Origin of the sequence: Hydrogenophaga sp. (assembly GCF_011772445.1) — a bacterium.
In the GTDB taxonomy this organism is placed as follows: Bacteria; Pseudomonadota; Gammaproteobacteria; order Burkholderiales; family Burkholderiaceae_C; genus Hydrogenophaga.
This window is the reverse complement of sequence record NZ_WVZN01000013.1, coordinates 1-55,111: the sequence shown is the minus strand read 5'-3', so window position 1 is coordinate 55,111 and position 55,111 is coordinate 1. Positions and strand designations below refer to the sequence as shown.

The following is a 55,111-nucleotide window of genomic DNA, read 5'->3' as shown; positions in this document are numbered from 1 at the left end:
CGGGTCCAGCATCATCACGAAGGGGTTGGTGCGGTTGGCGAAGGAGTTCATGGCGGGCTTTCGGGATTCGGGTGAGACGGAGGGTGTGTCGATGGAAACAAACTGTATCGATGCCCTCCGGGGGCGTTAAGTCGGCGCCCTGCCATCCGGTGTGTAGGAAATTCCCCGACAGGTGTCGGGAATCCTCCACCTTTGCGCTTGTGACGAAAGTCACGCCCATTTGCGCGAGCGGTCGGTAGCGCTCCCTGGCCGGTCAAGCTACCCCCGCCCCGTATGTCACTTTCCCTGCACCCATGATTCGCGCCGCCCGCAATGGGCGGATGCAAATCAAGGAGCGGAAATGAGCGTATGGGTGAAGTGGTCGCGCACCACCAGTGTGTGGATGGCGGTGGCATTGAGCGCCTGTGGCGGTGGCGGTGGCGGTGGGGGCAGCGAAGTGGGGGTTTCCGAGAACCCACCACCCGCCGCGGCATCCGCAACCCGCCTCACAAACGAAGGCATCTGGGGCTGGGAGTACAGCGACACGTTCAGCGCCGTCTTCGTCGTCCCGGCGCAAGGTGACAGCTGGGGCTTGCTGATCGACAGCACATCCGGCTCCCTCGTGCTGGAGGTGGCGCGGGGTCCGATGCTGGCCTTCCAGGGGCAGGCGATCAGCAGCCAACTCAGTGCCGTCGGCGCGGTGCCAGCGCAGAAGCGCGCGATCGGCTTGAATGGCGGCTTCACGCCCATGGCCAGCATGAACCTTACGCTGACACCGAACAACTACACCGGTGAACTGCAATACGACCCAAGCTATGACGTCGTTGTGCCTTTGTCCGGCGTGGCCACGACCTACGAGGCCGATCTCTACGCCGATGGTTACAAGGACAGCTTCGAAGTGAGCGTCGCTTCGGATGGCACCGTTGCATTGGCCAGCGTCACGCCCGGTTTCGAGCACTGCACGGGCAGCGGCCGACTACAGCCCCAAGGCAGCACGGCCATCTTCGCGACCCGGCTCGACTTCACGGGTGCCGGATGCCTTCTGCCCGACGGCGTCACCATCGAAGGCGTTGCCCAGTACGACGGCGTGCTGCGCAAGCTCATCGCCTTCGGCATGGACCGCGACGCCAGCGTGGCCCTGCTGATGGACGCCAACCGCTGATCCTCACGGCCCGTGCCGCAGCGCCTCCACGCTGGCGCGCACCACCGCCTCCACGCTGCCGCTTTCCTTGTAGCGGTTGCGCAGGAAGCTGGCGTGGTTGCCCACGTGGGCGGCCGTGCGCTCGATCTCGTCGAGCGCGCCCAGGCTGTTGAGCGCCAGCGCGTGCGGCGTGAGCTCGCGCAGCGTGGCCAGCACGTCCTCGCGGATGCTGATCTGCTCGCGCGTCTTGGGGTTGACCATCATGCCGTCCAGGCCGAAGCGGCAGGCCTGGAAGCGGTTGTACGTGTAGACGAGGTAATCGTCTTCCTCCGGCGGCGGCTCGCTGCGCTCCAGCAGGTGGCGGCACAGGGCCTGCAGGTAGCAGGCCAGCGCGGCCGCGCGCTCCACCGTGAGCGGCGTGTCGCACACACGCAGTTCGATCGTTCCGTACTCGGGCTTGGGACGGATGTCCCAGTAGAAGTCCTTCATGGACTTGACCACACCCGTGCTCTCCATCTTGGTGAAGTACACGTTGGCGAACTCGTCCCACTTGAGCATGAAGGGCGCGCGCCCGCTCAAGGGGAAGGCAAACACGGAATTCAAACGCGCCGAGTCGAACAGCGTGTCCACACCCTGTGAAAACGGAGACGAGGCCGACAGCGCGATGAAGTGCGGCACGTAGCGGTTGAGCGAGTGCAGCAGGAACAGCGCCTCATCGGGCGAGGCGCAGCCGATGTGCACGTGCTGGCCGAACACGGTGAACTGCTTGGCCAGGTAGCCGTACAGGCCCGAGAGCTGGTGAAAGCGCGGCTTGGAGAAGATGCGCTGCTCGAACCAGCGCTGGAAGGGGTGGGTACCGCCCCCCGCGAGTTCGATGTTGAGCCGGTCGCCCGCGGCCACCAGGGTGTCACGGATCTGCTGCAGTTGCTGCAGCAACGGGCCGTGTTCGGTGTGGATGCCGGTGGCGATTTCGATCATGCTCTGCGTCATCTCGGGCGTGACGACGCCCGGGAACGGCTTGCGCGCCAACAGCTCGAGCAAGTCGTTGGCGCTGCTGGAGAGGTCGTGGTCGTAGCTGTTCACGAGCTGCAGCTCCAGCTCCACGCCCATGGTCAGCGAGTCCGAGGCCTTGAAAGTTTCCAATGGCATGCGCCAGCTCCTTATTCCTTGGTCACGTGGGTCTCGTGCGCGGCCATCAGGGCGCGCTGCGTGACGACGGGGCCCAGCAATTCCTGCAGCAGCATCATCCCGGCCATGGCGGCGAGCACCTGCACCGCGGGCTCGAAGCCGTAGAGCCGGGTTTCCTCGATGAGCAGGATGGCGAAGGCCGACATGGGCGTGAGCGCCAGACCCGTGAGCAGACCCTTGCGCTCGGAGATGCCCGACAGGCGCGCCGCCGCCACATTGCAGACCACCTTGCTGGCGGTGCGGATGAGGATGAGGACGATGCCCATCAGGAAGGTGGTCGGCACGTCGGTCCAGGTGAGCAGCGAAGCGATGTACACGAACAGGAACACCGACAGCAGGTCGCCCGCTGTGCCGAAATCGCGTTGCGCGCTGGTGAGGTGCACGCGCCTCTCGCGCGCGACGATGCCGAACGTCAGCGCCGCCAGCAGGGGAGACAGCTTCAGGCCATAGGCGGCGGTCGTCAGCAGGATGACGGCCAGCGCGAACACCACCGTCACGCCGTCCTCATGCGATACACGCAGACGCAGCAGCCACGGCACCGCGACACCCAGAATCGCCCCCACGGCAATCGACGTGCCCACCACGTGGATGCTGCCGAAGGCCGCGAGCGCGAAGTCGCCCGAGGTCGACAGCGTCCAGTAACCCACCACGAGCTTGAGCGTGAGCACCGCCATGAAGCAGTTGATGGCGCTCAGGTGCAGCACGCGCTCGGTGGCCTGGCCAGAGCTTCGCAGTTCGTGCGCCACGCGCAGCACGCCCGCGGGAGAGGCCGCCATGGACACCGCCGCGATCATCAGCCGCTGGTCGGTGGGCAGCGTGAACCAGCCGGTGGCCCAGTACACCACGCCGAAGGTCACCAGGGACTCGATCACGCCCAGCAGCAGCACCCAGTAGTTGTGGCGGAACCAGCGCAGGTTGATGCGGTAGCCCAGCTCGAACAGAACCAGCGCCAGCGCCACGTTGGCCAGGAAGGGCAGGCCGGCGATGTCGGGCGTGAGCCCGGGCAGATTGATCAGGCTGGCCAGCAGGCCCACGGCCACGTAGCTCGTCACACGCGGCAGATGCCAGCGCTCATGAAGGCCCTCGGCCAGGAACCAGGCCAGCAGCAGCACGAGCGGCCAGGCGATGGCCTGCAACAGAAAGGCGATGTCGGTTGGAATCACGAAAGGACTCTCCTCGCTGACGCCGTCGGATCGGTGGCCGGCGGGGCCGGCTGTCGTCGGGCGTCGTGACCCCGGGTGGGGGCCATCGGTTCATCGGAGTGGCGGCCTGTGGGGCCGCCGCGGATCGCGGCCTTCAGGCCGCGAAGCGGGTCTGCATCGCTTGCAGGCCGAACTGATCAAGCACCTGCAGCAGTCGCTGGCGGGCGCGTTCGCGCTGGCCGTGGCGATCGTCGGGCATTCTACGGGCCAGGATGAGCTCGTTTTTCATCGAATGCTCCCATCCGACGAGTTCGGTAACGGTCACGTCGTAGCCGCTCGCTTCCAGGCGCAGACAGCGCAGCACGTTGGTGATCTGGCTGCCGAACTCGCGCGTGTGCAAGGGGTGCCGCCACAGCTCGGCCAGCGGCGTCTGCTTGAGCGCGAAGGCCTTGTGCCGGCGCATCACACCGGCCACCTCGGCCTGGCAACAGGGCACCAGCACCACATGCCGCGCCCCGCGCGCCAGCGCGAAATCGATGGCATCGTCGGTGGCCGTGTCGCAGGCGTGCAGCGCGGTCACCACGTCGATGCGCTCGGGCAGGTCGGCGTGTTGCATGGCCTCCTGCACCGTGGCGGCCAGGAAGCGCATGCGCTCGAAACCCAGGCGCCGAGCGAGCGCCTGCGAGCGGTCCACGAGTTCGGCGCGCGCCTCCACGCCGATCACGCTGCCCTGCCCGCGCGGCTTGAGCACCAGGTCGTAGAGGATGAAGCCCAGGTAGGACTTGCCCGCGCCGTGGTCGGCCAGCACCACGTCGCCCGAATCGGCGAGCACCTGAGCCAGCAGCGGTTCGATGAACTGCACCAGGTGATAGACCTGCTTGAGCTTGCGCCGCGTGTCCTGGTTCAGGCGCCCTTCGCGGGTCAGGATGTGCAACTCCTTGAGCAGTTCGATCGACTGGTCCGCGCGCAGCTCGGGCAGTTGGGCGTGAAGGTCCTGGGCGGGCCTGGACCCCGGGGCGGATCGGGAAGCGGAGGGCATGCGGCGATGATAGGTGAGGGTCGCGCGCGGGCACCGGACAATCGCGCATGACCATGCCCACCCCGCACCCCTTCGACGCCCTGACCCCCGACGCCGTGCTCGACGCGCTCGACACCATCGGCCTGCGCGGCGACGGCCGCCTGACCACGCTCAACAGCTTCGAGAACCGCGTCTACCAGGCGCACCTGGAGCGCCCGGTGGACGGCCACGAGCTGATCGTGCTCAAGTTCTACCGGCCCGGTCGCTGGAGCGACGCGCAGATCGCCGAGGAACACGCCTTCGCGGCCGAGCTGGCCGCGGCCGAGGTGCCGGCGGTGGCGCCTTTGGCCGTGGCCGGCGCCACCCTGCACCACCACGCCGGCTTCGCCTGGGGCGCCTGGCCGCGGCGCGGCGGGCGCCGGCCCGAGCTCGACGACGTCGAGGTGCTCGAATGGATCGGCCGCTTCCTCGCAAGGCTGCACACCGTGGGCGCGGCGCGTCCCTTCGTGCACCGGCCTGCGCTCGATGCCGCCAGCTTCGCGCGCGAGCCGCGCGACTGGCTGCTGGAACACGAGGTGATCGCTCCCGAGGTGCGGCGGGAATGGTGCGAGACGCTCGACGAGGCCCTGGCGCTGATCGAGGCCCACCCGGTGCTGCGCGCCGGTGGCCCCGGCGACCCCGATGGCATCGCCCGCCTGCGCCTGCATGGCGACTGCCACCCCGGCAACGTCCTGTGGACGCCCGAGGGCCTGCCCGGGGCGGGCCCGCACTTCGTGGACCTGGACGACGCCCGCATGGGCCCGGCCGTACAAGACCTGTGGATGCTGCTGTCGGGCGAGCGCCGCCAGCAGACCCTGCAACTGTCCGCCCTGCTCGACGGCTACGAGCAGTTCCGTCCCTTCGACCGGCGCGAGCTCGCCCTCATCGAGCCTTTGCGCACGCTGCGCCTGGTGCACTACAACGCCTGGATCGCGCGCCGCTGGGACGACCCGGCCTTTCCGATCAACTTTCCCTGGTTCGGCGGGCGCGACCACTGGCGCGGCCAGGTCGATCTGCTGCGCGAACAGATCGAGGCCATGCAGCAGCCTCCCCTGGTCGCCTGAACGCAAACCCTCCGGGGTTAGCGCCAGCGCACCCCTCTAAGCTCCGCCGCGCCGCGCGCAACGGCGACCGAAAGGCCCTGCTCCGACAGTTGTCTTTTGATCAATTCAATTGCACACAATTTAATTTCGCCTCACACTTCCCGCCATGGCATCGACGCCCACCCCTTCCTCCAGCGACCTGCTCAAGCTCGACAACCAACTGTGTTTCGCGCTGTACTCTGCTTCGCTGGCCATGACCAAGCTGTACAAGCCCTGGCTCGACGAGCTGGGCCTGACCTACCCGCAGTACCTTGCCATGCTCGCGCTGTGGGAAGAAGACGGCCTGACCGTCTCGGCCCTGGGCGAACGCCTGCACCTCGATTCCGGCACGCTCACGCCACTGCTCAAGCGCCTGGAGGCCATCGGCTTCGTGGCGCGCCTGCGCGACGTGCAGGACGAGCGGCGCGTGCTGGTTCGCCTGACGGCCGCCGGCCGCCGACTCAAGACCCGGGCGGCCCGAATCCCGTCGTGCGTGCTGCAGGCCACGCAATGCACCGTGCAGGAGGCCATCGCCCTCACGCGCGACGTGCGCCAGTTGCGCGACCGCCTCAGCGCCTGACCCGTTTTCCGTTCCCACCACCGCTGTCACCAGCACCTACCCCAGGAGAAACCACCATGCCCACCGCCCTCGACAAAGTCGTCTACACCGCCCGCGCCCACACCACCGGCGGCCGCGAAGGCAGCTCGCGCACCGACGACGGCCTGCTGGAAGTCAAACTCACCCCGCCCAAGGCCATGGGCGGCGCCGGCACCGGCACCAACCCCGAGCAGCTCTTCGCTTCGGGCTATTCCGCCTGTTTCATGGGCGCCATGAAGCACGTGGCGGGCATGAAGAAGATCGCCGTGCCGGCCGACGCAGCCATCGACGCGGAAGTGGACATCGGCCCGATCCCGCAGGGCTTCGGCATCGCCGTGCGCATGACGATCCACCTGCCCGGCATGGACCGCGCCGTGGCCGAAGACCTCGTGCACACCGCACACCAGGTCTGCCCGTACTCCAATGCCACGCGCGGCAACATCCCGGTCACGCTGACCGTGGCGTAAACAGGATCACCCCCGCCGCGCTTTGCGCGACCCCCTTCCGGGGGCGACACCTGCGGCCCGGCGAAGCCGGTTCCGCGGTGTCTCTGGACTGGCGGGTTTGGCGTTCAGCGATTGGGCTTGCTCGGGTCGTAGATCGTGGTGCCGGTGCCCACACCAACACCCGCGCGCACCCCGCTGTTGCCGATCTCCGTGCTGGTGCCCACGCCCACGCCAGCGTTCACGCGGCCACCCTGGTCCACGCCAACCCCAACGCCCACCGGGCCGACACCCGTGCCCACGCCCAGGCTCACGCCGTGGTTGCTGGCGCCCACGCCGATGGACACCGGGCCCACCGGAATGCCGAAGCCGACACCCACGCTCGAACAGCCCCCCAGAACGGCGACAAGAGACAGGGCGGCGAGCGAACGGGGCAGGCGGTGGGTCATGAAGGTCTTTCCGGGACGGGGCATTCGATTGTGAGCCGATTGCGGCCTTGAAAGTGCCCCACCCAGGTGACCATTTGTCACACCAGCAGCGCGTTCACCCGACGCACATAGGCGGCGGGATCCTCCGGCAGGCCACCCTCTGCCAGCAGGGCCTGGTCGAACAGCACGTGGGCGAGGTCTTCGAAGCGTTCACTGCCGTCGAGCTTTTTCACCAGCGGATGGCCCGCGTTCACCTCCAGGATGGGCTTGACCTCGGGCGCCTGCTGGCCCGCCTGCTTGAGCAGGCGCGCCAATTGCATGGAGTAGTCGCCGTCTTCCACCACCAGGCAGGCCGGCGAATCGACCAGGCGCGAGGTCACGCGCACGTCCTTCGCCCGGTCCTTGAGCGCTTCCTTCAAGCGCTCCAGCACGGGCTTGAAGCCCTCGGCGGCTTCTTCGGCGGCCTTCTTCTCGGCCTCGTCCTGCAGGTCGCCCAGGTCCACCGCGCCCTTGGCCACGCTCTGCAGCGGCGTGCCGTCGAACTCGGGCAGGAAAGACAGGGCCCACTCGTCCACCCGGTCGGCCATCAGCAGCACCTCGATGCCCTTCTGACGGAACACCTCCAGCTGCGGGCTGTTGCGCGCGGCGGCCAGGGTGTCGGCGGTGATGTAGTAGATGGCCTTCTGGCCTTCCTTCATGCGCGACTTGTAGTCGGCCAGCGAAGTGGGCTCGGCCTGCGTGCTGCTGGCGAAGCGCAGCAGCTTGGCCAGCTTCTCGCGGTTGGCGAAGTCCTCGCCCAGGCCTTCCTTGAGCACGGCGCCGAACTGGGCGTAGAAGGCGGCGTACTTCTCGACGTCCTTGCTCAGCTCATCCAGCATGGCCAGCACGCGGCGCGTATTGCCCTCGCGGATGGCCTTCACGTCGCGGCTTTCCTGCAGCAGCTCGCGGCTCACGTTGAGCGGCAGGTCGCTCGAATCGACCACACCTTTCACCCAGCGCAGATAGGCGGGCATGAGCGCCTCGGCCTCGTCCATGATGAAGACGCGCCGCACGTAGAGCTTGATGCCGGCCTTGCGGTCGCGGTTCCACAGGTCTTGCGGAGCCTTGGCCGGGATGTACAGCAGTTGCGTGTACTCGGTACTGCCCTCCACGCGGTTGTGGCTCCAGCTCAGCGGGGCCTCGGTGTCGTAGCTCAGGTTCTTGTAGAACTCGGCGTACTGCTCGTCCGTGATGTCCTTCCTGGGCCGCGCCCACAGCGCATTGGCCGAGTTGATGGTGGTCCATTCGTCCTTGAGCCGGTACTCGCTCTTCTCGGCGTCCCACTCCTCTTCCTGCATGCGGATGGGCAGGCTGATGTGGTCGCTGTACTTGCCGACGATGGACTTGAGCTTCCAGTGGTTGAGGTACTCGGTCTTGTCCTCGCGCAGGTGCAGGATGACGCTGGTGCCGCGCGCGGGGCGCTCGATCGCCTCGACCTCGAAGTCGCCGCTGCCGCCGCTGGTCCAGCGCACGCCTTCGCTCGCCGGCAGGCCCGCGCGGCGGCTTTCCACCACGATGCGGTCGGCGACGATGAAGCCCGAGTAGAAGCCCACGCCGAACTGGCCGATGAGCTGGGCGTCGGATTTCTGGTCGCCCGTGAGCCGGCTCATGAAGTCGCGCGTGCCGCTCTTGGCGATGGTGCCCAGGTTCTCGATCGCCTCCTGCGCGCTCATGCCGATGCCGTTGTCGGTGATGGTGAGGGTGCGCGCGTCCTTGTCGAAGGCGATGCGCACCTCCAGCTCGGGCGCGTCCTCGTACAGGGCCGCGTTGTTCAGCGCTTCGAAGCGCAGCTTGTCGCAGGCGTCCGAGGCGTTGGACACCAGCTCGCGCAGGAAGATGTCGGGGTTGGAGTACAGCGAATGCGTGACCAGATGCAGCAGCTGGGCCACCTCGGCCTGGAAGGAATGGGTCTGTTTGCTCATGGCGGAGTGATCAGGGAAAACGACACAAGGAATTCAGCCGGCCGGCATCTGGGGGCCGGCGGCGGGATTTCAAGAGGGGGGCTCAGAACGGCTCGCCTTCGGCCAGGTAGCGCCACTGCCCCGGCGGCAGCTGGCCCAGCAGCACGCGGCCGATGCGCACGCGCTTGAGGCCCACCACGTGCAGGCCCACGGCCTCGCACATGCGGCGGATCTGGCGCTTCCTGCCCTCGGTGAGCACGAAGCGCAGTTGCTCGGGGTTGAGCCAGTCCACCTGCGCCGGCTTGAGCGGCTGACCATCGAGCGAGAGTCCGTGGCGCAGGCGCTGCAGGCGCTCGGCGGGGAAGGCCGCCTGCACGTCCCGCTCGACCACACCCGGGCCCTTCGGCCCCTCGGGCGCCCACACCACACGCACCAGGTACTCCTTCTCCACGCCGCTGTCCTCGCCGATCAGGGCGCGCGCCACGCGCCCGTCCTGCGTGAGCACCAGCAGGCCGGTGGAATCGATGTCGAGCCGGCCGGCCGGCGCCAGGCCCTTGAGCTGGGCGGGGGAGAAGCGGCGCGGGCCGCGGTCTTCCTTCCAGCGATTGCCCGGCTTGAGCAAGACCACCGCGGCTTCGTGGCCGTCCTCGGGCTGGCCACTCACGAAACCCACCGGCTTGTGCAGCAGAAAGGTGGCGCGTTCGTCCTGCGCGGCCGTGGCCTGGGGCAGCACCTTGATCTGCGCCTCGGGCGTGACGGCCTGGCCCATGGCGGCCACACGGCCGTCCACCAGCACCCACCCCCGCGCGATCCATTCGTCGGCCTCGCGGCGCGAGCACAGGCCCAGCTCGGCCAGGCGCTTGTTGAGGCGCGTGCCCTCGCGAGGGGCGGCGGGCGTGGGGCGCGGGGCCGGACCGGGGAGGGGGGGCTTGTCGGGAGCGCTGGCGCGGGGCCCCCTGGCGGTGGCCGCCGGCTGCAGGGGCAGCTCGTTGCGTTGCGCGTCGCTCAAGGGACGGGCGCGGGCCGGGCCACGGGGGCGCACGGGCGGGCGGCGGGGCGCGCGCGGGTCGACAGGGGGCTTGGGGGCGGCGGGCTTGAGCTTGAGGGTGCGTTTGTCGGGTTCGGATGCCATGCGGGCGATTGTCCCCCGTACTTCACACGCAAAAAACCGCCCCGAGGGGCGGTTTCAGTCATCGGCGAAGCGCCCCGATCAGCCCTTGCCCTTGGCGGCCTTCACGGCGCGGTCGTGCTCGGCCTTGGCGTCGGCTTTGCAGACCTTCTCGGCGTCACCCGCCTGGTCCTCACACTTCTCCTTGGCGATGTCGTAGGCGGTGTCGGCCTTCACCTCCTGCACCTTGCGCGCGGTGTCCGCCGTGGCCTTGTACCGGTTCTCCAGCTCGGCCTTCTCGACACGTTCCGTGCCCTTGGCCTCTTCCTGGCACACGTCCTTGGCGTTGTCCTTCATGGCATCGCAGGCCTTCTTGGCGTTCTTGTGGTTCATCTCGATGCGCTCCTTGGCGGCGTCGTATTCGGCCTTGGTCATGGTCTGGGCCATGGTGAAGGCGGAGGCGGCGCACAGGGCGATCGCGGTGGCGGCTTTGAGGGTCGTGTTCATGTCGGTTCCTCCAGAAGGTTGGTAGGCCCTCCATTCTTCGCAGCGCGGCGGCGCCGCGCGTAGGAGCCGAACGTCGCGCCCTGTAGGACGACGCCCAGGCGCGCGGTCAGCCCAATTCACCCGAGCGCAGCGCCTGCAGGTCCAGCACCCGCAGCCCGCCGTACTCGATGCGGATCCAGCCCTTCGCCTGCAGGGTGCGCAGCGCCTCGTTCACGCGCTGGCGCGACAGCCCCACCAGGTAGGCCAGTTCCTGCTGCGTGATGCGCAGGATGTCCCCCACGTTGGGCGAGAGCAGCGGGTGGAACAGCGCCGCCAGGTTGCGCGCCACGCGAAGGTCGGGGCTGGTGAGGCGGTCCACCTCGCGCGCGGCGATGAACTGGCCCAGGCGCTCGTTGAGCTGGTGCATCACGAAGCGGTTGAAGCCGATCGAGTGGTCCAGCAGCCAGTCGAAGGTCTCCACCGGCAAACCCGCGATCAGGCTCTGGCGCAGCGCCTGGATGTTGTAGCGGTACTGCTCGTGCTTGAGCACGGTGCCCTCGCCGAACCAACCGCCCGGCGCCACGCCGGTGAAGGTGATGGCCGGGCCGCTGGAGTCGTCGTTGGTCATCTTCAGCAGGCCATCGACCAGGCCGAACCAGTACGTCACCGGCCGCCCGAAGCGGCACACGTAGTCGCCCACCTCCGCCTCGCCCACCTGCAGGGCGTCCAGCGCGCGCTCGCGCGCCTCGCCCACCAGCGCGGGCAACCAGGGAATGCCGGCGAGTTCGGCGTCGGTGGGGCGTCGGGCGCGTTCGCGGATGGCGCTGCGGCGGGCAACGAACATGGGGAAAGTCCTAGCAGGGTTGACCCGCAATTGTCGTCACACAGACAACATGGCGTCAAACCGCGGCCTACCATGCGCCCCATGAACCGGCCCGTTTCCCCCTGGAGACGAGAACGTCGGGACCACAGGAGACACGGCATGCAGACCACCTTTCCGCGCTTGCTGCGGGACCATGCGAAGCAGCGGCCCGAAGCCCCCGCGATGCGGGAGAAGGCCTATGGCATCTGGCAGACCACGAGCTGGTCGCAGATGCTGTCGCAGGTGCGCGACCTGGCCTGCGGCCTGCACCAGGCGGGCCTGCAGCGCGGCGAGCACCTGGTGGTGATCGGCGCCAACCGCCCCCGCCTGTACGCCACCATGCTGGCCGCGCAGTCGCTGGGTGCCATCGCCGTGCCGCTGTACCAGGACGCCGTCGCCGGCGAGTGCGTCTTCCCCATCAACAACGCCGAGGTGCGCCTGTGCGTGGTGGAAGACCAGGAGCAGGTCGACAAGATGCTGGAGATCCGCGCCCAGTGCCCGCAGCTCGCGCGCATCTGGTACGACGACCCGCGTGGCCTGCGCAACTACGAACAACCCGGCCTGCAGAGCCTGGACGCGCTCGCCGAGGCGGGGCGCGACTTCGAACGCGCGCACCCCGGCTTCTTCGACGCCGAAGTGGACGCCGGCAGCCCCGAGGACGTGGCCGCCATGTTCTTCACCAGCGGCACCACCGGCAACCCCAAGGGCGTGGTGCACCTGCACCGCACCCTGCTCGACCGCGCCGCCGCCGGCGCGCGCTTCGACAGGCTGGGCCCGAACGACGAGGTGCTGGCCTACCTGCCGCCGGCCTGGGTCGGCCAGAACATCTTCTCCTACGCCCAGTGGCTGGTCACGGGCTACGTGGTCAACTGCCCCGAGAGCAGCGGCACCGTCAGCATCGACATGAAGGAAGTGGGCCCCACCTACTACTTCGCACCGCCGCGCGTCTTCGAGAGCCTGCTCACCAGCGTGATGATCCGCATGGAGGACGCGGGCGCCATCAAGCGCCGCATGTTCCACGCCTTCATGGCCCTGGCGCGCCGCGTGGGTCCCGACCTCATGGACGGCAAGCCCGTCGGCGCGCTCGACCGGCTGAAGTACCGCCTGGGCGACTGGCTGGTCTACGGCCCGCTGCGCAACAACCTGGGCATGAGCCGCGTGCGCGTGGCCTACACGGCGGGCGAGGCCATCGGCCCCGACCTGTTCAGCTTCTACCGCAGCATCGGCATCAACCTGAAGCAGCTCTACGGCTCCACCGAAACGGCGGTGTTCGTCTGCCTGCAGCCCGACAACCAGGCCCGCGCCGACACCGTGGGCGTGCCCTGCGACGGCGTGGAGATCAAGCTCAGCGACAGCGGCGAGATCCTCGTGCGATCGCGCGGCCTGCTCAAGGAGTACTACAAGAACCCGCAGGCCACGGCCGAGGTGCTGGACGCGGACGGCTGGTACCACACGAGCGACGCCGGCTTCATCGATGCCGACGGCCACCTCAAGATCATCGACCGCGTCAAGGACGTGGGCCGCATCCGCGGCGGCGCGCACGACGGTGCCATGTTCGCGCCCAAGTACGTGGAGAACAAACTCAAGTTCTTCGCGCACGTCAAGGAAGCCGTGGCCTTCGGCGACGGTCGCGATCGCGTCTGCGTGATGGTCAACATCGACTTCGACGCCGTGGGCAACTGGGCCGAACGGCGCAACCTGCCCTACGCCGGCTACACGGACCTCGCCGGCAAGCCCGAGGTCTACGAGCTCATCCAGCAGTGCGTGGAGCAGGTCAACGCCGACCTGAGCCGCGACGAGCGCCTGGCCGGCAGCCAGATCAGCCGCTTCCTGGTGTTGCACAAGGAACTCGACGCCGACGATGGCGAGCTCACGCGCACGAACAAGGTTCGCCGCGGCTTCATCGGCGAGCGTTACCAGGCGCTGGTCGATGCGCTCTACGCCGGGCGCAGCGAGCAGTTCATCGAGACCCAGGTCAAGTTCGAGGACGGGCGCACCGGGTCGGTCAGCGCCACGCTGCAGATCCGCGACGCAAAGACCTTCGCCCCCGTGAGGGCCGCCGCATGAGCGCCGTGGCCACCGTCCGGGCCGAGCTGGTCGAAGCCCCTTCAAGCCAACAACGCCAGAGCCCTTCGGCAAGCTCAGGGCCAACGGGAGTTGCCATGCACGGCAAGAAGATCGGCGAGGTGATCCTCGACGTGAAGAACATCAGCCTGCGCTTCGGCGGTGTCAAGGCGCTCACCGACATCAGCTTCGACGTGCGCGAGCACGAGGTGCGCGCCATCATCGGCCCCAACGGCGCCGGCAAGAGCTCCATGCTCAACTGCATCAACGGGGTCTACCAGCCGCAGGAGGGCTCCATCAGCTTTCGCGGCCAGACCTTCAAACACATGAACAGCCGCCAGGTGGCCGAGATGGGCATCGCGCGCACCTTCCAGAACCTGGCGCTGTTCAAGGGCATGAGCGTCATCGACAACCTCATGAGCGGGCGCAACCTGCGCGTCAAGAGCGGCCTGCTCGCGCAGGCCTTCCGCAACCCCTTCGGCATCGGCGGCGCGCAGAAGGAAGAAGAGCAGCACCGCGCCTTCGTCGAGAACATCATCGACTTCCTGGAGATCCAGGCCTACCGCAAGACGCCCGTGGGCACCCTGCCCTACGGCCTGCAGAAGCGCGTGGAGCTGGGCCGCGCCCTGGCCATGGAGCCTCAGCTGCTGCTGCTCGACGAGCCCATGGCGGGCATGAACCTGGAGGAGAAGGAGGACATGAGCCGCTTCATCCTCGACGTGAACGACGAGTTCGGCACCACCATCGTGCTGATCGAGCACGACATGGGCGTGGTGATGGACATCTCCGACCGCGTGGTGGTGCTCGACTACGGCAGAAAGATCGGCGACGGCACCCCGGACGAGGTGCGCAGCAACGAGGAGGTCATCAGCGCCTACCTCGGCACCAGTCATTGAGGCGGCAACATGGCGTTCTTTCTTGAAACCCTGCTCGGCGGCCTGATGGCCGGCATGCTCTATTCCCTGGTGGCGCTGGGCTTCGTGCTGATCTTCAAGGCCTCGGGGGTGTTCAACTTCGCGCAGGGCGCCATGGTGCTGTTCGCGGCGCTGGCGATGGCGCGCTTCTCCACCTGGCTGCCCGAGTGGCTCGGCATCGAAAGCAAGCTGCTGGGCAACGTGCTGGCCTTTGCGGTTGCCGGGGCGCTGATGTACGTGGTGGCCTGGGCGATCGAGCGGCTCGTGCTGCGCCACCTCGTCAACCAGGAAGGCGTGACCCTGCTCATGGCCACGCTGGGCATCACCTACTTCCTCGACGGCCTGGGCCAGACGCTGTTCGGCTCGGACATCTACCAGATCGACGTCGGCATGCCCAAGGACCCGGTGTTCCTGCTGGACGGCGTGTTCCAGGGCGGCATCCTCGTGAACCTGGAGGACGTCTACGCCGCCTGCATCGCCGCCCTGCTGGTGGCCTGCCTGTCGCTGTTCTTCCAGAAGACGGCCACCGGCCGCGCGCTGCGCGCGGTGGCCGACGACCACCAGGCCGCGCAGTCCATCGGCATTCCGCTCAACCGCATCTGGGTGATCGTGTGGTTCGTGGCCGGCGTCACCGCGCTGGTGGCGGGCGTCATCTGGGGCTCCAAGCTGGGCGTGCAGTTCTCGCTCACCACCGTGGCTTTGCGCGCCCTGCCCGTGATCATCCTGGGCGGGCTCACCTCGGTGCCCGGCGCCATCATCGGCGGCCTGATCATCGGCGTGGGCGAGAAGCTCGCCGAGGTCTACCTCGGCCCCTTCGTGGGCGGCGGCATCGAGATCTGGTTCGCCTACGTGCTGGCGCTTGTCTTCCTTCTCTTCCGGCCGCAAGGCCTGTTCGGAGAGAAGATCATCGATCGAGTCTGAGGGGCTGACACATGTTCTACAGGGAAAACGGTCAGTTCAAGACCTCCTACCGCAGCGACCAGCAGATCTTTCCGATCGCGCAGGACCGCTGGGCCATTCTCACCATCATCGCCTTCGCCTTCATCGGCGTGCCGCTACTGGCCGACGAGTACCTCTTCCGCGCCATCTTCATCCCCTTCCTGATCCTCGCCCTGGCGGCCATCGGCGTGAATATCCTGGTGGGCTACTGCGGCCAGATCAGCCTGGGTTCCGGCGCCTTCATGGCCGTCGGCGCCTACATGGCCTACAACGCGCTCATCCGCGTCGAGGGCATGCCCCTCATCGCCGCGCTGCTGATTGGCGGCTTCTTCGCCACGCTGGTGGGCATCTTCTTCGGCATTCCCAGCCTTCGCGTGAAAGGCCTGTACCTGGCGGTGGCCACGCTGGCCGCGCAGTTCTTCTGCGACTGGGCCTTCCTGCGCATCGGCTGGTTCACCAACCACACGGCCTCGGGCTCGGTGTCGGTCTCCAACCTGCAGGTGCTGGGCTGGCAGATCAACACGCCGGTGGAGAAGTACCTCTTCTGCCTGGGCTTCGTGGTGGTGTTCGCGCTGCTGGCCAAGAACCTGGTGCGATCGGCGATCGGCCGCGAGTGGATGGCGATCCGCGACATGGACGTGGCCGCCGCCGTCATCGGCATCCGGCCGATGTACGCCAAGCTCAGCGCCTTCGCGGTGAGCAGCTTCATCATCGGCGTGGCCGGCGGCCTGTGGGGCTTCGTGCACCTGGGCTCCTGGGAGCCCGCGGCCTTCTCGATCGACCGCAGCTTCCAGCTGCTGTTCATGGTGATCATCGGCGGCATGGGCTCGATCATGGGCAGCTTCTTCGGCGCGGCCTTCATCGTGGTGCTGCCCATCTTCCTGAACCAGTTCCTGCCCTGGGCCGGCGGCCTGGTCGGCCTCTCCATTTCCACCGCCGCCGTCTCGCACACCGAATTCATGATCTTCGGCGCCCTGATCGTGTGGTTCCTCATCGTGGAGCCGCACGGCCTGGCCCGGCTGTGGAGCATCGGCAAACAGAAGTTGCGGCTCTGGCCCTTCCCGCACTGAGCGCGGCGGCAACGCCGCGCAGACAAGGGCCCACCGTCCGGTGTTACGTGTTCGACATTCAACCAGGAGACAAGTGATGAAACTGCGCAATCTCGTTCTGGCCGTGGCGGTGGCCGCCACCGGTCTGTCGTCCGCGCTGGTCGCCCCCAGCGTGATGGCGCAGGCCAAGGAACAGTTCTTCCCCGCGCTGGTGTACCGCACCGGGCCCTACGCGCCCAACGGCGTGCCCTTCGCCAACGGCTACGTGGACTACCTCAAGCTCGTGAACGCGCGCGGCGGCATCAACGGCGTGATGCTGAGCTGGGAAGAATGCGAGACTGGCTACGCCACCGACCGCGGCGTGGAGTGCTACGAGCGCCTGAAGGGCAAGAACGGCGGCGCCACGGTGTTCCAGCCGCTGTCCACCGGCATCACCTTCGCACTCACCGAGAAGGCGCCCACGGACAAGATCCCGCTGATCACCGCCGGCTACGGCCGCAGCGAGTCGGCCGATGGCGGCGTGTTCAAGTGGAACTTCCCGATCGCGGGTACCTACTGGGTCGCGGCCGACGTGCTGGTCCAGCACATCGCCAAGAAGGAAGGCGGTCTGGACAAGCTCAAGGGCAAGCACATCGCGCTGATCTACCACGACAGCCCCTTCGGCAAGGAACCCATTCCGCTGCTGCAGGAACGCGCGGCCATGCATGGCTTCAAGCTCAGCCTGCTGCCCGTCACCCACCCGGGCGTGGAGCAGAAGGCCACCTGGCTGCAGATCCGCCGCGACCGGCCCGACTACGTGCTCAACTGGGGCTGGGGCGTGATGAACTCCACCGCGCTCAAGGAAGCGCAGGCCACGGGCTACCCGCGCGAGAAGATGTACGGCGTGTGGTGGGCCGGTGCCGAGCCCGACGTGAAGGACGTGGGCATGGGCGCCAAGGGCTACAACGCCGTGACCATGCAGCACGGCACGGAAAAGAACGCCGCCGTGGTGAAGGAAGTCCTGGAGAAGCTGCACGCCAAAGGCCAGGGCACCGGACCCAAGGAAGAAGTGGGCGACGTTCTCTACATGCGCGGCCTCATCAGCGCCATGTTCGGCGTCGAGGGCGTGCGCGCCGCGCAAGAGCGCTTCGGCAAGGGCAAGGTCGTGAGCGGCGAGCAGGCGCGCTGGGGCTATGAAAACCTCAACCTCACGCAAGCCAAGCTCGACGGCCTGGGCTTCAAGGGCGTGCTGCGCCCGGTCTCCACGAGCTGCCAGGACCACATGGGCGCCAACTGGGCCCGCGTGCACACCTGGGACGGCAGCAAGTGGGAATTCAGCAGCGACTGGCTGCAAGCCGACGAGCAGATCATCAAGCCGATGGTGAAGGCCGCGGCCGACAAGTACGCGGCCGAGAAGAAGCTGACCCGCCGCGCCGCTTCCGACTGCGGTTCCTGATCCACCCCCGCCGCGCCTCGTGCGCGGCGTCATCTGCAAGGGCGGCGCGCTGCCCTTGCACATGGTCCCGAAGGAATCTTCATGAGCACCGACTCCCCCATCGTCCTCAACGTCAACAACATCGAGGTCATCTACGACCACGTGATCCTGGTGCTCAAGGGCGTGTCGCTCACGGTGCGCCAGGGCCAGATCGCGGCCCTCCTCGGCGGCAACGGCGCCGGCAAGACCACCACCCTGCGCGCCGTCTCCAACCTGCTCAAGGGCGAGCGCGGCGAGGTCACCAAGGGCAGCATCGAGCTGCGCGGCGAACGCATCGAGAACCTGTCGCCGGCCGACCTGGTGCAGCGCGGCGTGGTGCAGGTGATGGAGGGGCGCCATTGCTTCGCGCACCTCACCATCGAAGAGAACCTGATGACCGGCTCCTACACGCGCACCGACAAGGCCGAGGTGGCGCGCAACCTGGAAAAGGTCTACACCTACTTCCCGCGTCTGAAGACGCGGCGCACCAGCCAGGCCGCCTACACCAGCGGCGGCGAACAGCAGATGTGCGCCATCGGCCGCGCGCTGATGGCCAACCCCAGCGTGGTCTTGCTCGATGAGCCCAGCATGGGCCTGGCGCCGCAGATCGTGGAGGAAGTCTTCGAGATCGTGAAGGACCTCAACCACAAGGAAGGCGTGACCTTCCTGCTGGCCGAGCAGAACACCAACATGGCCCTGCGCTACGCGGACTACGGCTACATCATGGAAAGCGGGCGCATCGTGATGGACGGGCCCGCCGCCGACCTGCGCAACAACGAGGACGTGAAGGAGTTCTACCTGGGCATGGGCGGGGGCGAGCGCAAAAGCTTCAAGGACGTGAAAAGCTACAAGCGGAGGAAACGGTGGCTGGCCTGATGAACGATTTTTTCGACGCGCTGGAGGCGCGTTCGCCCGACCAGCGCGAGGCCGAGCAGATGGCCGCGCTGGCCAAACAGGTGGCGCACGCACAGGCGAACAGCGCCGCCTTTGCCGAGATCCTGCGCGGCGTGGACGCGGCGTCCGTGAACAGCCGCGCGGCCCTGGCGACGCTGCCGGTCACGCGCAAGAGCAGCCTGCTGGAGCGCCAGCGCGCCCGGCCCGGGGGCGACGCCTTCGGCGGCTTCAGCACCCTGTTGCGCGGGCCGCGCATGACGCGCCTGTACGCCTCGCCCGGTCCCATCTACGAACCCGAAGGCGCCACGCGCGACTACTGGCGCACAGGTCGCGCCCTGTACGCGGCGGGCTTTCGCGCCGGTGAGCTGGTGCACAACGCCTTCAGCTACCACATGACGCCCGGCGCCTTCATCCTCGAATCGGGCGCCCACGCCGTGGGCTGCACGGTGTTTCCCGCCGGCACCGGCCAGACCGAACAGCAACTGCAGGCCATGGCCGAGCTGAGGCCCGAGGCCTACACCGGCACGCCCAGCTTCCTGCGCATCCTGATCGAGAAGGCCGCCGAGACGGGCGCCGACATCCGCTCGTTGAAAAAGGCCGTGGTGGGCGGCGAGGCCTGCCCGCCCAGCCTGACCGCCTGGTTCGCCGAACACGGCGTGGCCGTGTACCAGACCTACGCCACCGCCGACCTGGGCCTGGTGGCCTACGAAACCGAGGCCCGCCAGGGGCTGGTGGTCGAGGAGCAGGTGATCGTCGAAATCGTGCGCCCGGGCACCGACGACCCGGTGGCCGAAGGCGAGGTCGGCGAGCTGGTCGTCACCTCGCTCAACCCCGCCTACCCGCTGATCCGCTTCGGCACCGGCGACCTCTCGGCCGTGTTGCCCGGCCCCTGCCCCACGGGCCGCACCGCCCCGCGCATCAAGGGCTGGATGGGGCGGGCCGACCAGACCACCAAGGTGCGCGGCATGTTCGTTCATCCCTCGCAGGTGGCCGACATCGCGCGCCGCTTCCCGCAGATCCGCAAGGCCCGCCTGGTGGTCAGCGGCGAAATGGCCAGCGACCAGATGTGCCTGCGCGTGGAGGCCGAGCCGCGCGGCGAAGCCGCCGAAGCCCTGCGCGAGAGCATCGCCGCCGCCGTGCGCGACGTGACCAAGCTGCGCAGCGAGGTGGAGCTGGTGACGCCGGGCAGCCTGCCCAACGACGGCAAAGTCATCGAGGACGCCCGCAGCTACCGGTGAGCCGAGACGATCGGCCCGCGCCCGGGCCGGCGCGGGCTGGGGTTTCTCCGGGTGACTCACTACGTATTTCCCGCGATTCGGGGTAGCGGGTCGGGTCATAGCATCCGCGGGTCAACCCCGCAACCTCCTTCAGGAGACAACCATGAAACAGCTCTTCACCCTGGCGCTGGGCGCCACCCTGGCGGCCGGCGCCTTCGCGCAGGCCTTCCCCAGCAAGCCCGTCACCTTCGTGGTGCCCTTCGCCGCTGGCGGCCCCACCGACCTCGTGGCGCGCCAGCTCGCCGAGGCGATGCGCAAGCCGCTGGGCGACAACGCCAACATCGTGGTCGAGAACACCGCCGGTGCCGGCGGCACCATTGCCGCCACGCGCGTGGCACGCGCCCCCAAGGACGGCTACACCCTGCTGGTCTGGCACATCGGCATGGCCGCCACGGACAGCCTGTACAAGAAGAAGCAGTTCAACGCACTGGAAGACTTCGAGTACCTGGGCGCCATCAACGACGTGCCCATGACCCTGCTGGGCTCCAACAAGCTCAACGCCAACACCTACCGCGACTTCGAGGCCTATATCCGTGCCAACGGCGGCAAGCTCAACATGGCACACGCCGGCCTGGGCTCGGCTTCGCACATCTGCGGCCTGATGTGGCAGCACGCGATGAAGCTGGACAAGTCCATGACCACCATCGCCTACCGCGGCACCGGTCCCGCCATGAACGACCTCATCGGCGGCCAGGTGGACGTGATGTGCGACCAGACCACCAACACCACCTCGCAGATCGAAGGCGGCCGCGTGAAGGCCTTCGCCGTGACCACGGCCAAGCCACTGTCCTCGCACCCCACCCTCAAGCACTACCCCTCGCTGCAGGAGATGGGCCTCAAGGACTTCAACCTGACCATCTGGCACGGCATGTACGCCCCCAAGGGCACGCCGCCCGACGTGCTGAAGAAACTCAACGACGCCCTCAAGGTCGCGCTGAAGGACCCCAAGTTCATCAAGAGCCAGGAAGAACTGGGCGCCATCGTCGTCAACGACAACCGCGTCACACCCGAAGGCCACAAGAAATTCGTGGCCAACGAGATCGCCAAGCTGAAGGTCGTCATCGACGCCGCCGGCCAGTACGCCGACTGATAGAGAAGCACCCCCCGCGGCGCTTCGCCGCGCCTTGCAGGCCGCGGCTTCGTCGGAGCCGAAGCCTCTTCGGGCCGTCCAAGCCTGCGCAGGCAGGCTTGGAGCCGCGGCCCTCAGCCCCCCTCAAGGGGGGCGACACCTGCGGCCCGGCGAAGCCGGTTCCGCGGTGTCTCTGGACGGGGGAACCTGCGCGCGGCGCGGGTGTCTCTGGGCTGACACCTGCGCTCGTCAGGTGGTGGTCCTCCGGTTGACTCCTCGCTCGATCACGATAGGCTGGCGGCCACTCACCGCATCCATCGAACAGGAGACACCCGCATGCGTTCTTCCCTCACCCGCCGAACCCTGGTCGCCCTCGCCGCCGCGCTGGCCCTGCCCGCCACCGCGCTCGCGCAAGGCGCCTGGCCCACCAAGCCGGTGCGCATCGTCGTGCCCTTCGCGCCCGGCGGCACCACCGACATCCTCGCCCGCACCATCGCGCCCGAACTCAGCAAGGCCTTCGGCCAGAGCTTCGTCGTGGAGAACCGGGGCGGTGCGGGCGGCAACATCGGCGCCGAGGTGGTGGCCAAGTCGCCCAATGATGGCTACACCTTCCTGATGGGCACCGTGGGCACGCACGGCATCAACAAATCGCTCTACAGCAAGCTGCCCTACGACCCGCAAAAGGACTTCGCGCCCGTGACCCTGGTGGCCGGCGTGCCCAACGTCATGGTCATGAGCAGCAAGCGCGCCCAGGAGCTGGGCGTCAACAGCGTGGCGGACTTCATCCGCGTGGCCAAGTCGCAGCCGGGGCGCCTGAACATGGCCTCCAGCGGCAACGGCACCTCCATCCACCTGGCGGGCGAGCTGTTCAAATCGCGCACCGGCATCTTCATGACGCACATCCCCTACCGCGGCTCGGGGCCGGCCATGACGGACCTGCTCGCGGGCAACATGGACGTGATGTTCGACAACCTGCCCTCGGCCATGCCCCACATCCAGGCCGGCAACCTCAAGGCCTTCGCCGTCACCAGCGCCGTGCGCTCGGCCGCGCTGCCCGACGTGCCCACCGTGGCCGAGGCCGGCAAGCTGCCCGGCTTCGAGGCCAGCTCCTGGTTCGGCCTGCTGGCGCCCGCCGGCACGCCGCCCGACATCGTGAGCCGCGTGCAGCAGGAGACCGCGAAGGCGTTGAATTCGCCAGCGGTGAAGGAACGCCTGCTGGCCCAGGGCGCGATCCCCAGCGGCAACACGCCGGCCGAATTCGCCGCGCTCATCGACGCCGAAATCAAGAAGTGGGGCGCCGTCGTGAAGGCCTCCGGCGCCAAGGTGGACTGAGCCACCCGGCCGCGTTCACACCCCCCAGACGACCTCGGCGCGCTCCTTGTGGGCGCGCTGCAGCATTTCGATGAAGGGCGTGCTGCGCATGCGCAGGCTCACGCTCTCGACTGGCGGCTTGCCTTCGCCCTTGGCCTCGGCTTCGTCTTGAAGGCGCTTGTGCTCGGCCTCTTCGGCCAGCACCGCCGCGCGGATGGCATCGATCGCGCGCGGCATGTCATCGGGCAACAACACCCCGGGACTGTCAGGGTCCTTGCCGAGGATCTCGAGCAGGCGCTTGCCGTGGGCCGGCAGCATGACCAGATCCCCGGTTTCCCGGGACTTGAAGCGGTACACACTCATACAGGTTCTCTCACAACGTAACGCCGACCTTACTCCCTTGCCGAGGCGCGCGCCAGCCCGCCCATGTAACACATGGCGCCACCGATGAGGGTTTACCCGGTTGAAGGGCTTTGTTTCAGGTCTAAACTAATTAGACATGAAAACCTCCCTGCAACGCATCCTGTGCATCGGCGGCGGCCCGGCCGGGCTGTACTTCGCACTGCTGATGAAGCAGCGCCAGCCCGCGCTGGAGATCACCGTCGTCGAGCGCAACCGGCCCTTCGACACCTTCGGCTGGGGCGTGGTGCTGTCCGACCAGACGCTGGGCAACCTGCGCGCGGCCGACCCGCAGACGGCGCAGGAGATTGGTGACGCCTTCAACCACTGGGACGACATCGAGGTCTTCTACAAGGGCCGCAGCGTGCGCAGCGGCGGCCACGGCTTCTGCGGCATCGGGCGCAAGCGCCTGCTCAACGTGCTGCAGGCGCGCTGCCAGCAGCTCGGCGTGAACCTGGTGTTCGAAACCGAGGTCACCGACGACCAGGCCCTGGCCGCCCAGTACAACGCGGACCTGGTGATCGCCAGCGACGGACTCAACAGCCGCATCCGCACACGCTACGCCGCCACCTTCGAGCCCGACATCGACACGCGCCAGTGCCGCTTCGTGTGGCTGGGCACCAAGAAGACCTTCGACGCCTTCACCTTCGCCTTCGTGCAGACCGAACACGGCTGGTTTCAGGCACACGCCTACCAGTTCGACGCCGACACCTCCACCTTCATCGTGGAGACGCCCGAAGCCGTGTGGCAGGCGCACGGCATCGACCAGATGAGCCAGGAAGACGCCATCGCTTTCTGCGAGAAGCTCTTCGCCCCCTACCTCGACGGCCAGCGCCTCATCAGCAACGCCTCGCACCTGCGCGGCTCGGCCATCTGGATCCGCTTTCCCCGCGTGATCTGCAAGACCTGGGTGCATGAACAAGACATCGCCGGCCGCCGCGTCCCCATCGTGCTCATGGGCGACGCCGCCCACACCGCGCACTTCTCCATCGGCTCCGGCACCAAGCTCGCGCTGGAGGACGCCATCGACCTGGCCACCGAGTTCGAGCGCCACCCCGAGGCCGACGTGGCCACCGTGCTGCAGGCCTACGAAGCGCGCCGCAGCGTGGAGGTGCTCAAGATCCAGAACGCCGCGCGCAACTCCACCGAGTGGTTCGAGCACGTGGACCGCTACACGGCCATGGAGATCGAGCAGTTCGCGTACTCGCTGCTCACGCGCAGCCAGCGCATCAGCCACGAGAACCTGCGCCTGCGCGATGCGAAGTGGCTGGAGGGTTACGAAAACTGGCTGGAGCGTCACAACCCCCACGCTCCGCCGCTGCGCGGGTCGCGGCCCCCCGAGGGGGCTGATCCGGCTTGGGGCGGCCCGGCGCCGGATCGCGCCGCACGACGTCCCACCCCCCCCATGCTGCTGCCGCTGAAGGTGCGCGGCGTCGAACTCAAGAACCGCATCGTCGTTTCGCCGATGGCGCAGTACAAGGCGGTCGACGGCGTGGTGGGCGACTGGCATTTCGTGCACCTGGGCGCGCGCGCCGCGGGCGGCGCGGCGCTGGTGATGGTGGAAATGACCAGCCCCACGCCCGAAGGCCGCATCACCCCCGGCTGCCCCGGGCTGTGGAACGACGAGCAGCAACGCGCCTTCGAACGCATCGTGCGCTTCGCGCATGAGCAGGGCAACGGCGCGAAGATCGGCCTGCAGCTCGGCCACAGCGGCGCGAAAGGCTCCACCCAGCTGGGCTGGGATCAGATCGACGAGCCCCTGCCCGCCGGCAACTGGCCCCTGCTGTCGGCCAGCGCCGTGGCCTACGGCGAGCAGAACCAGGTGCCGCGCGCCATGACTCGCGCCGACATGGACGCCATGACCGACGCCTTCGTCGCGTCGACGAAACGCGCCGCCGCCGCCGGCTTCGACTGGCTCGAACTGCACTGCGCGCACGGCTACCTGCTCTCGGCCTTCATCAGTCCGCTCACCAATCAGCGCAGCGACGCGTACGGCGGTTCGCTGGAGAACCGCTGCCGCTACCCCCTGGAAGTCTTCACGGCCATGCGCGCCGCCTGGCCCGTCGACAAGCCCATGAGCGTGCGCATCTCCGCGCACGATTGGGCGCCCGGCGGCACCACGCCCGACGACGCGGTCGCCATCGCGCGCCTGTTCAAGGCCGCGGGCTGCGACGTGATCGATGTGTCGTCCGGCCAGACCACGCGGCAGGCGAAGCCGGTGTATGGCCGCATGTACCAGACGCCTTTCGCCGACCGCGTGCGCAACGAGGTGGACATCCTCACCATGGCGGTGGGCGCCATCAGCGAGGCCGACCACGCCAACAGCATCATCGCCGCCGGCCGCGCCGACCTGTGCGCCGTCGCCCGGCCGCACTTGGCCAACCCGGCCTGGACCCTGCACGAAGCCGCCAAGCTGCAGACGCGCGCCATCGACTGGCCAGCGCCCTACCTCAGCGGGCGCGACCAGCTCTACCGCGAGATCGCCCGCCAGCAGGCGATGACGGCCAAAGAGGAAGAGGAGGCCAGCAAATGAACGACGTCGAAACACTCGACCTGGAGGCGCGCGCGCACAGCGAGCACGCGCACGAGCTGCGGCTGTGGTTGCGGCTGCTCACCTGCTCGCAGCTCATCGAGAAGCGCGTGCGCGCCGGCCTGCGTGAGCACTTCGACACCACGCTGCCCCGCTTCGACCTCATGGCGCAGCTGGAGCGCCACCCCGAGGGCCTGAAGATGAAGGAGCTCTCGCACCGGCTCATGGTCACGGGCGGCAACGTCACCGGCATCACCGACCAGCTGGTGGCCGAAGGACTGGTCGAGCGCACCGGCGTCGAGGGCGACCGGCGCGCCTTCCGCGTGCGCCTGACCGACCGGGGCCGCCGCGCCTTCACGCAGATGGCCGAGCAGCACGAGCACTGGATCGTGGAGGCCTTCGAGGGCCTGTCGCCGCGCGACCTGGAGCAGCTCTACAAGCTGCTCGGCAAGGTGAAGCAGCACCAGCTCGACCTCAACCAGCGCCTGACGGACGGCATCGAATGAAACACCCCATCCCTGACCACAACCCCATGCGCGGCCAGTACGCGCCCGCCCCCGCATCGCCGAGGCACTTCGCCCTGTCCATCGCCAACGGCGTGGCCACCGTCACGCTCAACCGGCCCGAGCGCAAGAACCCGCTGACCTTCGACTCCTACGCCGAGTTGCGCGACTGGTTCAACGGCCTGCAGCGCGCCACCGACGTCAAGGCCGTGGTGCTTACCGGCGCGGGTGGCAACTTCTGCTCGGGCGGCGACGTGCACGAGATCATCGGCCCGCTCACCACCATGACCATGCCCGAGCTGCTGGCCTTCACGCGCATGACGGGCGCGCTGGTGGCCGCCATGCGCACCTGTCCGCAGCCGATCGTGGCCGCCATCGACGGCGTGTGCGCGGGCGCTGGCGCCATGATGGCCCTGGCATCCGACCTGCGCCTGGGCACGCCGCGCACCAGCACCGCCTTCCTGTTCACCCGCGTGGGCCTGGCCGGTGCCGACATGGGCGCCTGCGCGCTGCTGCCGCGCGTCATCGGCCAGGGCCGGGCCAGCGAGCTGCTGTTCACCGGCCGATCCATGAAGGCCGAGGAAGGCCTGGCCTGGGGCTTCTTCAACGCGCTGCACGAGCCGGATGCCCTGCCCGAGGCGGCGCTCAAGCTCGCCGCCTCGCTCGCCGAAGGACCGACCTTCGCGCACGGCATGACCAAGACCATGCTGCACCAGGAATGGGCCATGACGCTGGACCAGGCCATCGAGGCCGAGGCGCAGGCCCAGGCCATCTGCATGCAGACGCAGGATTTCCGCCGCGCCTACGAGGCCTTCGCCGCCAAGCAGCGCCCCGTCTTCCAGGGAGATTGAGGTGGTGGCGTTTGACCGTCCCCACGGCATGACCCCACCGCAGGCGCAGTGGGAGCTTCCCTTCTTCACCGAGCACCACCGCGCGCTGGCGCTCGGCCTGGCCGACTGGGCCGGCGCGCAGCAGGTCGATGAATCCGACGACCGCCGCGCCTGCCGCGAGTGGGTCCACAAGCTCGGCGAGGCCGGCTGGTTGCGCTACTGCGTGCCCGCCGCGCACGGCGGCGCGCTGGACAAGCTCGACTCGCGCGCGCTCGTGATCCTGCGCGAGACCCTGGCCTTCCACTCGCCGCTGGCGGATTTCGCGTTCGCCATGCAGGGCCTGGGCAGCGGCAGCATCACGCTGGGCGGCAGCGAGGCCCAGCGCGAGCAGCGCCTGCGCGCCGTCTCGCAGGGCCGGCAGATCGCCGCCTTCGCACTCAGCGAGCCCGACGCTGGCTCCGACGTCGCGGGCATGAAAACCCGCGCGCGTCCCGCGGACGGCGGCTGGGTGCTCGACGGCAGCAAGACCTGGATCAGCAACGGCGGCCTGGCCGATTTCTACGTGGTGTTCGCCAAGACCTCGCCCGACGCGGGCGCGCGCGGCATCAGCGCGTTCGTGGTACCGGCCGACGCGCCGGGCCTGGACACCTCCCAGCACATCGACGTGATGGCCCCGCACCCGCTGGCCACGCTGACGTTCACGAACTGCCGCGTCGGTGCCGATGCGCTGGTGGGCGCGGTCGACGGTGGCTTCAAGCTGGCCATGCAGACCCTGGACATCTTTCGCGCCTCGGTGGCCGCCGCCGCGCTGGGCATGGCGCGCCGCGCCTTCGCCGAGGCCGTGGCCCACGCCAGGCGGCGCGAGATGTTCGGCCAGCACCTGGCCGACTTCCAGCTCACGCAGGCGCGTCTGGGTGAAATGAGCGCGCTGATCGACGCCGCCGCCCTGCTGACCTACCGCGCCGCGTGGATGCGCGACGAAAGTCCCACGCAAGGCGCCGGCACGCCCGCCTACACGGCCGCGGCCGCCGCCGCCAAGCTCACCGCCACCGAGAACGCGCAGCGCGTGATCGACATGGCCGTGCAGATGTTCGGCGGGCGCGGGGTGCGCGTGGGCGAGGTGGTGGAACACCTCTACCGCGACATCCGTTCGCTGCGCATCTACGAAGGCGCCAGCGAGGTGCAGCTCCTCATCCTCGGCAAGAACGCCTTGCGCTGAACCACGGAACACCGATGACCTCCGCCCAGACCGACCGCTTCGTGCACGACCGCCTGCCGCCCCGCGAGCAGTGGCCCGAGCTGCGCTTCGACACGCCGGAGCTGCAGGCCATTCCCCCGCAAGTGAACCTGGTGCAGGCCCTGTTCGACCGTGCCGTGTCCAACGGCCATGCCGATCGCCCCTTTCTGCGCAGCGACGCGCGAACGCTGAGCTATGCGCAGGCGCGCGAGCAGGTCAACCGCATCGCCAACCTGCTGGTGCGTGAGCACGGCCTGGTCCCAGGCAACCGCGTGCTGCTGCGCGGCGGCAACTCGGTGGCCATGGCCCTGGCCTGGCTGGCCGTGGTGCAGGCGGGCCTGGTGGTGGTCGCGACCATGCCGCTGCTGCGCGCCAAGGAACTCAAGGGCATCATCGACAAGTCGCAGCCCGCGCTGCTGCTGTGCGACGCCAGGCTCACCGCCGAGCTGGAGGCCTGCGGCAGTGCGCTGCCGCTGCTGCGCTTCAACACCGACGACGCCGACAGCCTGGAAGCGCTGGCGGCCCGGCAGGCCGCACAGGCCACGCCCTGCCCCACCGCGGGCGACGACATCGCCCTGCTGGCCTTCACCTCCGGCACCACGGGCGTGCCCAAGGCCGCTGTGCACACGCACCGCGACGTGCTGGCCGCCTGCGAGTGCTGGCCGCGCCACGTGCTGCGCGCCACGCCGGACGACACCGTGGTCGGCTCGCCGCCGCTGGCCTTCACCTTCGGACTGGGCGGCCTGCTCATCTTCCCGATGTGGGCCGGCTCCTCGGTCTATTTCCCCTCCATCGCCTACACGCCCGAGGCCATGGTCAAGCTCATTGCCGAGAAGGGCGCCACGATCTGCTACACCGCGCCCACCTTCTACCGGCAGATGGCACCCTTCGCGCAGCAGCACGGCATCGGCAAGCTGCGCATCTGCGTGAGCGCGGGAGAGGGCCTGCCCGACGCCACGCGCCAGTTGTGGAAGCAGGCCAGCGGCATCGAGATGCTCGACGGCATCGGCGCCACCGAGATGTTCCACATCTTCGTCTCGGCCGCGCCCGAGGCCGTGCGGCGTGGTGCCATCGGCACCGTGGTGCCGGGCTACACCGCGCGCATCGTGAACGAGCAAGGCCAGGCCGTGCCGGACGGCGAGATCGGCCGCCTCGCGGTGATCGGCCCCACGGGCTGCCGCTACCTGGACGAGCCGCGCCAGACGCAGTACGTGCAGGGCGGCTGGAACTACCCCGGCGACGCCTTCAAGCGCGACGCCGATGGCTACTACTTCTACCAGGCGCGCACCGACGACATGATCATCACCGCCGGCTACAACGTGGCGGGCCCGGAGGTCGAATCTGCGCTGCTGGCGCACCCCGCCGTGGCCGAGTGCGGCGTGGTGGGCCGCCCCGACGACGACCGCGGCCAGGTGATCGTGGCCTATGTGGTGCTCAAACCGGGCCACACCGGCGACGCCGCCCTGGTGAAAGCCCTGCAGGACCACGCCAAGAACAGCATGGCGCCCTACAAGTACCCGCGCGAGGTGCTCTTCGTCGAGCGACTCCCCCGCACCGAAACCGGCAAGCTGCAACGCTTCGCTCTAAGACAACAAGTATCCCGAGACAAGGCCTGAGACCATGCTGCAACAACTCCACCCCGAGGGCTGGCTGCCCGCCAAGGGCTACGCCAACGGCATCGCCGCGCGCGGCACGCAGATCTTCGTCGGCGGCCAGATCGGCTGGAACGGCCAGCAGCAATTCGAGAGCGACGACTTCATCGCCCAGACGCGCCAGGCCTTGCAGAACGTGCACGAGGTGCTGGCCTGCGCGGGCGCCGGCCCCGAGCACATGGTGCGCATGACCTGGTACATCCTCGACCGCGACGAGTACAACGCGCGCCTGCGCGAACTCGGCGAGGCCTACCGCGCGGTGATGGGCAAGCACTTCCCCGCCATGACCTGCGTGGAAGTGCGCCGGCTGGTGGAGGCGCGCGCGAAGGTGGAGATCGAGGTGACGGCGGTGCTGCCCGACGCGCCGCCTCGGGGCGCCTGAGCGGCGCCCCCGGGCTCAGGCGCCATCCGCCCTGTCGTGCGGCAGCGTGAAGCTCACGCGGCAGCCCTGGCCCGGCGACGACTCGCAGCGCATGCCACCGCCGTGGCGCTCGATGATGCGGCGCGCGAACGCCAGTCCCGTGCCCAGTCCGTCGAATTCAATCCCGTGGTGCTGGCGCTGGAACAGCATGAACAGCTTGTCCGAGGCGCGCCGGTCGAACCCCACCCCGTTGTCGTGCACGTGGAACACGCGCGCACCGTTCTCGCCTTCGTGCCAGCCCAGCTCGATCACCGGGCGCTCCACGCCGCGCGTGAACTTCAGGGCGTTGTCCAGCAGGTGGGAAAAGACCTGAGCGAGCAGCACGGGGTCGCCACGCACGCCGGGCAGTCTGTCGTCGATGCGCCAGTCGACCGTGGCCGCATGGGCATCGCGGCCCAGCTGGGCGAGCACCCCCTGCACCAGAGGTCCCAGGGGCACGAACCGCAGGTCCAGCGGCACGCGGGACAGGCGCGCGAATTCGAGCAGCGCGTTGATCATGCCGCTCAGCCTGTCGATGGCGCCCAGGGCCGATCGGGTGTACTCCCCCGGCGGGGAATCGTCGGCCCTCCCGCTGTGCTCGCCCATCAGTCGCAGGTAGCCCCGGGCCTGGCGCAGCGGCCCGCGCATGTCGTGCGACAGGATCTGCGTGAAGGCATCGATGTCGCGCATGGCCACGGCGTGCGCGTGCATGCTGCTTTCGAGACGCACACGCAGGTCCTCGGCGTGCGTGTAAGGCACGAGCGCCTCGCGGTCCTGCCAGCGCGACAGGTCGAGCACCATGGTGTCGAAGCCCAGGTACAAACCGCTGGGATCGACGAGGGGCATGCCCATGAGCAATGCCGAGAAGTGCTCGCCGCCGTGGCGGTGCAGCGCCAGCCGCAGCTCACGCATCTGGCCGGTCCGGCGCATGCCTTCCATGAACGCATCGAGTTCGCCCGCGCGCTCGTCGTGGTCGGGGACACCCAGGAAGTGCGCCAGCGGGGTCATGCCGTGAGCCTGGCCGTCGAACCAGGCGTGCGCCGTGGTGTTGGCGCTGTGCACCATGCCATCCGCGGTGATCAACAGCAGCGCGCACGGCAGGCGATCTCCGGGCGGCAATGGCCACTCGGCCACCGGCAACACGGAGAGCAGGGGTCGGTTCGACACGGCAGGCAATCGTTCAGCGCAACACGCCCTGGCGCGTGTTCGTTGCATGATGCAGCGTTCGCTCACGCGGCGCCAGCCGGGGCGCCGCCTCACCCTGTCAAGACTGTCAGGTGCGCACGCGGCCGTCGCCAGTGAGCATCGACAGCTCGGCAAAACGCGAGGCCACGTGGTTGTCGGCGCCGAGCGAAATGCTGAAGCCACCAAAAGTGGTGTCGCCGATGGCCTCGAGGCCATTCACCAGCGAGTCGGCGTTGAGGCGCCCGGACGCGCGGCGCGTCCCCTCGGCGAACAGCCGCGCGGCCAGGAAGCCTTCGAGGCTGGAGTAGTTGGGCTGCACCTTGTTGCCACCGCGCGCGATCGCGTCGAGGAACTCGCGCGTGACGGGTCGCGTGGTGGAGAACGGATTGGGCACCACCTGCGAGATGGCCACGCCCGCGCCGTCCTTGCCGAGTGCGTCGGCCAGCGCCTGCGTGCCGACGAAGGACACGTTGAAGAAGGTGCCACCGAAGCCGGCCTTGCGCGCCTCGCGCACGAAGGCCGCGCAGGAGGCGTAGGCGCTGATCTGCACGACGGCCTGCGGCTTGGCCGCGACGATGGCGGACACGGCCTTGGCGACGTCCACCGAGTTGCGCTCCACCGTGGCGGTGGCCTTGGGCTTGAGCTTGCGCTGCTCGAGTGCAAGCGTCACACCGTCCAGGCCAGCCTTGCCGTATGAATCGTTCTGGTGGAACACCGCGATGTCGTTGAGGCCCAGGCTGGTGAGCTGGCGCACGATCAGCGCAGTCTCGTCGTTGTAGGAGGCGCGCAGGTGGAACACCAGGCGATTGAATGGCTGGCGCAAGCCCATGGCGCCCGTGAAGGGTGCGATGAAAGGCGTGCCGTCCTTGATGGCCAGAGGCAGCGCCGCCAGGCTGGTGGGCGTGCCGATGTAGCCGAACAGCGCGGTGCAGCCGCGCGAGAGCAACTGGCGGGTGTTCTCGGCGCAGCGGTCGGGCTCGTAGCCGTCGTCGAGCTTGACGATCTCGATGCGCTGGCCACCCACGCCGCCCTGCTGGTTGAGCTGATCGAAATAGAGCTGTGCGCCCGCGTTGAACTGGATGCCCAATTGCGCGGCCGGTCCGCTGAACGCGGCCGACTGACCGAGCACGATGCGGTTGTTCTGCGCCAGCAGCGCCGGTGCGGCCAGGCTGGCGGCCCCACCGATGGCGGTGGCCGCGAAGGCACGGCGGGTCAGGCCCGTGGCAAGGGCGTGGGGGGGCGTAGGGCGCATCGGGCTGGACCTCCTGGGATCGGGCTGCAAGCAGGACAAGCGGATACCGGGTGACGGTATCCAGACGTTGCGCATGCTACCGATCGTTCGCGCCGGCGCGACCACGCTTGCCCGCCCAGGGCCACCGTTGATCGCGAGGTCGCGCGAACCGTGCCTAGAACCGCCGCGTGAGCTCGATGCCCGCCGACAGCGAGCGTCCCGCGCCGGGCTCGAAGAAGCGGCCATTGCCCTCGTTGACGATGACCGATCCCGCGTGACGGCGATCGGTCAGGTTGTCCAGACGCAGGAACTGCCGCCAGGTCCAGGGGCCGGTGCTCTGTTCGAAGCGTGCGCCCAGCGCGAACAGGGTGTAGGCCTCGGCCGCATCGGTGTTGAGGTCGTTCACCTGGACGCGCCCGCTGCGCCGCGCCTCCAGCGTGAACACGCCCCCCACGGTGGCGGCCCAGCGCGGTGTCCAGGCCACTTGCGCGAAAAACTGCTGCGCCGGCAGGCCGGGCAAGCGGTTGCCGGCGGGAATGGGCGTGGGCGGGTTGACGGTGGGACACAGCGTCGCAGTGCACGTCAGGAAACCGTCGCGGTAGCGCGCGCTCATCGCCGTGTAGGCGCTGGTCAGCGTGAACTCGCCGACGCCCCATTCGCCCGCGAGTTCCAGGCCCTGGCGTTCGGTTCGGCCCGCGTTCTGGAAGGTGGAGCGTCCGCCCGTGTTGTTCTGCACCACGATCTCGTCGCGCGTGCGGATGTCGAACAGCGTGGCGGACCACAGGCCCGCGGCGTGGCGGCCGCGCAGACCGATCTCGGCGCTGGTGCTGCGCGCCGCGTTGAGCTCGGTGTTGAGCCCCGCGCCGCCGCTGCTGCGGTAGGCGGCCTCGTTGAGCGTGGGCGTCTCCAGCCCGCGCCCCACGCTGCCGAACGCCTGCAGGCCTGGCGCAAGGCGCCAGCGCGCGCCCACCACGGGCAGCGTGCCGCTGTAGCGCGCGCTGCCGCTGTCATCGCCGTTGGCCAGGAACCGGTCGTTCGATTCGAAGCGCGTGCGCACGTGGCGCACGCCGCCTTCGAGCGTCCAGTCCTCGCGCGTCCAGGCGGCGCGCAGGTAAGGGTCCAGCGAGTCGGCGCGGTTGGTCTCGTCGCGCCGCAGCGGGCCCTGAACGCCCAGCGTGGTGCCGACGAAGTTGTTGTAGCCGCGGCGCGCGTCACTCTGGCGGTCCATCGCCAGGCCCGCGCTCAGGTCGAGCTCGCCGCCCTGCCATTCGCGCTGCAGCCGCCACCGCGCGTTGAAGCCCCAGTAGTCGCGGTCCAGGTCGATCACGCCGCCCGAGCTGCCCGGCGCGGCCTGCGCACCGGTGGGGATCGACTGGAACTGCACCACGCGGCGCTGGCCTGCGTAGCCCATCAGCTCGACCCGGTGGCCGCCACCGAGCGACTGGTCCCAGGCCAGGCCGGCCTGCGTCTGCGACACCGACTTGCGCGTGTTGAAGTTGATCGCCGCCGCGTCGGTCTGGGTGGGGTCGGCGTCGAACTGCGCGCGCGTCAGCCCCAGCGGGTCGAGCGAGAAGCCGCTCTGGCGGTTGAAGACGAGCGTGGTGCGGCCCCCCTCGTGCGCGCGCGACAGCTTGGCATTGGCCGTGCTGCGGTGCGCGGCCGACTGCGGGCGCTGGCCGTCGGTCTCGAAGCGGCCCACGTCCAGCGCATACGACCAGCCCGGCGATTCCACGGTGCCGGTCTGCCCGAGGACCTGGGTCGACAGGCGCCACAGGCCGTCGGGCCCGGCGGCCAGGCCGGTGCGCCATTCACCCGGGCGCGTGCCGTCCTGCGTATAGAGCAGGATGGCGCCACCGCTGGAGGCGCCATAGAGCGCGGCGAACGGCCCGCGCACGACCTCGATGCGGTCGGCACTGCCGAGCGGGAAATTCGCGGCCTGGCCCGATCCGTCGGGTGCGCTGGCCGGGATGCCGTCCACGAAGAGGCGCACGCCGCGCACGCCGAAGGTGGCGCGCGAGCCGTAGCCGCGAATGGACACCTGCAGGTCCTGCGCGTAGTTCTCGCGTTGGCGGATCACCAGGCCCGGCACGCGGCCCAGGCCTTCGGACAGGTTGATCTGCAGCTGGCCTTCGCGCAGCTCCCGGCCATCGACCACGTCGACGCTGGCGCTGCCCAGCCAGCGTTGGGCGGCGTCGGCGCTGCCGCGGATGACCACGGGCGCCAGCGCGCCGCCCTCGGGGGAGGCGGTCTGGGCATGGACGGCGGTGGCGGCAAGCGCGCCGATGAGCGGCAGGTGGGCGGCAAGTCTCATGGGTCTCCTCGGGTTCTGTCGGCAGGCGCCGTGCGCGCGACTGCCGGGCCATTGTGGGAGGGATATTTCCCACGCTGCAGGGATCCATGCAATAACCAACCCCACCCAACGTTATGCGTCACGAAATGGAACACGGCCCCCGCCCACCCGCAGGCCTTCGGCGACGCGCCGTGCTGGGCCTGGGCCTCACGGCCTGCGCGGCGCCGGTGAGGCCCGCACCGGCTCAGGTCCAGGCCGCCGACGCGCCGCTGCGCCGCCCGATTCCTGCCACGGGCGAGGCCATCCCCGCCATCGGCCTGGGCAGCTGGATCACCTTCAACGTGGGCAACGACCCGCAAGGCCGCGCGCGGTGTGCCGAGGTGGTGCGCGCCTTCTTCGCCGACGGCGGGCGACTGATCGACAGCTCGCCCATGTACGGTTCGTCGCAGCCGGTCATCGGGCAGGCGCTGGCCTCGCTGGGCGGGCAGGCACCGGTGTTCTCGGCCGAGAAGGTCTGGACGGGCAGCGCCGCGCGCGGTCCGGCGCAGATCGAGGCGTCGCGCGACCACTGGGGCGTGCCGCGCTTCGACCTGCTGCAGGTGCACAACCTGCTGGGCTGGGAGGACCACCTGCCGATGCTGCAGCGCATGAAGGCCAGCGGCCGGTTGCGTTACGTCGGCATCACCACCTCCGAGGGCCGCCGCCACGACGAGCTGGAGCGCATCCTGCGCACGCAAACGCTCGACTTCGTGCAGCTCACCTACAACCCCCTGGACCGCGAGGCCGAGCAGCGACTGCTGCCGCTGGCGCAGCAGCGCGGCGTGGCGGTGATCGTCAACCGCAGCTTCCGCGAAGGCCAGCTCACGCGGGCGCTGGCGCGCCACCCCCTGCCCGGCTGGGCCGGCGAGCTGGGCGCCACCAGCTGGGCCCAGCTCATCCTGAAGTTCGTGCTCGCCCACCCGGCCGTCACCTGCGCCATCCCCGCCACGCGGCAGGTGGCGCACGTGCGCGAAAACCTGGCCGCCGCGCGCGGGCCGCTGCCCGACGCGGCGCAGCGCGAACGCATCGCCCGCGCGATCGGCGCGCTGTGAGGGCCCGCCAATGAACGAATGGTGGACCTACCGCCCTTCGGACTTCCTGATGTTCGCGCCCGACACCTACTGGCGCCTGTTCGAGTTGCACAACGCCGCCTGGTGGCCGCTGGGGCTGCTGGCCAACGTGCTGGTGCTGGCCCTGGCGCTCGCCTTGTGGCAAGGACACGAACACGCCGCGCGGCGGGGCATGGCGCTGATGGCCGCGCTGAGCGCGCTGGTGGCCTGGGGCTTCGTGTGGCGGCTGTACGTGCCCATCAACTGGGGCGCGCAAGCGCTGGCGGGGTTGTACGCGCTCGCGGCGCTGGGCTGGCTGCTGCTGAATGGCACAGGCGGGCGGGTGCGGCGCTCGCGCGCGGGCAGCGTGTTGCTGCTCATGGCGGCCCTGTCATGGCCATTGCTCGCACCGGCGGACGGCCGGCCCGTCGTGCAGGCCGAGTTCATCGGCCTGGCGCCCGACCCCACGGCGGTGGCAGGCCTGGGCCTGCTGCTGCACACGCGCCCGGCCTCGCGCGCGGGGCGCTGGCTGTGGTGGGCGCTGCTGGGGCTGGGCACCTTGGCCTGCCTGGTCAGCGCCACCACGCTGGCGACAATGGAGCAGGCCCAGGCGTTCGCGCCGCTGGCGGCGGCGGCGATCGCGCTGGGCGCTGCGATCAGGCGGCGGGCGTAGCGGACCGTTCGCTCTGGCGGCGGCGGCGCACCAGGCCGGCGACGGCGCCCAGGCCGGCCAGCAGCATGGCGTAGCCCTCGGGCTCGGGCACCGGGCTCGCGAACGAGGTGCGGCCAGGGCTGCCGATGTCGCCCAGGCTGCTGGCCCAGGAGCCTTCGATGTCACCCACGGACGAGAACACCCACTGCGACACGTCGTTCGCGCCCAGCGCGTCGGCGCCGGTGGCGCGCCCGCTGATGCCGCGCGTGCGCGGGTCGCTGCCGTAGGTGAGGCGGTCCACCAGGTTGCCGGCGCCGTCGAAGAGGTTGATCTCGTCGCCGTTGCCCAGGTTGTTGGTATACGGGCCCCAGACCTTCACGCTGGCGTCCAGGCCCCAGGCGCTGCGGAAGGCGCTCGCGTTCATCTCGGTGATGATCACCGACTCGCCCGGCGCCACGATGCCGAAGGCGGAGAGCGGAAAGGCGCCCGAGAGGCGCGAATCGTCGTCGTAGCTCCAGCCGGTGAAGTCCACGGCGGTGGGGCCCAGGTTGGTGAATTCGATGAACTCACGGTCGGTGCTGCCAGCGCCCTGGTACATCCATTCCGTGATCACCACACCGCTGGTGGCGGCGAACGAACCGCAGGCGGTGAACGCGGCCACGGCGAGGGCGGCGAGTTGCTTTTTCATGCTCAGGCTCCTGTTGATGGAAGTGACGAAGAACGGGGATCAGGCCTTGCGGCGGCGCGCGGCGCCGGCAACGGCGAACAGGCCGGCCAGCCACATCGCGTAGGTCTCGGGCTCGGGCACCGGGGCGGTGAGGATGTAGACGAAGGGCGATTCGTCGGTGATGAAGATCGTGCCGTCGGCGGCGATGGTCACGCCCTCGGCAATGCCGCTGATGGTGGTGAAGGCGAAGGCGCTGAGCACCTGACCGGTGCGCGTCACCTCCAGCAGGCGCTGCGATTCCTGGCTGTAGATCAGCAGGTGGTCGGCGAAGCTGGCGCCGGTGAAGCCGCTGAGCACCTGCACGTCCGACAGGTCGGCCACGCCGAGCTTGGGCGTGAACAGAGGGCTCATGGTGTGCGTGCCGTTGGCGAAGTCGATGCTGCCGACCTGCACGGCCTGCGGGTTCTTTTCCTTCACCGCCACGAACTGGCCACTGGCCCGGTCGTAAGAGAGGCCCTCGATGCCCTCGTTCCCCACGGTGGCCCCCAGGGAGACGGACTGCAGCGAACCGCGCGAGGCGTTGCCGCCCGCCTGGTAGCTCAGCTTGTAGACGTCCTGGATGCGCTCCTCGCCGATGACGAACTCGCCATTGCCGATGTAGGTCAGCGCCTCGGTGTCGTCGAAGCCGCTGAGGCTCATGCTTCCGATCACCGTGCCGTCGCGCGCCACCTCGGTGATGAAGTCGCCCTCGTCACCCACCACGAACAGGGTGTTGGTGTCCCAGTTCCAGGTGATGGCCGAGGACTCCGAGGCGGTGCCCGGCAGGGCGAAGCTCGAGGTGAGCGTGTAGCGCGACAGGTCCAGGGCCTGGGCTTGCGCGGCCACGGGGGCGAGGAAAACACCCAGGAGCGCCATGGCCGCGGCCACGCGCTTGAACGAAGGGGAGGGCATGGTCTGGTCTCTCTGTTGTGTCCGGGAAAGGTCCCCGAGCGATTCTGGAAACCGAACATGAACAGATGAAACAATCGAGGCCTCTCCGAATGGTCCCATCGGACCATGGGCAGGAACTTGCAACATGAGCCTCCATCCCCCCCGCGTCCTCAGCATTGCCGGCAGCGACTCCGGCGGTGGGGCCGGCATCCAGGCCGACCTCAAGACCATGAGCGCGCTCGGCTGCTTCGGCATGTCCGCCATCACCGCCATCACCGCTCAGAACACGCAAGGCGTGCGCGCCATCCAGGCCCTGCCTGCGCCCCTGCTCGAACAGCAGATCGACGCCGTCGTTGAGGACATCGGCGTGGACGCGGTCAAGATCGGCATGCTGCACGAGCCCGAGGTGGTGCGCGCGGTGGCGCGCGCCATCGACCGCCACCAACTGCAGCGCGTGGTGCTCGACCCCGTGATGGTGGCCACCAGCGGTGACCGGCTGATCGCCCCGGACACCATGGCCGTGCTGGTGGCCGAACTGTTCCCGCGCGTCACCGTGATCACGCCCAACCTCGACGAAGCGGGCTGGTTCGTGGGCCACGCCATCCCCACGGCCGACGCGCTGGAGGGCGCCGCGCGCGAGCTGCGCGCCCTGGGCGCGCGCGGCGTGTTGCTCAAGGGTGGCCACCTCAGCGGCCCGGTGCTCACCGATCTGTTGCTCGATGCCGATGGGGTGACGCGCTGGGCCGCAGAGCGCATCGACACCCCCAACACCCACGGCACAGGCTGCACCCTGTCCAGCGCGATCGCCTGCGGGCTGGCACGCGGCCTTCCCCTGGCCGACGCCGTGGCCCGGGCGCGCGACTACGTGCGCGCCGCCCTTTACGCATCGGCCCAGTGGCGCCTGGGCCGCGGCCACGGGCCGCTGAACCACGGCTTCTCGCCCCTGCCCACCACCGTGCACACGCAAGAGCGCTAAGCTTTCGCTCTGTCACCCGTTCTCATCAAGGAGCCCCCATGAGCAAGAAGACCGCCAAACCCGTCATGGCCGTGAACATCGGCATCAGCGAAAAAGACCGCGCCGCCATCGCCAAAGGCCTGAGCCACCTGCTGGCCGACACCTACACGCTGTACCTCACCACGCACAACTTCCACTGGAACGTGACGGGCCCCATGTTCAACAGCCTGCACGACATGTTCATGCAGCAATACACCGAGCTGTGGAACGCGGTCGACCCCATCGCCGAGCGCATCCGCTCGCTGGGCCACGTGGCGCCCGGCAGCTACGCCGAGTTCGCCAAGCTCAGCTCACTGCCCGACGCGCCCGCCACGCCGCCCAAGGCGCTGGAGATGGTCGCCATCCTGGCCAAGGGCCACGAGGGCGCGGCGCGCACCGCGCGCGCCATGTTCGATCTGGTCGACAAGGCCAGCGACGAACCCACCGCCGACGTGCTGGTGCAGCGCCTCACCGTGCACGAGCAGACGGCGTGGATGCTGCGCTCGCTGCTGGAGGAGTAAGCCGGACGATCCGCCGCCGGGCCGCCCCGAGGCGGATCAGCCTGCGACCCGCGCGGCGGCGGAGCGTGGGGGCTCATGGGCGCCCCACCACAGGGCCAGGCCCATCAAGGCCACGCCCGCCATCTGTGCTGGCGCGAGCCAGCGGTCGTAGACCAGCGCGTCGCACACCAGCGTCGCCCCCGGGTAAACGAACTGCAGCAGGGCGGTGCGCGAGGTGGCCAGCCGCGCCATGCCGCCGTAGATGAGCACGTAGGCCAGCCCCGTGTGCACCACGCCCAGCGCGGCCAGCCAGCCCCAGGCCGGCCCCCAGGCGGGCCAGCCGGCCGACAGCACCCAGGGCCACAGCGCCAGCGCGCCCACGGCGCATTGCCACCAGGCCAGGGCCAGCGGCGGCACCGGCGTGCGGGCGCGCAGCAACAGGCCCACCACCGTCTGCCCCACCACGGCCACCAGGCACAGCGCCACGCCCACCGCCGACACCACCGCCCCGGCAGCGCCCAGCAAGCCCGTGGCCAGCGACAAGCCGAACAGGGCCAGCCCCGCCGCCGCCAGGCGCGCGCGCGGCAGCGGCTCGCCCAGCCACCAGGCGCCGGCCAGCATCAGGCACAGCGGTTGCACATGAAAGACCACGGTGGCCAAGCCCACCGACAGGCGCTGGATCGCCGCGAAGAAGACGACCCAGCTCAACACCACCAGCGCCGCGGCCAGCACGACGCGCCACAAGGTGCCGGCCGGCAGCCGCCACAAGGGCGCGCGCCGCGCGGCCCAGGCCCACAGCGTGAGCGCCAGCAGCCCGAAGGCGCAGCGGAACCACGCGGCCGAGGCGGGGTCGCTGCCCGACTCCAGCAGGAACACGCCCAGCGTGCCCAGGATGAGTCCGCCCAGGGCCATGCGCCAGGCGGCCAGGCGTTCGTTGCGTGCGTCTTGGTCCATGCCCGCACTGTGGTCGCCCCATCAACTTTCGAGAAGCGGATAATTCGCATGAACTCCATTCGATAACCGGATTCATGCGCGCCGACGACCTGCAGATCGACTGGCTCAAGTGTTTCGTCGCCGTGGTCGACGCGGGCTCGCTGTCGGCGGCGGCGCCCGAGGTGAACCGCTCGCAGTCGGCGGTGAGCATGCAATTGCAGAAGCTCGAGCGCGCGGTGGGCAAACCGCTGCTGCTGCGCGGCCCGCGCCGGCTGGAGCTCACGCCCGACGGCCAGTCCCTGCTGGGCTACGCGCGCCGCCTGCTCGACCTGCACGCCGAGGCGCAAGCGGCCATGCGGCCCGACACCCTGCTCGGCCGCGTGCACCTGGGCGTGCCCGACGACTACGCCGCGCGCTACCTCACGCCGGTGCTCAAGCGCTTCGCGTCGCGCCACGCGGCGGTGGAGATCGAACTCGATTGCGAACAATCGACCCGGCTGATCCCGCGCGTGGCTCGCGGCGAGCTCGACCTGGCCCTGGTCTCGCGCGACCACGCGCAGCGCGGCACGCTGCTCTTCCACGAGCCGCTGGTGTGGGTGGGCTCGCCGCAGTTCGACGTCTGGCGCCGCGACCCCTTGCCCATCGCCGTGTACGAGGACGCGAGCCTGGCGCGCAAGCACGCGCTGACGACGCTGTCGCTGCAGGGCCGGCGGCACCGGGTCGTGTACCACAGCTCCAGCCTGCCGGGGCAGATCGCGGCGGTGGAAAGCGGCCTGGCGGTGGCCGTGCTCACGCAGTGCAGCGCACCCGCGCACCTGCAGGTGCTGGGGGCCGAGCATGGGCTCGGCCCGCTGGCGCCGATGGCCGTGGCGGCCTACCGCAGCCGCGCCTCGCGCGGCGCGCCCGCGGTGGACGCACTGCACCGCGTGCTGGTGCAGACCTTGCGTCAGGCGGCGTGAACAGGGCCTTCACACAGGCCCGCCACAATGACGCCGGATGACCGAAGCCTCTCCTGACAAGCTGCCACCCGTGCTCGCGGGCCCCGTCCTTCGCCGCGTGCAGGCCCGCCGCATCGCCTGGTGGATCGCCTGCAGCCACGCGCCCGCCCAGGTGCGCGTGAGCCTGCTGCCCGATGGCGGCGCACCTTCCACCCACTCACCCACCGTGCACACCCTGCGCGCGGGCGAGCACCTGGCCCTCCTGCTGATCGAGCTCGAACTCGACACCGATCTCACCGCCGGCCTCTGGACCGGCTACCGCTTCGAGTTCGCCGACGCCGCTGGCGGCTGGACGCCGCTCGACGACCCCGCGCTCTGCTACCCCGGCCGCGACACGCCCGGCCTGCGCTTCGCCCCCGGGGTGCGCGCGCTGCTGCACGGTTCCTGCCGCAAGCCGCACCACGCCGGCGGTGGTGACGGCCTGGCCCGTGCCGACACGCACCTCGACCATCTGCTGCGCGACGCCGCCAACGACATCACCCAATGGCCTTCCGCCCTCGTGCTCAGCGGCGACCAGGTCTATTGCGACGACGTGGCCGGACCGATGCTGCGCGCCATCCACGGCCTCATGCAGCGCCTGGGCCTGCGCGAGGAAGCCATCGCCGGCGCCGACGGCAGCGAGGTGCGCGGCACCAGCGACCTGCTCGCCCACCCCGACACCTACTACCGGCGCGAGCAACTGCTGCCCCGCACGCCCCGCAGCGAACGCCTCATCGATCTGGTGTTCGAGGGCGTCAAGAAGCCCATCTTCACCACCGACAACGCGCACAACCACCTCATCACCCTGGGCGAGGTGCTCGCGATGTACCTGCTGGTGTGGTCGCCCCTGCCCTGGCGCGGCCTGGACCTGTCGCCCCCGCCCGGCCTGAGCGACGAGAACGCCGAGCGCTACGCCCGCGAGGCGCGGGCCATTCACGACTTCCGCCAGGGCCTGGGTGCCGCGCGGCGCGTGCTCGCCCACCTGCCCGTGGCCATGGTCTTCGACGACCACGACGTCACCGACGACTGGAACCTCAGCCGCGAATGGGAAGACGTGGCCTACGGCCACCCCTTCTCGCGCCGCGTCATCGGCAATGCGCTCATCGCCTACCTGCTCAACCAGGGCTGGGGCAACCGGCCCGAGGCCTTTGGCGGCGCCGCCCTGCTCGATGCCGTGCAGGCCGCGCTCGACGAGCCCGGCGGCACAGCGCACGACGCCCTCATCGAACGCCTGCTGCACTGGCGCGACTGGCATTACGTGTGGCCCACCACGCCGCCGCTGATGGTGCTGGACAGCCGCACGCACCGCTGGCGCTCCGACCGCTCGCCGCGCCGCCCTTCCGGCCTGATGGATTGGGAGGCCCTCACCGACCTGCAGCAGGCCCTGCGCGGCCACCCCGCGGTGCTGCTGGTGGCCTCGGCGCCCATCTTCGGCGTCAAGCTCATCGAGACCGTGCAGCGCATCTTCAGCTTCTTCGGCCACCCGCTGCTGGTGGACGCCGAGAACTGGATGTCGCACCCCGGTGCCGCCAGCGCCATGCTCAACATCTTCCGGCACCCGAAGACGCCACAGACCTTCGTGGTGCTCTCGGGCGACGTGCACTACTCCTTCGTCTACGACGTGGCCTTGCGCCCACGCGGGCGGCGCCAGTCTCCTCTGGCGGATCCCGCGCCCAGCCCGCACATCTGGCAGATCTGCAGCAGCGGCCTGCGCAACACCTTCCCGGAGGGCCTGCTGGAGAAACTCGACCACCTCAACCGCTGGCTGTTCTCGCCGCGTTCACCGCTCAACCGCTTCACGCGCCGCCGCCACATGAAGGTGACGCCGCGCAAACCGGAGGGCACGCCGCACGGCCGGCGCCTGCTCAATGGCGCCGGCATCGGCCTGGTGCACTTCGACGAACGCGGCGCGCCGGTGCGCATCCGGCAGCTGCTCAGCGACGGCCGCGAGGTGGACTTCGTGCCGCGCGAGGCGGAAGCGCGCGAGGATTGAATCCGGGCGCCGGCCCTCCGCCGATCCGCCGGACGCACCCCGTGATCCCCTTCACGGGACACCGTCCGCCCACTGCGCTAAGGTCAGCGGCTCCATGGAAAACGCCTTCGACAAGCTCGTCGCCGTCTGCGAGCGCATGCGCCACCTCACCGGCACGCTGGAGACCATCCGCAACCTGCTGATGGCCGACGTGATGACCAGCAGCGACGACACCCGCGCCGCCATGGGCGACACCCAGGAAACCGCGCGCGGCCTGTTCATCCACGCCATGGGCCTGCGCCAGCGCGCCGGCACCGACCTCGAGTCCACCGTGCAGCTCATCGCCGCCGACACCGCCTCCGAACACTCGGCCCAGCGCCAGGAGTGGCTGCTGCTGTGCCGCGACCTGGCCGGCACCTTGCAGGGCATCGACGGCGTGCTCACCGAACTCGAACAACACTTCCGCCGCTGAACACGTGCACGGTTCGCCATTTTGGTGAATAATGGTTCGCATGTGTGCATTTCCGCAAATTGCAAAACTGAGCGATCGCCCCGGCTCCCCCGGTCATCGCCCGGGGAGGCGGCCGTGCACGACGAACTGAAAGATCCCGCGCGCGCGCTGGCCTGGGCCGTGGAGGTGCTGCGCCCGCCGCGCATGCCGATCGAACGCATCTCGCTGCACCTGAGCACGCGCCCGCACGACGCCAGTGGCGAGGTGGTGCAGGGCCGGGGCATGCCCGATGCCGCTGCGCCGCGCGAGGCGCGCCAGTCGGTGCTGCGCCTGTACGCCGAGTCGGTGCTCTTCCTGGTGGTCGAACTGCGCGCGGAGCCCTCGCGCCGCCTGCCTGGCCGGGTGCAGCTCTCCCTGCCCGACCTGGACGCGCGTGGCACCGCCGCCCTGGGCAACGCCGCCTGGGTGGTGGCGCGCCGCGCCATTGCGCACCACGGTCAGCTTTGCGGCACCGTGGCGCCCGCCGCCCCTGCGGCCGACGGCCCGGCGCGTCCGCTGGAGCCCGGCGGCCCGACCATCCAGCTCGAACTGCAGCGCCTGCTGGCCTTCGAGGAACTGGGCGCGCGCATCGAACAGGCCGCCGCCGATGGCGACCCGCAGGAAGTGCACTGGCGCTACGAACGCAGCCGCCTGCAGGACGTGTTCCGCCGCTACCCCTGCCCGCCCGATCTGTTCGAGCAGTTGTGGGCCGCCTACCGCTCCTTCGTCGAGGGTCTCGGCCCGGTGGCCAGCTTCGAGCAGTTCTACACCGCGCGCATGTGCGCCGGCGGCTTCCTCGAAATGCGCGCCAACAGCGCCTTCGGTCTGCTCGAACCGCTGCGCGCCTGAGCGGCGCGCCGCCCATCCGACAGCGGCGGCCAACGAAGGTCGGCGCTCACTAACTCACTTTGTTGAAGCTAAACTCCGCAAAGTGTGAAATACCAATGACACCCTGGTCGAGGGCCGCGCCCCGGCCCCACGAGACATGAACGCAAGCACCCTCAAGCGACCCCTGGTCGATCTGTCCAAACCGCGCTCGCAGCGGCCCATGATGGGACTGGACATCGAGGAATGGCGCGGCGAGCACAACCTCTCCAAGTACGACGCGCAGTACGCGCTGGGGTTTCGCAACTCCAACCACTACAACAGGATGTGCGCCCTGCCCCTGCTGCCCGAGGCGCTGGAGCTGCTCATCCGCCTGTACGAAGAGGTGCCGCGCGAGCGCGGCTGGGCGCGCTACTCCATCAAGGAACTGTTCCACCTGATGTACGACCCCGCGCTGGAGCCCTTCGTGGGCACCGAGCTGGAGACCTGGGCGCGGGTGGACCTCGGCACGCGCTTTGCCAAGATCTTCGGCCGCTCCTCGGCGCGGCAGTACCAGTGGCTGTCCGACGACCGCCGCCGCAACGACACCGACCTGCCCGCCTACGCGGTGATCGAGTGCATCCTGAGCAAGCTCAAGCAGGTGGACGACCCGCGCGAGGTGCTCGAACGCGTGGCGAAGAAGGTGTGGGCGATGCGCGGCGTCGACCTCGACGTGGCGTACCGTGTGCCCACGCCCGACTTCCCGCCCACGCGCGAGAAGACCGGGCGCAAGCCTGGCGTGAAATCGAAGAAGGCCGCCGCGCCCGTGCGCAAGGCGGTGGCCCGCAAGGCCTGAACGCGGCACGGCAACAGGAGACCGCCATGGTGGCCAAGCAACGCGACATGATCCAGCTGTCCTTCCTGGCGCACACGCGCGACGTGCCGGAGCGCATCCGCCTGCGCGACTGCAGCCTGGCCTTCGCGGGCCACAACGCCGAGCTGTCCATGGGGCTCATCACCGGCGTGTACGGCGGCAGCGCCAAGCAGGCCGCGCTGGTGGCCGCGTCCAGGTGGACGCAGGAGCATCAGCGCGCGGCGGGGCTCAACCGCGTGCTCATGGTCGACCTGAACTACCGCGTGGACAACTTCCACCTCACGCGCGAGCAGGCGCGTCGGGACACGGTGGCGGAAACCGGCTGGATTCACTTCGACCGCATCGGCGCGGCGCTGCGCGACGAGCTGCGCGACCAGTGGGTGGAGTGGATCGTGCGCGACACGGGCGCGCGGCGGGCCTCGGTGGCCGACGAGTCGCTGGTGGACCTGGCCCTGAAGTACCCCGACTGCGTGGCCAAGACCTTCCAGCACGAGAAGGCGGTGCGCTGCATCGTGCACCCGGTGAACCCGGCCATCGACCCATCCATCGTGCTCTGGGCGGCCACCCTGCGCTACGACAAGAAGCGCTTCGAGGACGCCAGCGTGCGCTTTCTGCCGCACATCCAGATCCAGCTCTGAGGGGGGCGTTGGTGTTTTGCGCGGCTTCCTCGCGCTGGTTTCTCGTTGAGACCTCGCGCTGACGGCTGGCGTGGTCCGCGTTCTCCGGCCCACGCTCGCGCAGATGTCCCCGGGCGCTCCACCGGGCCTGCGTCAACACCGTGATTGGCGCGCCCCCTCTGTGGCAAGCGCGAATGGGGCCTGCGCCCGCGAACCCCACCATCCGTCGAGAGTGACGCCCGAGCGCGCCACGAGGAATCCGGGCTCCCCTTATTGGGGTCAGATTCCATTTAATCGCTGAGCGAAGGGAAGTCCGGTCTTCTATGGCCGGCCAGCCCGCTACTGGGGTCGATGGTGCGGGTGTCCGGGCGTAGGCCCCATTCGCGCTTGCCACAGAGGGGGCGCGCCAGCCGCGGTGGTGACGCCAGCCCTGTCCGAGCGCTTGGGCGCCTCTGCGCGAGCGTGGGCCGGAGAACGGGCACACGCACCAGCGGCCCTCGCGAAGCAGAGGCGCGAAAGGCGGCGCACCCAGAAACGTCCACCCCAAGCCGCACCCCCGACACCGTCAGGCCGGCCGTCCCAACCGCTCATCCCGCCAACGCCGATTGCGTCCGGCGCGTCGCTTGACGGGTCACCTGTCCATATTACGATTCGCGACTATACATTTCCACAAATCACAAATAGCCCGTCCAGGGAGCGCCCTTGAACCCGTCGATGCTTTCCTCCATCCACGCCAGCCTGCAGCAGATGCAGACGGCGCAGGCCCAGCTCGCCGACGTGCTGCCCTCGGGCGCGGCGCAGGGGCCTTCCTTCACGCAACACGTCGGTGGCCTGCTGCGCGCCGCCGACGACAAGGGCCACGCCGCCCAGGCTGCCGTCAGCGCCGTGGAGAGCGGCCGCAGCGACGACCTGGTCGGCGCCATGCTCAAGAGCCAGGAAGCCAGCCTCAACTTCAACATGATGATGCAGGTGCGCAACAAGGTCGTCGGCGCCTTCGACGAGCTCATGAAGCTGCCGATCTGAGGCACCGATGGCCCACACGCCCCATATCCTTCCGCCCGCCGCCGGCGCGCGCCTCACCGCGCTCGACCCCTGCGAACTCGGCCGGCCCATCCACGCGCTGGACTCGTTGTTCCAGCTCACCCAGCAGGACCTCGACCACGCCCTGGCCACCGCCTTCCCCGGCCGCGTGGGCGCGCCGGTGCGCCTGGGCGGCGTGTCGCATGGCCGCACCAACCCCATCGAAACCACCCTGCGCTGGGCCACCTACCGCAGCGGCGTGGGCCGCAGCGCCTTCGCCATCGAGCGCTCGGCCCTCACCGCGCTGCTGGCGCGCCGCTATGGCTCCACCGACTGGGAGCTGGGCGCGCGCTGCGTGCCGCCGCTGGAAACCGCCACCGAGCAGCGCCTGGCCGCGCAGCTCGGCCAGTTGCTCAGCCAGGCGCTGATGCGCCGCATCGGCGCCCGTGAGCCCACGGCCGACGGCGAATGGGCGCTGCAGCTCGAACAGGACCTGCCCACCGCACGCTGTCCCCTCAGCGGGCCGACCATGTTCCTGTGGGCGCAGGTGCTCGCCGGTTCGGCGCCGCTGGGCCTGGTGGTGTTCGCGCTCGACAGCGACACCCTGGCCACCGCGCTGCGCCAGCTCGCCCCGGCGCGCCGACAGTCCGCCGCGCGCGCCGCCGACGGCGCCAGCCTGCGCCGCGCGCTGCCCTTGCGCCTGGACGTGCGCCTGGCCCAGAAAACCTTGCCGCTGGGCGAGTTGCTCGGCCTCAAGCCGGGCGACGTGCTCGCCATCTCGCTCGACACCGCCACCGTGCGCGTGCAGGACAAGCCCGTGCTCAAGGCCATGGTGGTCGAGAACAAGGGCCGCCTGTGCCTGACCAACCTGCAGGAAGTCTGACCATGTCCACCGACAGCTCCACCTTCGACCCCCTCGCCACCGCGCCCGGCACCGACGACGCCTTCGCCGCCGTGATGCAGGAGATGGCCAGTGCCACCGAGGCCGCCGCCCCGGCGCCCGCGCCCGCCGCGCCCTCGCTCGGCCTGGGCCGCCTCATGCGCCGCATCCCCGTCACGCTCACGCTCGAACTCGGCTCCGCCAAGGTCTCGCTGGAAGACGTGGCCCACCTGCGCCCCGACAGCGTGGTGGAACTCGACGTGCTGGCCGGCGAGCCGCTCACCATGAAGATCAACGGCGTGGCCATCGGCAAGGCCGAGGTCGTGGTCAGCGGCGAGAACTACGGCCTCAAGGTCATCGAGGTCAGCGACCTGGACCTGGACAGCTTCACGTCATGACCCTCGCCCTGCGCCCGCGCGGCGCGGCGCGGCTGGCCGCCGCGGCCGGCGCCGGCCTCGCCCTCGCCACCCTCGCCTGGCCCGAGGGCGCGTTCGCGCAGGCGGCCAACAGCGCCGGCGCGGCCGCGGGCGGCGGCTTGCAGATCTTCAGCAGCACCACCACCGGCAACACCACCGACTACACCGTCAGGACGCAGATCCTGATCATCATGACCCTGCTGGGCCTGCTGCCCGCCATGGTCCTGATGATGACCAGCTTCACCCGCTTCATCATCGTGCTCTCGCTGCTGCGCCAGGCCCTGGGCCTGCAGCAGGGCCTGCCGGCGCGCGTGCTCACCGGCATCGCGCTCATCCTCACCATGCTGGTCATGCGCCCCGTGGGGGATCGCATCTGGACGGAGGCCCTGCTGCCCTACGACCAGGGCAGCATCGGTTTGCAGGAGGCACTGAACCGCGCCGAGGTGCCGCTGTCGCGCTTCATGCTCGCGCAGACCAGCCAGGCCTCGATCACGCAGATCGCCACGCTGTCGGGCGCGCCCGCCGTGAGCGATCCGGCCCAGCACCCCTTCACCGTCAAGCTCGCCGCCTTCGTGCTCAGCGAGCTCAAGACGGCCTTCATGATCGGCTGCATGCTGTTCATCCCCTTCCTGGTCATCGACCTGGTGGTGTCCTCGGTGCTGATGTCCATGGGCATGATGATGCTGCCGCCGGTGGTGATCTCGCTGCCGTTCAAGCTCCTGCTGTTCGTGCTGGTGGACGGCTGGACCCTCACCGTGAACACGCTGGTGACCAGCGTGCGCGCCATCTAGAAAGGCGATGCGATGACCCCCGAGATCGCCGTCGAACTGGTGGCCGAGTGCCTCAAGCTGGTGGTGCTGATCGTCGTCGTGCTGATCACGCCCAGCCTCATCGTGGGCGTGCTGGTCAGCCTGTTCCAGGCCGCCACGCAGATCAACGAGCAGACCCTGAGCTTCCTGCCGCGCCTGCTGGTCACGCTGGCGGCCATCATCGTCATGGGCACCTGGCTCACCGGCAAGCTCATGGACTACGCGCGCGCCATCTTCGAGCGCGCGGCGCAACTGGCCCTGTGAGCCCCGCGCCATGGAACCCGTCTTCGGCCAGATGCTCGCCACGCTCATGGCGCTGTGGTGGCCCTTCGTTCGGGTGCTGGCCATCCTCACGTTCATGCCCGTCATCGGCGAGAACATGGTGCCCGTCACCGTGCGCGTGCTGCTGGCGCTGACGCTGGCGGTGGTGCTGCTGCCCATCGCGGCGCCCGCGCAGCCCATCTCCCCGTTCTCGCTGCTGGGCATCGTCACCACCATCGAGCAGGTGGCCATCGGGCTCATCCTCGGCATCGGTTTCCAGATGATCATGGCGGTCTTCGCGCTGCTGGGCTACATGGCCTCCAGCCAGATGGGCCTGGCCATGGCGCAGATGAACGACCCCGTGAGCGGCGCCTCGTCCGACGTGGTGAGCGCGCTCATCTACATCCTCACCATCCTCATCTTCTTCGCCGTGGACGGCCACCTGGTGTTCAGCGGCGTCATGGGTTCGAGCTTTCGCGCCTGGCCGGTGGGCGCGGGCATCCCCGAGCAGGCGCTCACCGTGCTGCCCCTGCAGGTGGGCTGGGTCTTCTCGGCCGCGCTGCTGCTCTCGCTGCCGGTGATCTTCTCGGCCCTGGTGGTGCAGATCGGCTTCGGTTTCCTCAACCGGGTGGCGCCCACCTTCAACCTGTTCTCGCTGGGCTTCTCGCTCATCATCGTCTTCGGCCTGTTCATGCTCGGCGGCATGCTGCAGCTCATTCCGCAGCAGTACGTGAACCTCACCACCCGGGTGCTCGAGATGCTGGAACAGTTGATGCGGAACTGACATGAGCCAGGACCAGACCGGCGACAAGACCGAAGCCGCCACCCCGCAGAAGCTGCGCAAGGCGCGCGAGCAGGGGCAGGTGGCGCGCTCGAAGGACCTGGCCACCGCCGTGGGCCTGGTGGTCTGCCTGCAGGCCATCGTCCTGCTGGCGCCCGGTTACCTGGCCGACTTCCGCCGCCTCTTCACCCTGGGCTTCGTGGTGGCCGAGGGCGACGGCGCGCTCGACAAGCTGTTCTCGCACGCCTTCGTGCCCGTGATGCTGCTGCTGGGCAAGATGCTGCTGCCGCTGTTCATCGTGCCGCTGTGCGTGCTGGCCGCCTCGCTGTTCCCCGGCGGCTGGATCCTGAGCACCGAGAACCTCATCCCCAAGCTGGAGCGGCTCAACCCGATGAACTACTTCCAGCGCATCACCAAGGCCAAGCACCTGGCCGAGTTCGCCACCACCGCGCTCAAGGCCTTCACGCTCTTCGGCGTTCTGTACGTCGTCATGAACGGCAGCATCAAGGGCTTCCTGCGTGTGACCGCCCTGCCCCTGGGCGAGGCGCTGCCGCAGGCCCTGTCGCTGGCTCAGGCCGCCGTGTTCTCGCTGGTGGCGGTGTTCGTGCTCTACGCCCTCATCGACGTGCCCATCCAGCGCCTGGTCTACCTGCGCGAGCAGCGCATGAGCAAGCGTGACATCAAGGAAGAGCACAAGACCACCGAAGGCCGGCCCGAGGTGAAGGCTCGCATCCGCCAGATCCAGCAGCAGATCGCGCGGCGCGGCGTGCGCAAGACCGTGCCCACCGCCGACGTGGTCATCGTCAACCCCGAGCACTACGCCGTGGCCATCAAGTACGACGCGCACAAGGCCGACGCGCCCTACGTCATCGCCAAGGGCCTGGACGAGATGGCGCTGTACATCCGCCGCATCGCCGAAGACGCTGGCGTGGAGGTGCTGCGCGTGCCGCCGCTGGCGCGCGCCATCTACAACACCAGCCAGGTGCGCCAGCAGATTCCCGCCACGCTGTACCAGGCCGTGGCCGTGGTGCTGCGCCACGTGCTCGCGCTCAAGGCCTTCCGCCAGGGCCAGCGCCGCAGCGAACCTCACCTGCCCCATGACCTCGACGTGCCCGTCCACCTGAGCGGCGCCGGACCGACATGAACCCCATGAACTCGCTGTTGAACGACCTGAAGAAGCTGCGCGTCGCCGCGCCGCTGCTGCTCATGGCCCTGCTGGCCATGATCATCCTGCCGCTGCCGCCGCTGCTGCTGGACGTGCTGTTCACCTTCAACATCGTGCTGGCGATGATCGTGCTGCTGGTGGCCGTGAACGTGCGCCGCCCGCTGGACTTCTCGCTCTTCCCCACCGTCATCCTGGGCGCCACGCTGCTGCGCCTGATGCTCAACGTGGCCTCCACGCGCGTGGTGATGCTGCGCGGTCACGAAGGCACCGACGCCGCCGGCTCGGTGATCGAGGCCTTCGGCCACTTCGTCATCGGCGGCAACTTCGTGGTCGGCATCGTGGTCTTCGTCATCCTGGTGATCATCAACTTCGTGGTGGTCACCAAGGGCGCGGAGCGCATCTCCGAGGTCGCGGCCCGCTTCACGCTGGACGCCATGCCCGGCAAGCAGATGGCGATCGACGCCGACCTCAACGCCGGCCTGATCAACCAGGAAGGCGCGCAGGCCCGCCGCAAGGAAGTGGCCGGCGAGGCCGACTTCTACGGCGCCATGGACGGTGCCTCCAAGTTCGTCAAGGGCGACGCCATCGCCGGCATCCTGATCCTCATCCTCAACATGGTCGGCGGCGTGCTCATCGGCGCGCTCATGCACGACCTGAGCCTCGGCGAGTCCTTCAAGCTCTACGCGCTGCTCACCATCGGCGACGGCCTGGCCGCGCAGATTCCGGCGCTGCTGCTGTCGGCCGCGGCGGCCATCATCGTCACGCGCGTGAGCGACGCGGGCGACATCGAGAAGCAGGTGGGCCAGCAGCTGCTGGCCTCGCCCAACGTGCTGTACGGCGTGGCCGGCCTGCTCATCGTCCTGGGCCTGGTGCCCGGCATGCCCACGCTGATGTTCCTGGCCTTCGCGGGCGTGCTGGGCTACGTGGCCTGGCGCCTGGGCCAGCGCCAGGCGGTGGCGCCACCGGCCGCGCCCGATGCGCTGCAGGCCGCGCTGGTGACCGAGGCCGCGCCCGACATCGACTGGAAGAGCCTGCCCGTGGTGGACCCGCTGGCCGTGGCCGTGGGCTACAAGCTCGTGGGCCTGGTGGACCCGGCGCAGGGCGCGGTGCTGACCAAGCGCCTCAAGGGCGTGCGCCAGACGCTCAGCGAATCGCTGGGCATCGTGCTGCCGCCGATCCGCACACGCGACGAGCTGGGCCTCAAACCCACGCACTACCAGGTGCTGCTGCACGGCAGCGTGGTCGCCTCGGCCGAGATCTTTCCCGAGCGGCTCATGGCCATTCCTTCGCCCCAGGTGTATGGCGAAATCGACGGCATCCCCGGCGCCGACCCGTCCTTCCAGATGCCCGTGGTGTGGATCGAGCCCGCGCACAAGGCGCACGCCCTGGGCATGGGCTACCAGGTGGTGGACGTGCCCACCGTCATCGCCACGCACGTGACCAGGCTCATCCGCGAGAACCTGCCCGAGCTGTTCCAGCACGAGGACGTGCCCGCCCTGCTGGAGCGCTGCGCCGCGCAGGCCCCCAAGCTGGCCGCCGCGCTGGAGAAGGCCTTCAGCCCCAGCCTGCTGCTCAAGGTGCTGCGCACCCTGCTGCAGGAAGGCGTGTCCCTCAAGGACGTGGTGCCTTTGGCCACCACCCTGCTGGAGAACGCCGAGACCACCAAGGACCCGATCCTGCTGGCCGCCGAGGCGCGCCTCACCCTGCGCCGCCAGATCGTGGCGCAGGCCTGCGGCCAGGTCGGCGAGGTCAAGGCCTTCAGCCTGGGCAACCAGCTCGAGGACCTGCTGATGCGCGCCCTGAGCCAGGCCACGCAGACCGGCAAGGCCGCGTTGGACAACTTCCCCATCGAACCGAATCTTCTTACCCAACTGCAATCGCATTTGCCCATGGCGCGTGAGCAGATGAAGCAGATGGCCGCGGCCCCCGTGCTGATGGTGCTGCCGCAGCTGCGGCCCGTGATGGCCCGCTACGCGCGCCTGTTCGCGCCCGGCCTGAACGTTCTTTCTTACAACGAAATGCCCGACAGCCGCAGCGTGGTGGTGGTGGGCTCAATTGGTTGACGTCGCAACCGATATACACCTGTTCCAACCCGGAGTCTCTCGAATGTTCAAGAACGTCAACATCGGTCCCCGCCTCACGATCGGCTTCGCCATCGTGCTGGCCCTGCTGGTCGGCACCACCGCCCTGGCCTGGATGGGGCTCAACGCCGCGCTGCGCGCCACCGAGAGCATCGTCTCGGTGCAACAGCGCCTCAACATGTCCCAGGAGTGGGCCGCGCAGACCACGCTGAACGTGAACCGCGTCATGGCGCAGGCCATGTCGCGCAACGACCCGCGCGTGGTCGACCACTTCACGCCGCTGATGGCCCAGTCCGCCAAGGACGTGGCCGCCCTGCAGAAGGAGCTGGAGACCCGCATCGTCAGCGAACAGGGCAAGACGCTGCTCGCCAGCATCGGCCAGAAGCGCGACGCCTACCTCGCCGTGCGCAAGCGCTTCTTCGACGCGCTGCAGATGGAAGACTACGGCGGCGCACAGGACATCCTGAACAAGGAACTCGCCCCCGCCGCCGAGGCCTACAGCGCCGAACAGCAGAAGATGATTGGCGGCCAGCGCGCCCTGATGGAGCAGACCGCCGCCGACTCTCGCACCGCCGTCAGGCGCCAGATCACCCTGCTGATGGCGCTGGCCGCCATCGCCGTCGCCATCGCCGCCTTCGTGGCCTGGGCCATCACGCGCTCTGTCACCGAGCCGCTGAAAGAAGCCCTGAGCGCCACCGACGCCGTGGCCGAAGGCGACCTGACCCGCGAGGTGCACGTCGACCGCCAGGACGAACTGGGCCGCCTGCTCGGCGGCCTGGCCCGCATGCGCGAATCGCTGGTGAAGACCGTGGGCCAGGTACGTTCCGCCACCGACAGCATCAACACGGCCTCGGCCGAGATCGCCACCGGCAACCAGGACCTGTCGGGCCGCACCGAGCAGACCGCCAGCAACCTGCAGGAAACGGCGGCCAGCATGGAACAGCTCACCAGCACCGTGCGCCAGAGCGCCGACGCCGCGCGCCAGGCGAATCAGCTGGCGGCCAGCGCCGCCGAGGTGGCCGCGCGCGGCGGCTCGGTGGTCTCGCAGGTGGTCACCACCATGGACGAGATCAATTCGAGCTCGCGCAAGATCAACGACATCATCGGCGTCATCGACGGCATCGCCTTCCAGACCAACATCCTGGCGCTCAACGCCGCTGTGGAAGCCGCGCGCGCGGGCGAACAGGGCCGCGGCTTCGCCGTGGTGGCCGGCGAGGTGCGCAACCTGGCGCAGCGCAGCGCCGAGGCGGCCAAAGAAATCAAGGGCCTCATCAGCGCCAGCGTGGACCGGGTCGAAGCGGGTAGCCAACTGGTGGCCAACGCCGGCGAAACCATGACGCAGATCGTGGGCTCGGTGCAGCGGGTGACCGACATCATGGGCGAGATCTCGGCCGCCGCCGGCGAGCAGAGCGACGGCATCGGCCAGGTGAACACCGCCGTGAGCCACCTGGACCAGATGTTGAGTTGCAATAGGTTGTTCCCGGAGAGCCGGGAGGCCGGAGGCTTGTAGCCGAGGGCC

Annotated in this window: 54 protein-coding genes (1 of these 54 cut by a window edge); 38 read left to right on the top strand and 16 right to left on the bottom strand. The window is 69.2% G+C overall.

Going from position 1 to position 55,111, the window contains the following annotated elements; all coding sequences use genetic code 11:
• Positions 1 to 51 carry the start of a hypothetical protein gene (locus GTO19_RS05965; RefSeq protein ID WP_291019124.1) on the bottom strand. 207 nt of this gene lie to the left of the window's left edge, so only the first 51 of its 258 coding nucleotides appear in the window; its start codon is at positions 49 to 51; its stop codon lies off the left edge, out of view.
• A gap of 289 nt (positions 52 to 340) precedes the next feature.
• Here GTO19_RS05965 and GTO19_RS05960 point away from each other — a divergent pair, with 289 nt between their 5' ends.
• A complete protein-coding gene (locus GTO19_RS05960) occupies positions 341 to 1,141 on the top strand; it encodes a hypothetical protein (protein WP_291019122.1) in 801 nt (266 codons plus the stop codon).
• 3 nt (positions 1,142 to 1,144) lie between these two features.
• Here GTO19_RS05960 and GTO19_RS05955 read toward each other — a convergent pair whose 3' ends face one another.
• The 3 genes from GTO19_RS05955 to GTO19_RS05945 form a co-directional block, all read right to left on the bottom strand.
• Entirely contained in the window at positions 1,145 to 2,269 is a 1,125-nt protein-coding gene (locus tag GTO19_RS05955) for a YbdK family carboxylate-amine ligase (protein ID WP_291019119.1), read from the bottom strand.
• 11 nt (positions 2,270 to 2,280) lie between these two features.
• Positions 2,281 to 3,471 carry a cation:proton antiporter gene (locus GTO19_RS05950; RefSeq protein WP_291019117.1) on the bottom strand — a complete coding sequence of 397 codons (1,191 nt, stop codon included), beginning with the start codon at positions 3,469 to 3,471 and terminating at the stop codon, positions 2,281 to 2,283.
• 133 nt (positions 3,472 to 3,604) lie between these two features.
• The gene (locus GTO19_RS05945; RefSeq protein WP_291019114.1) at positions 3,605 to 4,489 is read right to left on the bottom strand and encodes an SAM-dependent methyltransferase; all 885 of its coding nucleotides are present in this window, start codon (positions 4,487 to 4,489) and stop codon (positions 3,605 to 3,607) included.
• Between the two features lie 47 nt (positions 4,490 to 4,536).
• Here GTO19_RS05945 and GTO19_RS05940 point away from each other — a divergent pair, with 47 nt between their 5' ends.
• From GTO19_RS05940 to GTO19_RS05930, 3 genes are all read left to right on the top strand, one after another.
• A complete protein-coding gene (locus tag GTO19_RS05940; RefSeq protein ID WP_291019112.1) occupies positions 4,537 to 5,571 on the top strand; it encodes a serine/threonine protein kinase in 1,035 nt (344 codons plus the stop codon).
• A 145-nt stretch (positions 5,572 to 5,716) separates the two neighbouring features.
• A complete protein-coding gene (locus GTO19_RS05935; protein WP_291019110.1) occupies positions 5,717 to 6,169 on the top strand; it encodes a MarR family winged helix-turn-helix transcriptional regulator in 453 nt (150 codons plus the stop codon).
• 56 nt (positions 6,170 to 6,225) lie between these two features.
• Positions 6,226 to 6,654: an organic hydroperoxide resistance protein gene (locus GTO19_RS05930; protein WP_291019108.1), complete on the top strand. Its 429-nt coding sequence runs from the start codon at positions 6,226 to 6,228 to the stop codon at positions 6,652 to 6,654.
• Between the two features lie 104 nt (positions 6,655 to 6,758).
• Here the strand turns inward: GTO19_RS05930 and GTO19_RS05925 are convergent, their stop codons facing one another.
• The 5 genes from GTO19_RS05925 to GTO19_RS05905 form a co-directional block, all read right to left on the bottom strand.
• On the bottom strand, positions 6,759 to 7,079 hold the full coding sequence (locus tag GTO19_RS05925) for a hypothetical protein (RefSeq protein WP_291019106.1): 321 nt from the start codon (positions 7,077 to 7,079) through the stop codon (positions 6,759 to 6,761).
• Positions 7,080 to 7,156: 77 nt separating this feature from the next.
• Positions 7,157 to 9,019, bottom strand: coding sequence for a molecular chaperone HtpG (gene htpG / locus GTO19_RS05920; RefSeq protein ID WP_291019105.1), 1,863 nt, complete (start codon positions 9,017 to 9,019; stop codon positions 7,157 to 7,159).
• An 82-nt stretch (positions 9,020 to 9,101) separates the two neighbouring features.
• Entirely contained in the window at positions 9,102 to 10,130 is a 1,029-nt protein-coding gene (locus GTO19_RS05915) for a pseudouridine synthase (protein WP_363302955.1), read from the bottom strand.
• A gap of 78 nt (positions 10,131 to 10,208) precedes the next feature.
• Positions 10,209 to 10,613 carry a hypothetical protein gene (locus GTO19_RS05910; protein ID WP_291019103.1) on the bottom strand — a complete coding sequence of 135 codons (405 nt, stop codon included), beginning with the start codon at positions 10,611 to 10,613 and terminating at the stop codon, positions 10,209 to 10,211.
• Between the two features lie 106 nt (positions 10,614 to 10,719).
• Positions 10,720 to 11,436: a Crp/Fnr family transcriptional regulator gene (locus GTO19_RS05905; RefSeq protein WP_291019102.1), complete on the bottom strand. Its 717-nt coding sequence runs from the start codon at positions 11,434 to 11,436 to the stop codon at positions 10,720 to 10,722.
• Positions 11,437 to 11,574: 138 nt separating this feature from the next.
• On the opposite strand from GTO19_RS05905, the gene GTO19_RS05900 reads away from it, so the two are divergent.
• The 9 genes from GTO19_RS05900 to GTO19_RS05860 all read left to right on the top strand — a co-directional run bounded on the left by GTO19_RS05900 (position 11,575) and on the right by GTO19_RS05860 (position 22,445).
• On the top strand, positions 11,575 to 13,521 hold the full coding sequence (locus GTO19_RS05900; protein WP_291019101.1) for a long-chain fatty acid--CoA ligase: 1,947 nt from the start codon (positions 11,575 to 11,577) through the stop codon (positions 13,519 to 13,521).
• A gap of 95 nt (positions 13,522 to 13,616) precedes the next feature.
• Positions 13,617 to 14,414, top strand: a complete 798-nt coding sequence (locus GTO19_RS05895) for an ABC transporter ATP-binding protein (RefSeq protein WP_291019100.1) — start codon at positions 13,617 to 13,619, stop codon at positions 14,412 to 14,414.
• 9 nt (positions 14,415 to 14,423) lie between these two features.
• Positions 14,424 to 15,353 (top strand): branched-chain amino acid ABC transporter permease, encoded by a 930-nt coding sequence (locus GTO19_RS05890; RefSeq protein WP_291019099.1) that lies wholly within the window; start codon positions 14,424 to 14,426, stop codon positions 15,351 to 15,353.
• Between the two features lie 11 nt (positions 15,354 to 15,364).
• Positions 15,365 to 16,441, top strand: coding sequence for a branched-chain amino acid ABC transporter permease (locus tag GTO19_RS05885; RefSeq protein WP_291019098.1), 1,077 nt, complete (start codon positions 15,365 to 15,367; stop codon positions 16,439 to 16,441).
• Positions 16,442 to 16,517: 76 nt separating this feature from the next.
• Positions 16,518 to 17,855: an ABC transporter substrate-binding protein gene (locus tag GTO19_RS05880; RefSeq protein ID WP_291019097.1), complete on the top strand. Its 1,338-nt coding sequence runs from the start codon at positions 16,518 to 16,520 to the stop codon at positions 17,853 to 17,855.
• 81 nt (positions 17,856 to 17,936) lie between these two features.
• Positions 17,937 to 18,749 carry an ABC transporter ATP-binding protein gene (locus GTO19_RS05875; protein ID WP_291019096.1) on the top strand — a complete coding sequence of 271 codons (813 nt, stop codon included), beginning with the start codon at positions 17,937 to 17,939 and terminating at the stop codon, positions 18,747 to 18,749.
• Positions 18,749 to 20,005: a phenylacetate--CoA ligase family protein gene (locus tag GTO19_RS05870; protein WP_291019094.1), complete on the top strand. Its 1,257-nt coding sequence runs from the start codon at positions 18,749 to 18,751 to the stop codon at positions 20,003 to 20,005. Before GTO19_RS05875 ends, GTO19_RS05870 begins: the two co-directional genes overlap by 1 nt.
• Positions 20,006 to 20,147: 142 nt before the next feature.
• Positions 20,148 to 21,134 (top strand): tripartite tricarboxylate transporter substrate-binding protein, encoded by a 987-nt coding sequence (locus GTO19_RS05865; RefSeq protein WP_291019092.1) that lies wholly within the window; start codon positions 20,148 to 20,150, stop codon positions 21,132 to 21,134.
• A gap of 315 nt (positions 21,135 to 21,449) precedes the next feature.
• A complete protein-coding gene (locus tag GTO19_RS05860) occupies positions 21,450 to 22,445 on the top strand; it encodes a tripartite tricarboxylate transporter substrate binding protein (RefSeq protein WP_291019090.1) in 996 nt (331 codons plus the stop codon).
• Positions 22,446 to 22,460: 15 nt separating this feature from the next.
• On the opposite strand, the gene GTO19_RS05855 is transcribed toward GTO19_RS05860, so the two are convergent.
• Positions 22,461 to 22,787 (bottom strand): DUF1840 domain-containing protein, encoded by a 327-nt coding sequence (locus tag GTO19_RS05855; protein WP_291019088.1) that lies wholly within the window; start codon positions 22,785 to 22,787, stop codon positions 22,461 to 22,463.
• Between the two features lie 136 nt (positions 22,788 to 22,923).
• Here GTO19_RS05855 and GTO19_RS05850 point away from each other — a divergent pair, with 136 nt between their 5' ends.
• From GTO19_RS05850 to GTO19_RS05825, 6 genes are read left to right on the top strand one after another with little or no spacing between them, the layout of a single operon-like run.
• Positions 22,924 to 25,356 (top strand): bifunctional salicylyl-CoA 5-hydroxylase/oxidoreductase, encoded by a 2,433-nt coding sequence (locus GTO19_RS05850; protein WP_291019086.1) that lies wholly within the window; start codon positions 22,924 to 22,926, stop codon positions 25,354 to 25,356.
• Entirely contained in the window at positions 25,353 to 25,859 is a 507-nt protein-coding gene (locus GTO19_RS05845; RefSeq protein ID WP_291019084.1) for a MarR family winged helix-turn-helix transcriptional regulator, read from the top strand. Before GTO19_RS05850 ends, GTO19_RS05845 begins: the two co-directional genes overlap by 4 nt.
• Entirely contained in the window at positions 25,856 to 26,707 is an 852-nt protein-coding gene (locus GTO19_RS05840; RefSeq protein WP_291019082.1) for an enoyl-CoA hydratase family protein, read from the top strand. Before GTO19_RS05845 ends, GTO19_RS05840 begins: the two co-directional genes overlap by 4 nt.
• A 28-nt stretch (positions 26,708 to 26,735) precedes the next feature.
• Positions 26,736 to 27,905, top strand: a complete 1,170-nt coding sequence (locus GTO19_RS05835; protein WP_291019080.1) for an acyl-CoA dehydrogenase family protein — start codon at positions 26,736 to 26,738, stop codon at positions 27,903 to 27,905.
• A gap of 14 nt (positions 27,906 to 27,919) precedes the next feature.
• Positions 27,920 to 29,539 carry an AMP-binding protein gene (locus tag GTO19_RS05830; protein ID WP_291019077.1) on the top strand — a complete coding sequence of 540 codons (1,620 nt, stop codon included), beginning with the start codon at positions 27,920 to 27,922 and terminating at the stop codon, positions 29,537 to 29,539.
• A 4-nt stretch (positions 29,540 to 29,543) separates the two neighbouring features.
• The gene (locus GTO19_RS05825) at positions 29,544 to 29,957 is read left to right on the top strand and encodes a RidA family protein (RefSeq protein WP_291019075.1); all 414 of its coding nucleotides are present in this window, start codon (positions 29,544 to 29,546) and stop codon (positions 29,955 to 29,957) included.
• A 15-nt stretch (positions 29,958 to 29,972) separates the two neighbouring features.
• On the opposite strand, the gene GTO19_RS05820 is transcribed toward GTO19_RS05825, so the two are convergent.
• From GTO19_RS05820 to GTO19_RS05810, 3 genes are all read right to left on the bottom strand, one after another.
• Positions 29,973 to 31,142, bottom strand: coding sequence for an ATP-binding protein (locus tag GTO19_RS05820; RefSeq protein ID WP_291019073.1), 1,170 nt, complete (start codon positions 31,140 to 31,142; stop codon positions 29,973 to 29,975).
• Positions 31,143 to 31,248: 106 nt separating this feature from the next.
• The gene (locus GTO19_RS05815) at positions 31,249 to 32,412 is read right to left on the bottom strand and encodes an ABC transporter substrate-binding protein (RefSeq protein WP_291019071.1); all 1,164 of its coding nucleotides are present in this window, start codon (positions 32,410 to 32,412) and stop codon (positions 31,249 to 31,251) included.
• A 154-nt stretch (positions 32,413 to 32,566) separates the two neighbouring features.
• Positions 32,567 to 34,702, bottom strand: coding sequence for a TonB-dependent receptor (locus tag GTO19_RS05810; RefSeq protein WP_291019069.1), 2,136 nt, complete (start codon positions 34,700 to 34,702; stop codon positions 32,567 to 32,569).
• A 125-nt stretch (positions 34,703 to 34,827) separates the two neighbouring features.
• Here GTO19_RS05810 and GTO19_RS05805 point away from each other — a divergent pair, with 125 nt between their 5' ends.
• Together GTO19_RS05805 and GTO19_RS05800 are read left to right on the top strand one after the other, a co-directional pair.
• A complete protein-coding gene (locus GTO19_RS05805) occupies positions 34,828 to 35,772 on the top strand; it encodes an aldo/keto reductase (RefSeq protein WP_291019068.1) in 945 nt (314 codons plus the stop codon).
• Between the two features lie 10 nt (positions 35,773 to 35,782).
• A complete protein-coding gene (locus GTO19_RS05800; protein ID WP_291019067.1) occupies positions 35,783 to 36,442 on the top strand; it encodes a DUF6064 family protein in 660 nt (219 codons plus the stop codon).
• Here the strand turns inward: GTO19_RS05800 and GTO19_RS05795 are convergent.
• The gene (locus GTO19_RS05795; RefSeq protein WP_291019066.1) at positions 36,426 to 37,109 is read right to left on the bottom strand and encodes a lamin tail domain-containing protein; all 684 of its coding nucleotides are present in this window, start codon (positions 37,107 to 37,109) and stop codon (positions 36,426 to 36,428) included. The two genes, GTO19_RS05800 and GTO19_RS05795, sit on opposite strands and share 17 nt — an antisense overlap.
• Before the next feature lie 39 nt (positions 37,110 to 37,148).
• The gene (locus GTO19_RS05790) at positions 37,149 to 38,039 is read right to left on the bottom strand and encodes an SdiA-regulated domain-containing protein (RefSeq protein WP_291019065.1); all 891 of its coding nucleotides are present in this window, start codon (positions 38,037 to 38,039) and stop codon (positions 37,149 to 37,151) included.
• A gap of 124 nt (positions 38,040 to 38,163) precedes the next feature.
• Between GTO19_RS05790 and thiD the strand changes: the two genes are divergently transcribed.
• Together thiD and GTO19_RS05780 are read left to right on the top strand one after the other, a co-directional pair.
• Positions 38,164 to 38,994: a bifunctional hydroxymethylpyrimidine kinase/phosphomethylpyrimidine kinase gene (gene thiD / locus GTO19_RS05785; RefSeq protein WP_291019063.1), complete on the top strand. Its 831-nt coding sequence runs from the start codon at positions 38,164 to 38,166 to the stop codon at positions 38,992 to 38,994.
• Positions 38,995 to 39,032: 38 nt separating this feature from the next.
• Positions 39,033 to 39,533 carry a Dps family protein gene (locus GTO19_RS05780; protein ID WP_291019061.1) on the top strand — a complete coding sequence of 167 codons (501 nt, stop codon included), beginning with the start codon at positions 39,033 to 39,035 and terminating at the stop codon, positions 39,531 to 39,533.
• A 36-nt stretch (positions 39,534 to 39,569) separates the two neighbouring features.
• Here the strand turns inward: GTO19_RS05780 and GTO19_RS05775 are convergent, their stop codons facing one another.
• Complete coding sequence (locus GTO19_RS05775; protein WP_291019059.1) at positions 39,570 to 40,466, bottom strand: DMT family transporter; 897 nt, start codon at positions 40,464 to 40,466, stop codon at positions 39,570 to 39,572.
• 74 nt (positions 40,467 to 40,540) lie between these two features.
• Here GTO19_RS05775 and GTO19_RS05770 point away from each other — a divergent pair, with 74 nt between their 5' ends.
• The 15 genes from GTO19_RS05770 (at position 40,541) to GTO19_RS05700 (ending at position 55,102) form a co-directional block, all read left to right on the top strand.
• The gene (locus GTO19_RS05770; protein ID WP_291019058.1) at positions 40,541 to 41,404 is read left to right on the top strand and encodes a LysR substrate-binding domain-containing protein; all 864 of its coding nucleotides are present in this window, start codon (positions 40,541 to 40,543) and stop codon (positions 41,402 to 41,404) included.
• Between the two features lie 37 nt (positions 41,405 to 41,441).
• Positions 41,442 to 43,415 (top strand): alkaline phosphatase family protein, encoded by a 1,974-nt coding sequence (locus GTO19_RS05765; protein ID WP_291019057.1) that lies wholly within the window; start codon positions 41,442 to 41,444, stop codon positions 43,413 to 43,415.
• A gap of 94 nt (positions 43,416 to 43,509) precedes the next feature.
• Positions 43,510 to 43,866, top strand: coding sequence for a hypothetical protein (locus GTO19_RS05760; RefSeq protein WP_291019056.1), 357 nt, complete (start codon positions 43,510 to 43,512; stop codon positions 43,864 to 43,866).
• Positions 43,867 to 43,980: 114 nt separating this feature from the next.
• Positions 43,981 to 44,733, top strand: coding sequence for a hypothetical protein (locus GTO19_RS05755; RefSeq protein ID WP_291019054.1), 753 nt, complete (start codon positions 43,981 to 43,983; stop codon positions 44,731 to 44,733).
• 136 nt (positions 44,734 to 44,869) lie between these two features.
• Complete coding sequence (locus GTO19_RS05750; RefSeq protein ID WP_291019053.1) at positions 44,870 to 45,544, top strand: hypothetical protein; 675 nt, start codon at positions 44,870 to 44,872, stop codon at positions 45,542 to 45,544.
• Between the two features lie 26 nt (positions 45,545 to 45,570).
• Entirely contained in the window at positions 45,571 to 46,200 is a 630-nt protein-coding gene (locus GTO19_RS05745) for a hypothetical protein (protein WP_291019050.1), read from the top strand.
• A 681-nt stretch (positions 46,201 to 46,881) separates the two neighbouring features.
• Positions 46,882 to 47,202 carry a flagellar hook-basal body complex protein FliE gene (locus tag GTO19_RS05740; RefSeq protein ID WP_288251905.1) on the top strand — a complete coding sequence of 107 codons (321 nt, stop codon included), beginning with the start codon at positions 46,882 to 46,884 and terminating at the stop codon, positions 47,200 to 47,202.
• 7 nt (positions 47,203 to 47,209) lie between these two features.
• Complete coding sequence (locus GTO19_RS05735) at positions 47,210 to 48,082, top strand: FliM/FliN family flagellar motor C-terminal domain-containing protein (protein WP_291019048.1); 873 nt, start codon at positions 47,210 to 47,212, stop codon at positions 48,080 to 48,082.
• A 2-nt stretch (positions 48,083 to 48,084) separates the two neighbouring features.
• A complete protein-coding gene (locus GTO19_RS05730; RefSeq protein WP_291019046.1) occupies positions 48,085 to 48,477 on the top strand; it encodes a FliM/FliN family flagellar motor switch protein in 393 nt (130 codons plus the stop codon).
• A complete protein-coding gene (fliP, locus tag GTO19_RS05725) occupies positions 48,474 to 49,286 on the top strand; it encodes a flagellar type III secretion system pore protein FliP (protein ID WP_291019044.1) in 813 nt (270 codons plus the stop codon). Before GTO19_RS05730 ends, fliP begins: the two co-directional genes overlap by 4 nt.
• A 12-nt stretch (positions 49,287 to 49,298) precedes the next feature.
• Complete coding sequence (gene fliQ / locus GTO19_RS05720; protein WP_291019042.1) at positions 49,299 to 49,568, top strand: flagellar biosynthesis protein FliQ; 270 nt, start codon at positions 49,299 to 49,301, stop codon at positions 49,566 to 49,568.
• Between the two features lie 10 nt (positions 49,569 to 49,578).
• Positions 49,579 to 50,349: a flagellar biosynthetic protein FliR gene (gene fliR, locus GTO19_RS05715; RefSeq protein WP_291019040.1), complete on the top strand. Its 771-nt coding sequence runs from the start codon at positions 49,579 to 49,581 to the stop codon at positions 50,347 to 50,349.
• A gap of 1 nt (position 50,350) precedes the next feature.
• Positions 50,351 to 51,490 carry a flagellar type III secretion system protein FlhB gene (flhB, locus tag GTO19_RS05710; protein ID WP_291019038.1) on the top strand — a complete coding sequence of 380 codons (1,140 nt, stop codon included), beginning with the start codon at positions 50,351 to 50,353 and terminating at the stop codon, positions 51,488 to 51,490.
• Positions 51,487 to 53,574 (top strand): flagellar biosynthesis protein FlhA, encoded by a 2,088-nt coding sequence (locus GTO19_RS05705; RefSeq protein WP_291019036.1) that lies wholly within the window; start codon positions 51,487 to 51,489, stop codon positions 53,572 to 53,574. The genes flhB and GTO19_RS05705 overlap by 4 nt, the downstream gene beginning before the upstream one ends.
• 43 nt (positions 53,575 to 53,617) lie before the next feature.
• Entirely contained in the window at positions 53,618 to 55,102 is a 1,485-nt protein-coding gene (locus GTO19_RS05700; RefSeq protein ID WP_291019034.1) for a methyl-accepting chemotaxis protein, read from the top strand.
• Positions 55,103 to 55,111 lie beyond the last annotated feature (9 nt).

Excerpts from the sequence above, each read along its gene's own strand:
- fliQ (WP_291019042.1), top strand. The coding sequence starts at position 49,299 with ATGACCCCCGAGATCGCCGTCGAACTGGTGGCCGAGTGCCTCAAGCTG.
- GTO19_RS05930 (WP_291019108.1), top strand. The coding sequence starts at position 6,226 with ATGCCCACCGCCCTCGACAAAGTCGTCTACACCGCCCGCGCCCACACC.
- GTO19_RS05790 (WP_291019065.1), bottom strand. The coding sequence starts at position 38,039 with ATGCCCTCCCCTTCGTTCAAGCGCGTGGCCGCGGCCATGGCGCTCCTG.
- GTO19_RS05705 (WP_291019036.1), top strand. The coding sequence starts at position 51,487 with ATGAACCCCATGAACTCGCTGTTGAACGACCTGAAGAAGCTGCGCGTC.
- GTO19_RS05780 (WP_291019061.1), top strand. The coding sequence starts at position 39,033 with ATGAGCAAGAAGACCGCCAAACCCGTCATGGCCGTGAACATCGGCATC.
- GTO19_RS05760 (WP_291019056.1), top strand. The coding sequence starts at position 43,510 with ATGGAAAACGCCTTCGACAAGCTCGTCGCCGTCTGCGAGCGCATGCGC.
- GTO19_RS05825 (WP_291019075.1), top strand. The coding sequence starts at position 29,544 with ATGCTGCAACAACTCCACCCCGAGGGCTGGCTGCCCGCCAAGGGCTAC.
- GTO19_RS05735 (WP_291019048.1), top strand. The coding sequence starts at position 47,210 with ATGGCCCACACGCCCCATATCCTTCCGCCCGCCGCCGGCGCGCGCCTC.
- GTO19_RS05915 (WP_363302955.1), bottom strand. The coding sequence starts at position 10,130 with ATGGCATCCGAACCCGACAAACGCACCCTCAAGCTCAAGCCCGCCGCC.
- GTO19_RS05745 (WP_291019050.1), top strand. The coding sequence starts at position 45,571 with ATGGTGGCCAAGCAACGCGACATGATCCAGCTGTCCTTCCTGGCGCAC.
- GTO19_RS05860 (WP_291019090.1), top strand. The coding sequence starts at position 21,450 with ATGCGTTCTTCCCTCACCCGCCGAACCCTGGTCGCCCTCGCCGCCGCG.
- GTO19_RS05905 (WP_291019102.1), bottom strand. The coding sequence starts at position 11,436 with ATGTTCGTTGCCCGCCGCAGCGCCATCCGCGAACGCGCCCGACGCCCC.
- GTO19_RS05830 (WP_291019077.1), top strand. The coding sequence starts at position 27,920 with ATGACCTCCGCCCAGACCGACCGCTTCGTGCACGACCGCCTGCCGCCC.
- GTO19_RS05845 (WP_291019084.1), top strand. The coding sequence starts at position 25,353 with ATGAACGACGTCGAAACACTCGACCTGGAGGCGCGCGCGCACAGCGAG.
- GTO19_RS05810 (WP_291019069.1), bottom strand. The coding sequence starts at position 34,702 with ATGAGACTTGCCGCCCACCTGCCGCTCATCGGCGCGCTTGCCGCCACC.
- GTO19_RS05815 (WP_291019071.1), bottom strand. The coding sequence starts at position 32,412 with ATGCGCCCTACGCCCCCCCACGCCCTTGCCACGGGCCTGACCCGCCGT.
- GTO19_RS05890 (WP_291019099.1), top strand. The coding sequence starts at position 14,424 with ATGGCGTTCTTTCTTGAAACCCTGCTCGGCGGCCTGATGGCCGGCATG.
- GTO19_RS05925 (WP_291019106.1), bottom strand. The coding sequence starts at position 7,079 with ATGACCCACCGCCTGCCCCGTTCGCTCGCCGCCCTGTCTCTTGTCGCC.
- GTO19_RS05850 (WP_291019086.1), top strand. The coding sequence starts at position 22,924 with ATGAAAACCTCCCTGCAACGCATCCTGTGCATCGGCGGCGGCCCGGCC.
- GTO19_RS05960 (WP_291019122.1), top strand. The coding sequence starts at position 341 with ATGAGCGTATGGGTGAAGTGGTCGCGCACCACCAGTGTGTGGATGGCG.
- GTO19_RS05880 (WP_291019097.1), top strand. The coding sequence starts at position 16,518 with ATGAAACTGCGCAATCTCGTTCTGGCCGTGGCGGTGGCCGCCACCGGT.
- GTO19_RS05895 (WP_291019100.1), top strand. The coding sequence starts at position 13,617 with ATGCACGGCAAGAAGATCGGCGAGGTGATCCTCGACGTGAAGAACATC.
- flhB (WP_291019038.1), top strand. The coding sequence starts at position 50,351 with ATGAGCCAGGACCAGACCGGCGACAAGACCGAAGCCGCCACCCCGCAG.
- GTO19_RS05900 (WP_291019101.1), top strand. The coding sequence starts at position 11,575 with ATGCAGACCACCTTTCCGCGCTTGCTGCGGGACCATGCGAAGCAGCGG.
- GTO19_RS05865 (WP_291019092.1), top strand. The coding sequence starts at position 20,148 with ATGAAACAGCTCTTCACCCTGGCGCTGGGCGCCACCCTGGCGGCCGGC.
- GTO19_RS05835 (WP_291019080.1), top strand. The coding sequence starts at position 26,736 with ATGACCCCACCGCAGGCGCAGTGGGAGCTTCCCTTCTTCACCGAGCAC.
- GTO19_RS05770 (WP_291019058.1), top strand. The coding sequence starts at position 40,541 with ATGCGCGCCGACGACCTGCAGATCGACTGGCTCAAGTGTTTCGTCGCC.
- GTO19_RS05940 (WP_291019112.1), top strand. The coding sequence starts at position 4,537 with ATGACCATGCCCACCCCGCACCCCTTCGACGCCCTGACCCCCGACGCC.
- fliP (WP_291019044.1), top strand. The coding sequence starts at position 48,474 with ATGACCCTCGCCCTGCGCCCGCGCGGCGCGGCGCGGCTGGCCGCCGCG.
- GTO19_RS05870 (WP_291019094.1), top strand. The coding sequence starts at position 18,749 with ATGAACGATTTTTTCGACGCGCTGGAGGCGCGTTCGCCCGACCAGCGC.
- GTO19_RS05700 (WP_291019034.1), top strand. The coding sequence starts at position 53,618 with ATGTTCAAGAACGTCAACATCGGTCCCCGCCTCACGATCGGCTTCGCC.
- GTO19_RS05805 (WP_291019068.1), top strand. The coding sequence starts at position 34,828 with ATGGAACACGGCCCCCGCCCACCCGCAGGCCTTCGGCGACGCGCCGTG.
- thiD (WP_291019063.1), top strand. The coding sequence starts at position 38,164 with ATGAGCCTCCATCCCCCCCGCGTCCTCAGCATTGCCGGCAGCGACTCC.
- GTO19_RS05750 (WP_291019053.1), top strand. The coding sequence starts at position 44,870 with ATGAACGCAAGCACCCTCAAGCGACCCCTGGTCGATCTGTCCAAACCG.
- GTO19_RS05935 (WP_291019110.1), top strand. The coding sequence starts at position 5,717 with ATGGCATCGACGCCCACCCCTTCCTCCAGCGACCTGCTCAAGCTCGAC.
- GTO19_RS05775 (WP_291019059.1), bottom strand. The coding sequence starts at position 40,466 with ATGGACCAAGACGCACGCAACGAACGCCTGGCCGCCTGGCGCATGGCC.
- GTO19_RS05730 (WP_291019046.1), top strand. The coding sequence starts at position 48,085 with ATGTCCACCGACAGCTCCACCTTCGACCCCCTCGCCACCGCGCCCGGC.
- GTO19_RS05765 (WP_291019057.1), top strand. The coding sequence starts at position 41,442 with ATGACCGAAGCCTCTCCTGACAAGCTGCCACCCGTGCTCGCGGGCCCC.
- GTO19_RS05945 (WP_291019114.1), bottom strand. The coding sequence starts at position 4,489 with ATGCCCTCCGCTTCCCGATCCGCCCCGGGGTCCAGGCCCGCCCAGGAC.
- GTO19_RS05955 (WP_291019119.1), bottom strand. The coding sequence starts at position 2,269 with ATGCCATTGGAAACTTTCAAGGCCTCGGACTCGCTGACCATGGGCGTG.
- GTO19_RS05855 (WP_291019088.1), bottom strand. The coding sequence starts at position 22,787 with ATGAGTGTGTACCGCTTCAAGTCCCGGGAAACCGGGGATCTGGTCATG.
- GTO19_RS05795 (WP_291019066.1), bottom strand. The coding sequence starts at position 37,109 with ATGAAAAAGCAACTCGCCGCCCTCGCCGTGGCCGCGTTCACCGCCTGC.
- fliR (WP_291019040.1), top strand. The coding sequence starts at position 49,579 with ATGGAACCCGTCTTCGGCCAGATGCTCGCCACGCTCATGGCGCTGTGG.
- GTO19_RS05885 (WP_291019098.1), top strand. The coding sequence starts at position 15,365 with ATGTTCTACAGGGAAAACGGTCAGTTCAAGACCTCCTACCGCAGCGAC.
- GTO19_RS05800 (WP_291019067.1), top strand. The coding sequence starts at position 35,783 with ATGAACGAATGGTGGACCTACCGCCCTTCGGACTTCCTGATGTTCGCG.
- GTO19_RS05875 (WP_291019096.1), top strand. The coding sequence starts at position 17,937 with ATGAGCACCGACTCCCCCATCGTCCTCAACGTCAACAACATCGAGGTC.
- GTO19_RS05840 (WP_291019082.1), top strand. The coding sequence starts at position 25,856 with ATGAAACACCCCATCCCTGACCACAACCCCATGCGCGGCCAGTACGCG.
- GTO19_RS05910 (WP_291019103.1), bottom strand. The coding sequence starts at position 10,613 with ATGAACACGACCCTCAAAGCCGCCACCGCGATCGCCCTGTGCGCCGCC.
- htpG (WP_291019105.1), bottom strand. The coding sequence starts at position 9,019 with ATGAGCAAACAGACCCATTCCTTCCAGGCCGAGGTGGCCCAGCTGCTG.